General features: G+C 67.7%; 53 protein-coding genes, 2 tRNA genes and 1 pseudogene (1 of these 56 running past the window's edge). 21 read left to right on the top strand and 35 right to left on the bottom strand.

Annotated elements, in window-relative coordinates; all coding sequences use genetic code 11:
- Nucleotides 1–38 precede the first annotated feature (38 nt).
- Nucleotides 39–1,370: an isocitrate lyase gene (gene aceA, locus M3149_RS01620; protein ID WP_251707579.1), complete on the bottom strand. Its 1,332-nt coding sequence runs from the start codon at nt 1,368–1,370 to the stop codon at nt 39–41.
- 168 nt (nt 1,371–1,538) lie between these two features.
- Between aceA and M3149_RS01615 the strand changes: the two genes are divergently transcribed.
- Both M3149_RS01615 and M3149_RS01610 read left to right on the top strand, forming a co-directional pair.
- Entirely contained in the window at nt 1,539–1,691 is a 153-nt protein-coding gene (locus tag M3149_RS01615) for a hypothetical protein (RefSeq protein WP_251707578.1), read from the top strand.
- Between the two features lie 44 nt (nt 1,692–1,735).
- Nucleotides 1,736–2,593, top strand: a complete 858-nt coding sequence (locus M3149_RS01610; RefSeq protein ID WP_251707607.1) for a DMT family transporter — start codon at nt 1,736–1,738, stop codon at nt 2,591–2,593.
- Nucleotides 2,594–2,596: 3 nt separating this feature from the next.
- Here the strand turns inward: M3149_RS01610 and M3149_RS01605 are convergent, their stop codons facing one another.
- Nucleotides 2,597–3,280, bottom strand: a complete 684-nt coding sequence (locus M3149_RS01605; RefSeq protein ID WP_251707577.1) for a sulfite exporter TauE/SafE family protein — start codon at nt 3,278–3,280, stop codon at nt 2,597–2,599.
- A 13-nt stretch (nt 3,281–3,293) separates the two neighbouring features.
- Nucleotides 3,294–4,673, bottom strand: a complete 1,380-nt coding sequence (gene hemN, locus M3149_RS01600) for an oxygen-independent coproporphyrinogen III oxidase (protein ID WP_251707576.1) — start codon at nt 4,671–4,673, stop codon at nt 3,294–3,296.
- Nucleotides 4,674–4,809: 136 nt separating this feature from the next.
- Here hemN and fnr point away from each other — a divergent pair, with 136 nt between their 5' ends.
- On the top strand, nt 4,810–5,529 hold the full coding sequence (gene fnr / locus M3149_RS01595) for a fumarate/nitrate reduction transcriptional regulator Fnr (RefSeq protein ID WP_251707575.1): 720 nt from the start codon (nt 4,810–4,812) through the stop codon (nt 5,527–5,529).
- On the opposite strand, the gene M3149_RS01590 is transcribed toward fnr, so the two are convergent.
- The 9 genes from M3149_RS01590 to M3149_RS01550 form a co-directional block, all read right to left on the bottom strand.
- Nucleotides 5,514–5,732, bottom strand: a complete 219-nt coding sequence (locus M3149_RS01590) for a hypothetical protein (RefSeq protein WP_251707606.1) — start codon at nt 5,730–5,732, stop codon at nt 5,514–5,516. The two genes, fnr and M3149_RS01590, sit on opposite strands and share 16 nt — an antisense overlap.
- 23 nt (nt 5,733–5,755) lie before the next feature.
- On the bottom strand, nt 5,756–6,043 hold the full coding sequence (locus M3149_RS01585; protein ID WP_251707574.1) for a nitrogen fixation protein FixH: 288 nt from the start codon (nt 6,041–6,043) through the stop codon (nt 5,756–5,758).
- Nucleotides 6,044–6,062: 19 nt separating this feature from the next.
- Entirely contained in the window at nt 6,063–7,502 is a 1,440-nt protein-coding gene (gene ccoG, locus M3149_RS01580; protein WP_251707573.1) for a cytochrome c oxidase accessory protein CcoG, read from the bottom strand.
- Nucleotides 7,503–7,509: 7 nt separating this feature from the next.
- Complete coding sequence (ccoP, locus tag M3149_RS01575) at nt 7,510–8,418, bottom strand: cytochrome-c oxidase, cbb3-type subunit III (RefSeq protein ID WP_251707572.1); 909 nt, start codon at nt 8,416–8,418, stop codon at nt 7,510–7,512.
- Between the two features lie 13 nt (nt 8,419–8,431).
- Complete coding sequence (locus M3149_RS01570; protein WP_251707571.1) at nt 8,432–8,569, bottom strand: cbb3-type cytochrome oxidase subunit 3; 138 nt, start codon at nt 8,567–8,569, stop codon at nt 8,432–8,434.
- An 11-nt stretch (nt 8,570–8,580) separates the two neighbouring features.
- Entirely contained in the window at nt 8,581–9,219 is a 639-nt protein-coding gene (ccoO, locus tag M3149_RS01565) for a cytochrome-c oxidase, cbb3-type subunit II (protein WP_251707570.1), read from the bottom strand.
- Between the two features lie 10 nt (nt 9,220–9,229).
- Entirely contained in the window at nt 9,230–10,684 is a 1,455-nt protein-coding gene (gene ccoN, locus M3149_RS01560) for a cytochrome-c oxidase, cbb3-type subunit I (protein WP_435370713.1), read from the bottom strand.
- Between the two features lie 89 nt (nt 10,685–10,773).
- Nucleotides 10,774–10,911: a cbb3-type cytochrome oxidase assembly protein CcoS gene (ccoS, locus tag M3149_RS01555; protein WP_251707569.1), complete on the bottom strand. Its 138-nt coding sequence runs from the start codon at nt 10,909–10,911 to the stop codon at nt 10,774–10,776.
- A 12-nt stretch (nt 10,912–10,923) separates the two neighbouring features.
- Nucleotides 10,924–13,188 carry a heavy metal translocating P-type ATPase gene (locus M3149_RS01550; protein WP_251707568.1) on the bottom strand — a complete coding sequence of 755 codons (2,265 nt, stop codon included), beginning with the start codon at nt 13,186–13,188 and terminating at the stop codon, nt 10,924–10,926.
- Between the two features lie 107 nt (nt 13,189–13,295).
- Here M3149_RS01550 and M3149_RS01545 point away from each other — a divergent pair, with 107 nt between their 5' ends.
- The 4 genes from M3149_RS01545 (at nt 13,296) to M3149_RS01530 (ending at nt 16,104) form a co-directional block, all read left to right on the top strand.
- Nucleotides 13,296–13,739, top strand: coding sequence for a universal stress protein (locus tag M3149_RS01545; protein WP_251707567.1), 444 nt, complete (start codon nt 13,296–13,298; stop codon nt 13,737–13,739).
- Between the two features lie 122 nt (nt 13,740–13,861).
- Nucleotides 13,862–14,848 (top strand): NADPH:quinone oxidoreductase family protein, encoded by a 987-nt coding sequence (locus M3149_RS01540; RefSeq protein WP_251707566.1) that lies wholly within the window; start codon nt 13,862–13,864, stop codon nt 14,846–14,848.
- A gap of 58 nt (nt 14,849–14,906) precedes the next feature.
- Nucleotides 14,907–15,422 (top strand): helix-turn-helix domain-containing protein, encoded by a 516-nt coding sequence (locus tag M3149_RS01535; protein ID WP_251707565.1) that lies wholly within the window; start codon nt 14,907–14,909, stop codon nt 15,420–15,422.
- A 40-nt stretch (nt 15,423–15,462) separates the two neighbouring features.
- The gene (locus tag M3149_RS01530; protein WP_251707564.1) at nt 15,463–16,104 is read left to right on the top strand and encodes a nucleotidyl transferase AbiEii/AbiGii toxin family protein; all 642 of its coding nucleotides are present in this window, start codon (nt 15,463–15,465) and stop codon (nt 16,102–16,104) included.
- 18 nt (nt 16,105–16,122) lie between these two features.
- Here the strand turns inward: M3149_RS01530 and M3149_RS01525 are convergent, their stop codons facing one another.
- From M3149_RS01525 to M3149_RS01515, 3 genes are read right to left on the bottom strand one after another with little or no spacing between them, the layout of a single operon-like run.
- Nucleotides 16,123–17,574 carry an efflux transporter outer membrane subunit gene (locus tag M3149_RS01525; RefSeq protein ID WP_251707563.1) on the bottom strand — a complete coding sequence of 484 codons (1,452 nt, stop codon included), beginning with the start codon at nt 17,572–17,574 and terminating at the stop codon, nt 16,123–16,125.
- Nucleotides 17,567–20,794 (bottom strand): efflux RND transporter permease subunit, encoded by a 3,228-nt coding sequence (locus M3149_RS01520; RefSeq protein WP_251707562.1) that lies wholly within the window; start codon nt 20,792–20,794, stop codon nt 17,567–17,569. The genes M3149_RS01525 and M3149_RS01520 overlap by 8 nt, the downstream gene beginning before the upstream one ends.
- Before the next feature lie 13 nt (nt 20,795–20,807).
- A complete protein-coding gene (locus M3149_RS01515; RefSeq protein ID WP_251707561.1) occupies nt 20,808–21,986 on the bottom strand; it encodes an efflux RND transporter periplasmic adaptor subunit in 1,179 nt (392 codons plus the stop codon).
- A gap of 320 nt (nt 21,987–22,306) precedes the next feature.
- On the opposite strand from M3149_RS01515, the gene M3149_RS01510 reads away from it, so the two are divergent.
- Nucleotides 22,307–23,425 (top strand): alpha/beta hydrolase family protein, encoded by a 1,119-nt coding sequence (locus M3149_RS01510; RefSeq protein ID WP_251707560.1) that lies wholly within the window; start codon nt 22,307–22,309, stop codon nt 23,423–23,425.
- 25 nt (nt 23,426–23,450) lie between these two features.
- On the opposite strand, the gene M3149_RS01505 is transcribed toward M3149_RS01510, so the two are convergent.
- Both M3149_RS01505 and M3149_RS22975 read right to left on the bottom strand, forming a co-directional pair.
- Nucleotides 23,451–23,657, bottom strand: a complete 207-nt coding sequence (locus M3149_RS01505; RefSeq protein ID WP_251707559.1) for a hypothetical protein — start codon at nt 23,655–23,657, stop codon at nt 23,451–23,453.
- Entirely contained in the window at nt 23,654–24,271 is a 618-nt protein-coding gene (locus M3149_RS22975) for a PAS domain-containing protein (protein WP_285886289.1), read from the bottom strand. The genes M3149_RS01505 and M3149_RS22975 overlap by 4 nt, the downstream gene beginning before the upstream one ends.
- On the opposite strand from M3149_RS22975, the pseudogene M3149_RS01495 reads away from it, so the two are divergent.
- Nucleotides 24,234–24,401: pseudogene (locus M3149_RS01495) on the top strand (sigma-70 family RNA polymerase sigma factor); the annotation flags it as partial. The gene M3149_RS22975 and the pseudogene M3149_RS01495 sit on opposite strands and share 38 nt — an antisense overlap.
- A 36-nt stretch (nt 24,402–24,437) precedes the next feature.
- On the opposite strand, the gene M3149_RS01490 reads toward M3149_RS01495, so the two are convergent.
- Both M3149_RS01490 and M3149_RS01485 read right to left on the bottom strand, forming a co-directional pair.
- Entirely contained in the window at nt 24,438–25,373 is a 936-nt protein-coding gene (locus M3149_RS01490; protein WP_251707556.1) for a flavin monoamine oxidase family protein, read from the bottom strand.
- Between the two features lie 24 nt (nt 25,374–25,397).
- On the bottom strand, nt 25,398–26,033 hold the full coding sequence (locus M3149_RS01485) for a flavin monoamine oxidase family protein (RefSeq protein WP_251707555.1): 636 nt from the start codon (nt 26,031–26,033) through the stop codon (nt 25,398–25,400).
- Between the two features lie 139 nt (nt 26,034–26,172).
- Here M3149_RS01485 and M3149_RS01480 point away from each other — a divergent pair, with 139 nt between their 5' ends.
- Nucleotides 26,173–27,435, top strand: coding sequence for an MFS transporter (locus tag M3149_RS01480; RefSeq protein WP_251707554.1), 1,263 nt, complete (start codon nt 26,173–26,175; stop codon nt 27,433–27,435).
- A 15-nt stretch (nt 27,436–27,450) separates the two neighbouring features.
- Entirely contained in the window at nt 27,451–28,173 is a 723-nt protein-coding gene (locus M3149_RS01475; protein WP_251707553.1) for an aldolase, read from the top strand.
- Nucleotides 28,174–28,192: 19 nt separating this feature from the next.
- On the opposite strand, the gene M3149_RS01470 is transcribed toward M3149_RS01475, so the two are convergent.
- Genes M3149_RS01470 through M3149_RS01455 form a run of 4 tightly spaced genes read right to left on the bottom strand, consistent with a single transcriptional unit; the run spans nt 28,193 to nt 32,698 of the window.
- Nucleotides 28,193–30,613, bottom strand: a complete 2,421-nt coding sequence (locus M3149_RS01470; protein ID WP_251707552.1) for a xanthine dehydrogenase family protein molybdopterin-binding subunit — start codon at nt 30,611–30,613, stop codon at nt 28,193–28,195.
- On the bottom strand, nt 30,610–31,095 hold the full coding sequence (locus tag M3149_RS01465) for a (2Fe-2S)-binding protein (RefSeq protein ID WP_251707551.1): 486 nt from the start codon (nt 31,093–31,095) through the stop codon (nt 30,610–30,612). Before M3149_RS01465 ends, M3149_RS01470 begins: the two co-directional genes overlap by 4 nt.
- A 15-nt stretch (nt 31,096–31,110) precedes the next feature.
- Nucleotides 31,111–31,965, bottom strand: coding sequence for an FAD binding domain-containing protein (locus M3149_RS01460; RefSeq protein WP_251707550.1), 855 nt, complete (start codon nt 31,963–31,965; stop codon nt 31,111–31,113).
- A 10-nt stretch (nt 31,966–31,975) separates the two neighbouring features.
- Complete coding sequence (locus M3149_RS01455; RefSeq protein ID WP_251707549.1) at nt 31,976–32,698, bottom strand: CoxG family protein; 723 nt, start codon at nt 32,696–32,698, stop codon at nt 31,976–31,978.
- Nucleotides 32,699–32,865: 167 nt separating this feature from the next.
- On the opposite strand from M3149_RS01455, the gene M3149_RS01450 reads away from it, so the two are divergent.
- The 4 genes from M3149_RS01450 to M3149_RS01435 are packed head-to-tail and all read left to right on the top strand — an operon-like array spanning nt 32,866 to nt 36,540.
- Nucleotides 32,866–33,537, top strand: a complete 672-nt coding sequence (locus M3149_RS01450; RefSeq protein ID WP_251707548.1) for a TetR/AcrR family transcriptional regulator — start codon at nt 32,866–32,868, stop codon at nt 33,535–33,537.
- Entirely contained in the window at nt 33,534–34,604 is a 1,071-nt protein-coding gene (locus M3149_RS01445) for a C4-dicarboxylate TRAP transporter substrate-binding protein (RefSeq protein WP_251707547.1), read from the top strand. Before M3149_RS01450 ends, M3149_RS01445 begins: the two co-directional genes overlap by 4 nt.
- Nucleotides 34,605–34,663: 59 nt before the next feature.
- A complete protein-coding gene (locus M3149_RS01440) occupies nt 34,664–35,215 on the top strand; it encodes a TRAP transporter small permease subunit (RefSeq protein ID WP_251707546.1) in 552 nt (183 codons plus the stop codon).
- Complete coding sequence (locus tag M3149_RS01435) at nt 35,212–36,540, top strand: TRAP transporter large permease (RefSeq protein ID WP_251707545.1); 1,329 nt, start codon at nt 35,212–35,214, stop codon at nt 36,538–36,540. The genes M3149_RS01440 and M3149_RS01435 overlap by 4 nt, the downstream gene beginning before the upstream one ends.
- Nucleotides 36,541–36,623: 83 nt before the next feature.
- Here M3149_RS01435 and M3149_RS01430 read toward each other — a convergent pair.
- The 5 genes from M3149_RS01430 to M3149_RS01410 form a co-directional block, all read right to left on the bottom strand.
- Nucleotides 36,624–36,699, bottom strand: a tRNA-His gene (locus M3149_RS01430).
- Nucleotides 36,700–36,737: 38 nt separating this feature from the next.
- Nucleotides 36,738–38,666: a SurA N-terminal domain-containing protein gene (locus tag M3149_RS01425; protein WP_251707544.1), complete on the bottom strand. Its 1,929-nt coding sequence runs from the start codon at nt 38,664–38,666 to the stop codon at nt 36,738–36,740.
- A gap of 81 nt (nt 38,667–38,747) precedes the next feature.
- Nucleotides 38,748–38,823 (bottom strand) — tRNA-Val (locus M3149_RS01420).
- Between the two features lie 19 nt (nt 38,824–38,842).
- A complete protein-coding gene (locus tag M3149_RS01415) occupies nt 38,843–39,115 on the bottom strand; it encodes an HU family DNA-binding protein (protein WP_166226995.1) in 273 nt (90 codons plus the stop codon).
- Between the two features lie 262 nt (nt 39,116–39,377).
- Nucleotides 39,378–40,463: a tartrate dehydrogenase gene (locus tag M3149_RS01410; protein WP_251707543.1), complete on the bottom strand. Its 1,086-nt coding sequence runs from the start codon at nt 40,461–40,463 to the stop codon at nt 39,378–39,380.
- Between the two features lie 86 nt (nt 40,464–40,549).
- Between M3149_RS01410 and M3149_RS01405 the strand changes: the two genes are divergently transcribed.
- Nucleotides 40,550–41,521, top strand: a complete 972-nt coding sequence (locus M3149_RS01405) for a LysR family transcriptional regulator (protein ID WP_251707542.1) — start codon at nt 40,550–40,552, stop codon at nt 41,519–41,521.
- Here the strand turns inward: M3149_RS01405 and M3149_RS01400 are convergent.
- From M3149_RS01400 to uvrC, 3 genes are read right to left on the bottom strand one after another with little or no spacing between them, the layout of a single operon-like run.
- A complete protein-coding gene (locus M3149_RS01400) occupies nt 41,478–42,338 on the bottom strand; it encodes a DMT family transporter (protein WP_251707604.1) in 861 nt (286 codons plus the stop codon). The two genes, M3149_RS01405 and M3149_RS01400, sit on opposite strands and share 44 nt — an antisense overlap.
- A gap of 49 nt (nt 42,339–42,387) precedes the next feature.
- On the bottom strand, nt 42,388–42,957 hold the full coding sequence (gene pgsA, locus M3149_RS01395; protein WP_251707541.1) for a CDP-diacylglycerol--glycerol-3-phosphate 3-phosphatidyltransferase: 570 nt from the start codon (nt 42,955–42,957) through the stop codon (nt 42,388–42,390).
- A 38-nt stretch (nt 42,958–42,995) separates the two neighbouring features.
- A complete protein-coding gene (uvrC, locus tag M3149_RS01390; protein WP_251707540.1) occupies nt 42,996–45,080 on the bottom strand; it encodes an excinuclease ABC subunit UvrC in 2,085 nt (694 codons plus the stop codon).
- A 42-nt stretch (nt 45,081–45,122) separates the two neighbouring features.
- Between uvrC and earP the strand changes: the two genes are divergently transcribed.
- The 4 genes from earP to M3149_RS01370 all read left to right on the top strand — a co-directional run bounded on the left by earP (nt 45,123) and on the right by M3149_RS01370 (nt 48,700).
- Nucleotides 45,123–46,181, top strand: a complete 1,059-nt coding sequence (gene earP / locus M3149_RS01385) for an elongation factor P maturation arginine rhamnosyltransferase EarP (RefSeq protein WP_435370715.1) — start codon at nt 45,123–45,125, stop codon at nt 46,179–46,181.
- 128 nt (nt 46,182–46,309) lie between these two features.
- Complete coding sequence (efp, locus tag M3149_RS01380; protein ID WP_251707538.1) at nt 46,310–46,864, top strand: elongation factor P; 555 nt, start codon at nt 46,310–46,312, stop codon at nt 46,862–46,864.
- A gap of 61 nt (nt 46,865–46,925) precedes the next feature.
- Nucleotides 46,926–47,804, top strand: a complete 879-nt coding sequence (locus M3149_RS01375; RefSeq protein WP_251707537.1) for an AEC family transporter — start codon at nt 46,926–46,928, stop codon at nt 47,802–47,804.
- Nucleotides 47,805–47,824: 20 nt separating this feature from the next.
- Nucleotides 47,825–48,700: a TIGR00730 family Rossman fold protein gene (locus M3149_RS01370; RefSeq protein ID WP_251707536.1), complete on the top strand. Its 876-nt coding sequence runs from the start codon at nt 47,825–47,827 to the stop codon at nt 48,698–48,700.
- Nucleotides 48,701–48,757: 57 nt separating this feature from the next.
- On the opposite strand, the gene M3149_RS01365 is transcribed toward M3149_RS01370, so the two are convergent.
- From M3149_RS01365 to M3149_RS01355, 3 genes are read right to left on the bottom strand one after another with little or no spacing between them, the layout of a single operon-like run.
- Nucleotides 48,758–50,140: an efflux transporter outer membrane subunit gene (locus M3149_RS01365; protein ID WP_251707535.1), complete on the bottom strand. Its 1,383-nt coding sequence runs from the start codon at nt 50,138–50,140 to the stop codon at nt 48,758–48,760.
- Nucleotides 50,130–53,288, bottom strand: coding sequence for an efflux RND transporter permease subunit (locus tag M3149_RS01360; RefSeq protein WP_251707534.1), 3,159 nt, complete (start codon nt 53,286–53,288; stop codon nt 50,130–50,132). The genes M3149_RS01365 and M3149_RS01360 overlap by 11 nt, the downstream gene beginning before the upstream one ends.
- A gap of 13 nt (nt 53,289–53,301) precedes the next feature.
- Nucleotides 53,302–54,498 carry an efflux RND transporter periplasmic adaptor subunit gene (locus tag M3149_RS01355; RefSeq protein WP_251707533.1) on the bottom strand — a complete coding sequence of 399 codons (1,197 nt, stop codon included), beginning with the start codon at nt 54,496–54,498 and terminating at the stop codon, nt 53,302–53,304.
- A gap of 110 nt (nt 54,499–54,608) precedes the next feature.
- Between M3149_RS01355 and M3149_RS01350 the strand changes: the two genes are divergently transcribed.
- Entirely contained in the window at nt 54,609–55,310 is a 702-nt protein-coding gene (locus M3149_RS01350; protein WP_251707532.1) for a TetR family transcriptional regulator, read from the top strand.
- Here M3149_RS01350 and M3149_RS01345 read toward each other — a convergent pair.
- A protein-coding gene (locus tag M3149_RS01345; RefSeq protein ID WP_251707531.1) for a Na+/H+ antiporter subunit G crosses the window boundary here: on the bottom strand, nt 55,225–55,314 show its end. It continues 252 nt past the right edge of the window; 90 of the gene's 342 nt are visible here — the last part of the coding sequence; the start codon falls outside the window, past its right edge — the gene reads right to left on this strand; its stop codon occupies nt 55,225–55,227. The two genes, M3149_RS01350 and M3149_RS01345, sit on opposite strands and share 86 nt — an antisense overlap.

Genomic DNA, 55,314 nt, shown 5'->3' with positions numbered 1-55,314 from the left:
CAAATCGTGTGAAGTCGCCCCAGGCCCCCACCAGACGATCAATGGAACTGCTCTTCCTCGGTCGAGCCGGTCAGCGCCTTCACGCTGGACGAACCGCCCTGGATCACGGTGGTCACATCGTCGAAGTAACCCGCGCCGACTTCCTGCTGGTGCGACACGAAGGTGTAGCCCTGCTCGCGCGCCTTGAATTCCGGCTCCTGCACCATCTCGGTGTAGTGCTTCATGCCTTCGCCGCGGGCGTAGGCATGCGCAAACTGGAAGGTGTTGAACCAGTTGATGTGGATGCCGGCCAGCGTGATGAACTGGTACTTGTAGCCCAGCGCCGAGAGCTCGTCCTGGAACTTGGCGATGGTCTTGTCGTCCAGGTTCTTCTTCCAGTTGAACGAGGGCGAGCAGTTGTACGACAGCAGCTTGCCCGGGCTCTTGGCATGCACGGCCTGCGCGAACTCGCGGGCGAAGCCCAGATCGGGCGTGCCGGTTTCGCACCACACCAGATCGGCGTACGGGGCGTAGGCCACGCCGCGGCTGATGGCCTGCTCCAGGCCGTTCTTCACGCGGTAGAAGCCTTCCTGCGTGCGCTCACCGGTGAGGAAGGGCTTGTCGTTGGCGTCGTGGTCGCTGGTGATCAGGTTGGCGGCCTCGGCATCGGTGCGGGCCAGCACGATGGTGGACACGCCCATCACGTCGGCGGCGAAGCGCGCAGCGATCAGCTTCTCGATGGCTTCCTGCGTGGGCACGAGCACCTTGCCGCCCATGTGGCCGCATTTCTTCACGGCCGCCAGCTGGTCTTCAAAGTGCACGCCGGCAGCGCCCGCTGCGATCATGTTCTTCATCAGCTCGAAGGCGTTGAGCACGCCACCGAAGCCGGCTTCGGCGTCGGCCACGATGGGCAGGAAGTAGTCGATGAACTCCTTGCTGCCGGGCTCGATGCCGCGGCTCCACTGGATCTCGTCAGCGCGCTTGAAGGTGTTGTTGATGCGGCGCACCATGGTTGGCACCGAGTCGTACGCGTAGAGCGACTGATCGGGGTACATGGTTTCGCTGGTGTTGCCATCGGCCGCCACCTGCCAGCCCGAGAGGTACACGGCTTCCAGGCCGGCCTTGGCCTGTTGCATGGCCTGGCCGGCGGTGATGGCGCCGAAGGCGTTCACGTAGCCCTTCTTGGCGCCACCGTTGATCTTTTCCCAGAGCTTTTCCGCGCCGCGCTTGGCCAGCGTGTGCTCGATGTGCATGCTGCCGCGCAGGCGCACCACGTCCTGCGCGGTGTAGCCACGCTTGATGCCTTTCCAGCGCGGGTTCGTGGCCCAGTCTTTTTCGAGGGCTTCGATCTGCTGCGCGCGGCTGAGCTGTTCGGTGAGGGATTGGGGCATGGAGACACTCCTGGGGTTGATGAGAGAGCGGGGGCGGAGCCGTGCATGCAGGCGCGGTGCCGTTGGAGAGACTGTAAGTCTTATAGAAGACCAAATTTGTCTCTTGTGTCTTATATAAGACAAAAAATTTCTCTTTCAAAATCAAACAGAAATCACACGAATCTCTCCATGCGAAATTTCATCTCCCATATCAAGAAATTTTGCGGCATCGCAACAACCCGCCATTCCACCATACAGAAAGAAAATTTCTCCATGCAAAAAACACCCGGTGGTACCTGCGGCATGATGCGCAGCCCGTTCACCCTCCACCGTTTCCCGTGACCTCCTTTCAACGCGCCGCCGCCTACGGCAGCCTGGGCCTGAGCATGGCGCTCGTGGGCAGCTACGTCGCCCTGTCCAAGCCACTGGTGGCTGTGTTCCCGGTGTTTCTGCTCGCGTGGCTGCGTTTCGGCATCGGCGCGCTGGCCATGGGCCGCTGGCTGCGCAAGCCGGCTGGTGAGCCACCGATCACGCCGCGCACGCGGCTGCTGCTGTTCCTCGAATCCTTCCTGGGCAACTTCCTGTTCTCGATCTGCATGCTGTTCGGCGTGAGCATGACGACCGCAGTCGCCGCGGGCGTGGTGATGTCGTCCATTCCGGCGGTGGTGGCCGTGCTGAGCTGGCTGTTCCTGCGCGAGCGCATCGGCGCGCGCAGCGCCGCGGGCATCGCGTGTGCGGCGCTGGGCATCGGCCTGTTTTCACTCGACAAGGGCGCCGGCGCCGAAGGCGTGGACGCATCGCGCGCCTTGCTGGGCAACCTGCTGGTGTTTGCCGCCGTGGTTTGCGAGGCGTCCTACGTGGTCATCGGCAAACGGCTCACGGAAGGCCTGGGCCCCAAGCGCATCTCGGCGATCATCAACCTGTGGGGGCTGGCGCTGGTCACGCCCATGGGGCTGTGGGCCGCGCTGTCGTTCGATTTCTCGGCTGTGACCGCCCCGGTGTGGGTGCTGCTGGTGTTCTATGGCCTGGCCGCCAGCGTGTGGACGGTGTGGCTCTGGATGACCGGGCTCAAGACCGTGCCGGCCTCGCAGGCGGGCGTGTTCACGGTGATGCTGCCGATCAGCGCAGCGCTCATCGGTGTGGTGTTCATGGGCGAGCGTCTCACCGCGCTGCAGGTGCTGGCATTCGGCATCGCGCTGTTGGGGCTGGTGCTCGCCACGCTGCCCGAGCGGCGCAAGGGCTGACCTTCAGGCCGCGGGCGGCGCGCACCACAGGCCCGTGGGTTGGGTGATGCCCATCCACAGCGCCCAGCCCGAGGCCAGCATGAGCACGAGGCCCGCCAGGCGGATGCCCCAACCGCCCGAGCGCCATTCGCCCAGGCGCAGCAGCAGCCAGGGCCCGGCCAGCAGCGACACGGAGGTACCGAGTGCGAACAAGGCCATCACGCCCGCGCCCTGGGCCGCGTTGGCGCTGAGTGCGGCCACCAGCAGCGCCGAATACAACAGCCCGCAGGGCATGAGCGCCCAGCCCGCCCCCAGGACGAAAGGCGCGCGCGGCCCGAGCGCCGCCATGGCCGGGCGCGCCTTGCGCCAAACGCCCTGCCCCAAGCGGTCGACCCAGGCGGGTTGGCGGGCCTGCCACAGCAGCACCGCGCCGAGCAGCAGTGCGGCCACATGGAACATGGTCCACACCGGGCGCAGCACGGCCGTGTGTTCACCCAGCCAGGCCAGGCCTTGCACCGAGCCACCGGCCAGCGCGCCCATGAGCGCGTAGCCCGCGATACGGCTGCCCTGGAAGGCCAGCAGCGCCTGCGTGCTGCGTGGCGCGCCCGCGCGGGCGATGCCGGCACAGGCTGCGCCGCACATGGCCACGCAGTGCGGCCCGCCCACAAGCCCCATGAGCAAGGCGGTGATGGCCAGCGAGCTGTTCATGCCGGCAACGGTATCAGAGGATCCGGGAAAAGCGCGCGCGATCCTGATCGACCTGCAGGTGACGGTCGAACACCATGGCAATGGCGCGGATCAGGTACCAGCCGCGGTCGGTGACCTGCACGCCGCTCTCATCGACGGTGACCAGGCCCTCCTGGACAAAATCGCCCAGGCGCTCGAGCTCGCGCGCGAAGTAGCGGCGGCTGTCGATCAGGTGGCCCTGGTCGATGGATTCGAACAGCAACTCGCCCTGGCACATCAAGGCCATGATCACTGCGCGACGCAACAGGTCGTCGCGCGTGAGCGCCAGGCCGCGCACGATCGGCAGGCGGCCCTGGTCGAGCAGATCCACATACTCCTCCAGCGTCTTGGCGTTCTGGCTGTAGGTGGCGCCGATCCGGCCGATGGCCGAGACACCGAGTGCGATCAGGTCGCAATCGGGCTGAGTGCTGTAGCCCTGGAAGTTGCGGTGCAGCCGGCCCTGCCGCTTGGCCACGGCCAGGGCGTCATCGGGCAGTGCGAAGTGGTCCATGCCCACGTAGACATACCCCGCCTCAACCAGCGTATCGAGCGAGGCCGACAGCATGGCAAGTTTCTCGGCCGCACCGGGCAACTCGGCACTCACGATGCGCCGCTGCGGCTTGAAACGCGTCGGCAGGTGCGCGTAGCCATACAGGGCCACGCGATCCGGCCGCAACTCGGTGAGCTGCGCCAGCGTGCGCCGGAACGATTCGGGCGTCTGCAGCGGCAGGCCGTAGATCAGGTCCACGTTGACGGATTCGAAGCCGATCTCACGCGCGGCCGCCACCAGCGCGAACACCTGCTCGGCCGGCTGGATGCGGTGCACTGCCTTCTGCACCGCGGGGTCGAAATCCTGCACGCCGAAGCTCAGCCGGTTGAAGCCCAGCCGGTGCAAGGCCTGCAGGCGTTGGGCATTCACCGTTCGGGGGTCGACCTCGATCGAATACTCGCCGCCAGGCACCAGGTTGAAGTGGCGCCGCAGCATGGTCATCAGGTCTTCGAGCTCGGCATCGGACAGGAAGGTGGGCGTGCCGCCCCCCAGGTGCAGTTGCGAGACTGCCTGGCCCGAACCCAGGGCCTCGATCTGCAGCTCCACCTCGCGCGAGAGGTGGCGCAGGTACTCGGCCCCCCGCGAATGGTGCTTGGTGATGACCTTGTTGCAGGCGCAGTAGTAGCAGAGCGATTCGCAGAACGGGATGTGCACGTACAGGGACAAAGGCAGTGCCATCGAGCCGGCGGCGCGCTGCGCCAGTGCCTGGCGGTAGTCCTGCTCGGTGAAGGCTTCGACGAAGCGATCGGCTGTCGGGTACGAGGTGTAGCGCGGCCCCGGCACGTCGTAGCGCTTGAGCAGATCGGAGGAGATGGCGTGGCTCACGGGAGACAAAGGTCAGAAGGTACGTGGGCACTGTGCCCCAGCGCGTGTGGGGAAGCCTTGATCAACGTCAACCGGTCGCCCAAAAAGCACGCTCCCGGGGGTATGCTTGGGGTCCAGGGGAAATACGCCGTCAGCCATGGACATTCATCGCATCAAGGTCGCCTGCTCCAGCTGCAATCTGCGTGAGCTGTGCCTGCCCATGGGCCTCAACGATGAGGAGATGGACAAGCTCGACCACCTGATCTCGACGCGCAAGCGCGTCAAGCGCGGGGATGCGCTGTTCTCGGCGGGGGATCGCTTCACCTCGCTTTACGCGGTGCGCTCGGGTTTCTTCAAGACTTGTGTGACCACCGCCGACGGCCGCGACCAGGTGACCGGCTTCCAGATGGCGGGCGAGATCATCGGCCTGGACGGCATCGTCAACGATCGCCATTCCTGCGACGCCATCGCGCTCGAAGACGCCGAGGTCTGTGTGATGCCGTTCGACGAGGTGGAGGCGCTGTCGCGCGAGTTCACCACGCTGCAGCACCACGTGCACCGCATCATGAGTCGCGAGATCGTGCGCGACCACAGCGTGATGTTGCTGCTGGGCAGCATGCGCGCGGAGGAGCGGCTGGCCGCCTTCCTGCTGAACCTGGTGCAGCGCCTGCAGGCGCGTGGTTTCTCACCGTCCGAGTTCAACCTGCGCATGACACGCGAGGAAATCGGCAGCTACCTGGGCATGAAGCTCGAGACGGTGAGCCGCACCTTCTCCAAGTTCGTCGACGACGGCATCATCGACGTCAAGCAGCGCTATGTGCACATCAAGGACACCGAGGCCTTGAAACGCATCGTCAACCCTCAGGTCTGCTCCTGATCGCCGGGCTGTGACAGCAGCACCGTGAGCGCACTGGATGCCGCGGTAGCGCCCCAGAACACGAAGAAGCTCACGGTGTAGACAGCGGCGCGCGACCACGCCAACGGCTGCCCGTTCCATTGCAGATCGCCCGGGTCCACGAAGGCGAACACCAGCATCTCCAGCACGCCGGCGAGCAGAAAGGCCGGCCACACCACCCACATCCAGTGCTTGAGGTCGCCCATGCTCAGGGCTCCTGCTTCACCACCGGCGAGGCCGCGTGATTGCGCGCCTGGTGTGCGGGCTGCAGCTTGATCAGCGCCGCCTCACGCTCACTGCCCTGCAGCGCGCGCGCCCGTTCCAGCGTGGCCTGATAGGCCTTCTTGTCCAGCACCGGGTCGGCGCCGCGGACCGCGATCACCGCGGTGGCGATTGCTGCCACCACCACGACCAGCGGGCCACCCACCACGAGCCACATCGGGCCCACGCGCCACCAGGGCACCGGGGTCTGCAATTCGTCTGTTCTGGTCGTCATGTGCTTGTCCTTGTTTTGTTCATCGGGGGACGATGAAGGTGCTCTTCTCGCGCACCTGCAGACCGTCCTGCTGCGCAACGCCCACGTCGAACGTGATGGGGTGCGATCCACTGGCCGCCGCCCCCGGCGGCACCTGCACGCGCGCGGCCACGGCACGCACCTCGGCGGGCGCCACCTGCACGGTGGGCTCGGACGCCAGCTCGATGCCGGGCAACCCATCCACGCGCAGTTCGTAGGTCTGCAGGGTCTCGGTCGCATTCATGATCTGCAGGCGATACACGTTTTCGATGCGACCCTGCCCCACTTCGCGCGCCAGTGCCCCGCGATCGCGGATCACGTCCACCTTGAGCGGCACACGCATCAACAGGCTGCCGAACACCGCCAGGGTGATCGCCAGCAAGATGCTGCCGTACACCAGCACGCGCGGGCGCAACGCACGGCGCACCATCTGCGCGCGGCTCCAGCCATTGGCCAGGCCATTCTGGGTGGCAAAGCGGATCAGCCCACGCGGGTAGCCCACCTTGTCCATCACGTCATCACACACGTCGATGCAGGCCGCGCACCCGATGCATTCGTATTGCAGGCCCTTTCGGATGTCGATGCCCGTGGGGCAAACCTGCACGCACAGCGTGCAGTCCACGCAACTGCCCAGCCCCAGCGCCTTGGGGTCGGCCTTCTTGCTGCGCGCACCGCGCGGTTCACCGCGCGCCTCGTCGTAGGTGACGATCATGGTGTCACGGTCGAACATGGCGCTCTGGAACCGCGCGTAGGGGCACATGTACTTGCACACCTGCTCGCGCAGGAAGCCCGCGTTGCCGTAGGTAGCGAAGCCGTAGAACAGGATCCAGAAGGTCTGCCACGGCCCGAGCGACATCGCCGCCACCAGACCCGCGAGTTCGCGGATCGGGGTGAAGTAACCCACGAAAGTGAAACCCGTCCACAGGCCCACCGCGGCCCACAGCCCGTGCTTGAGCGCGCGCTTGCCGAACTTGGCAGCGTTCATGGGTGCGGCGTCCAGGCGCAGTCGCGCGCTGCGGTCGCCCTCCACGCGGCGCTCGATCCACAGGAACATCTCGGTGTAGACGGTCTGAGGGCAGGCAAAGCCGCACCACAGGCGCCCCGCCACGGCGGTGAAGAGAAACAGCGCGAGGGCGCTGATGACCAGCAAGCCCGTGAGGTAGATGAAGTCCTGCGGGTACAGCACCAGCGGAAACAGGAAGAAGCGCCGCGCCTCCAGATCGAACAGCACCGCCTGGCGTCCATTCCACGTCAACCACGGCAGCCCGTAGAACACCAGCTGCGTGGCCCAGACGAAGAACAAGCGCCAGCGCGTGAACAGGCCCGAGACCGAACGCGGGTGGATCTTCTGCCGCGAGGCATAGAGCGAGACCATCACCTCGTCATCGCCCACCGGCTGGATGGGGATGACGCGGTTCGGCGTTTCCGCCGGATTGCTCATGCGGTGCTCACTTCTGCGCGCGGTTGGAAAGACCCCAGACGTAGGCGCTCAGCACGTGGATCTGGTCGGCCGTGAGCAGCTGGTTCTGTGCCGGCATCTGGTTGCTGATGCCGTTGGTGACGGCGCGCACGATGGCCTCTTCGCCCCAGCCGTGCAGCCAGACGTTGTCGGTCAGGTTCGGCGCGCCCATGGCGGGGTTGCCCTTGCCGTCGCCGCCGTGGCAGGCCGCGCAGGCGGTGAACCTGGCGCGCCCCTGCGAGGCGCGCACGCTGTCATGCGGGCTGCCCGATAGGCTCAGCACGAAGTGGGCGACATTGCGCACATCGTCCGCACCGCCCACGGCAGCAGCCATCGGCGGCATCACGCCATGGCGGCCCTGCGTGATGCTGGCCTTGATGACTTCCGGGTCACCGCCATAGAGCCAGTCGCCATCGGTGAGGTTGGGGAAACCACGCGAACCGCGGGCGTCCGACCCATGACATTGCGCGCAGTTGTTCATGAACAGACGCTCCCCGATGGCCATGGCCTGCGCATCGTTGGCCAGTTGTGGCGCGGGCTGGCCGCTGAACTGCGCATACAGGGGCGCGATGGCAGCCTGGTGACGCTGCACCTCGGCCGTGTGTTGCCCTTGCGAGGACCAGTTGAGCACACCCTGATAGCGGCCGAACATGGGGTACAGGACGCCATAGGCGAGGCTGAAAACCACGGTGATGATGAACAGCCAGACCCACCACTTGGGCAGCGGGTTGTTGAGCTCGCGCAGGTCTTCGTCCCACACGTGGCCGGTGGTGTTGTCGTCGTGCGCCTTGACCTTGGTGGTGCCGCTGATCCACAACAGCACGGCACAGGCCACGATGCTGACGAGGGTGAGCACCGCCACATAGAGGTGCCAGAAATCGCTGGTGAAGTCGCTCATGGTGTTGTTCTCTTCATTCGTCCTGGAATGGCAGGCGGGCGGCCTCGTCGAAGCGATCGCGGTTGCGGCGCGACCAGGCCCAGCCCACGATGCCGAGAAAGACCAGCAGGCTGATGACGGTGACGAGGGAGCGCAGATCGTTGATGTCCATGGCGACCTCCGTCATTTGCCGGCGTTGCCCAGCGCGGTGCCCAGCACCTGCAGGTAGGCAATCAGCGCGTCCATCTCGGTCTTGCCTTTCACGGCCTCGACCGAACCCTGGATTTCTTCATCGCTGTAGGGAGCGCCCAGCGTGCGCAGCACTTCCATGCGGCGCGGCATGCCTTCGGCCTTGACGGGCTTCTTCTCCAGCCACGGATAGGCCGGCATGTTCGACTCGGGCACCAGGTCGCGCGGGTTGATGAGGTGGATGCGGTGCCACTCGTCGCTGTAGCGGCCGCCCACGCGGGCCAGGTCAGGCCCGGTGCGCTTGCTGCCCCACTGGAAGGGCCGGTCATAGACGAACTCGCCCGCCACCGAATAGTGGCCGTAGCGCAGCGTCTCGGCCTGGAACGGCCGGATCATCTGCGAGTGGCAGTTGTAGCAACCTTCCTTGACGTAGACATCGCGTCCGGCGAGTTGCAGCGCGGTGTAAGGCTTGAGGCCTTCGACCGGCTGCGTGGTGGACTTCTGGAAGAACAGCGGCACGATCTCGACCAGGCCGCCGACGGCGATCACCACGACGATCAGCACGATCATCAGGAAGTTGTTGGTCTCGATCCGCTCGTGGGTGAAGCCGGCGGGTTTCTGTGGGTTGGCCATGTCGGACACCTCAGGCGTGAGCAGGTTGTACGGCGGGGATGCGCACCGGCTCGATGCGGCCCTGGCGCGCGGTCATGATCACGTTCCACAACATCACGCACATGCCAGCGAGGTAGAGCACGCCACCAGCCAGGCGGATCACGTAGAAGGGGAACGTGGCCTTCACCGATTCGACGAAGGTGTAGGTGAGACTGCCGTCGGGGTTGATCGAGCGCCACATCAGGCCCTGCATCACGCCGGCGATCCACATCGCAGCGATGTAGAGCACGATGCCGATGGTGGAGATCCAGAAGTGCAGCTCGATCGCAGGTACCGAGTACATCTGCTTCTGCCCGTAAAGCCGCGGCACCAGGTAGTACATGGAACCCATGGTCACCAGGCCCACCCAGCCCAGCGCACCCGAGTGCACGTGGCCGACGGTCCAGTCGGTGTAGTGCGACAGCGCGTTGACCGTCTTGATCGACATCATCGGGCCCTCGAAGGTCGACATGCCGTAGAACGAGAGCGAGACGATCAGGAAACGCAGGATCGGGTCGTCGCGCAGTTTGTGCCACGCGCCCGAGAGGGTCATGATGCCGTTGATCATGCCGCCCCAGCTGGGTGCGAGAAGAATTAGCGAGAACACCATGCCCACCGATTGCGCCCAGTCGGGCAGCGCGGTGTAGTGCAGGTGGTGCGGGCCGGCCCACATGTAGGTGAAGATCAGCGCCCAGAAGTGCACGATCGACAGGCGATACGAATACACCGGGCGCTCGGCCTGCTTGGGGATGAAGTAGTACATCATCCCGAGGAAGCCGGCCGTGAGGAAGAAGCCCACCGCGTTGTGGCCATACCACCACTGCACCATCGCGTCCTGCACGCCAGCGTAGGCCGAGTAGCTCTTGAACAGATCCACCGGCAGTGCCGCGCTGTTGACGATGTGCAGCAGCGCCACCGCCAGGATGAAGGCACCGAAGAACCAGTTGGCCACGTAGATGTGGCGTACCTTGCGCATGCCGATGGTGCCGAAGAACACCACCGCGTAAGCCACCCACACGGCTGCGATCAGCAGGTCGATCGGCCACTCGAGTTCGGCGTACTCCTTGCCTTGCGTCATGCCCAGCGGCAGCGTGATGGCCGCCAGCACGATCACCAGTTGCCAGCCCCAGAAGGTGAAGGCCGCCAGGCCGCCCCCGAACAGCCGTACGTGACAGGTGCGTTGCACGACGTAGTAGCTGGCCGCGAACAGGCCGCAGCCGCCAAAGGCGAAGATGACCGCGTTGGTGTGCAGCGGGCGCAGGCGGCCGTAGCTCAGCCACTCGATGCCCAGATTCAGCGCCGGCCAGGTCAGCTGCGCGGCGATGATGACGCCGACCAGCATGCCCACCACACCCCAGACCACGGTGGCCAGGGCGAACTGCCGCACCACCTTGTCGTTGTAGACCGCGGCCTCAGCGGTTGCTGCCTTGTTGTTGCTCATGGCCATGGGCCACTCCTCTTCTATGGTTCCTTGCGAGTGTCCGCAAGGCGTCCCCGATCACGCTTGACCTGGATCAAGCGCCCCTCAATCGGTGCTCATTCCCGCTCCAGGATGCGTTCGCCCTCGCGCTCCACCTGGTCGAACTGGCCGGCCTGCAACGCCCACCAGAACACGCCCAGGATGCCGAAGACGATCAGGATCGACAGCGGGATCAGCAGGTACAGAATGTCCATGTCGTTGCGTGTTCAGCGGTCGGCGTTCAGGCGCCATGCGTTGGCGATGACGAGCAGCGAACTCAAGGCCATGCCCAGGCCAGCCAGCCAGGGCGGCATCCAGCCGATGAGGGCCAGCGGCACGCACACCGCGTTGTAGGCCGCGGCCCATGCAAGGTTCTGGCGCACCACGCGCAGCGTGAGCCGGGCCCGCTCGATCGTGTCCACCACGTCGAGCAGACGACCGCTTTGCACCACCACGTCGCTGCGCGCCTGGGCCAGCGGGGCAGCACGGCCGATGGCAAAGGAGGCCTCGGCCCAGGCCAGCACCGGGCCGTCGTTGAGGCCGTCACCCACCATCGCCACACGCCAGCCGCGCGCCTGCAGGGCCTGAAGCTGCGTCAGCTTGTGCTCGGGGGAGGCCTCGGCAATCACTTCGTCCACGCCCACGGCCTGGGCCACACGGCGCGCCGCACTGGCGCGATCGCCCGACAGCACCCAGGTGCGGATGCCCTGCGCGCGCAGCCGGTTCACGGCGTCGCGCGCGTCCTCGCGCACGGCCTCGCGAAACTCGAACGTGGCGAGCCAGCCCTGTTCGTCGGCGAGATAGCTGCGCGGTCCGTCGGCATCGTGCTCGGGCATGGCGCCGGCGAACAAGGCCGAACCCAGGCGCCAGCATCGGCCCTGTGCATCGCGCGCCTCGACGCCCTGCCCCGCGCGCTCCTGCAGCGAATGCCAGCGAACGGTGGGGTCGGCCGTCGCGGCCGCAGCAATCGCGCGCGCCACCGGGTGCAGCGAGTCGCGGGCCAGTGCCGCGGCCTGGGCGAGCACCGCGTCTCGCTCGGCGCCCGAGCGCAGGCGAACGCCGGCCAGTTCCAGCCGGTCCTGCGTCAAGGTGCCGGTCTTGTCGAACACCACCGCGTTCACGCCGGCCATGGCCTCGAAGGCCTGCAGCCGGCGCACGAGCACGCCGCGTCGCGCCAGCGCACCGGCCGAGGCGAGCATGGCTGCCGGCGTGGCCAGCGACAGCGCGCACGGGCAGGTGACGATGAGCACCGCCACTGCGATGGCCAGCGCACGCGACGGGTCGACCTGCCACCACGCCCAGCCAGCGGCAAAAGCGGCCAGCATCACCAGCACCAGAAACGGCGCCGCGATGCGGTCGGCCAGCACCGCCAGGCGCGGCTTGTCGGTCGCGGCCTGCTCCATCAGCCGCACGATCTGCGCGAAGCGCGTGTCGGCGCCCAGCCGGTCCACCCGCACGCGCACCACGCCACCGAGGTTGAGGCTGCCAGCGATCACGCCCTCGCCACGCGAGCGCGTGCAGGCACGTGATTCGCCGGTGAGCAAGGCTTCATCGACCGTGGCGCCCTGGTCGAGCAGCACGCCGTCACCCGGGAAGGCCTCGCCCGCGGCCACACGCACCACGTCGCCCACGCGCAGGCGGCGCGCCGAGATGGTTTCGGTGCGGCCATCGGCCAGTTCGCGCACCACCGCCGCCGGCAACCGGTTCATCAGCGCATCCAGCGCACCCGCGGTGCGTTCGCGCAAACGGGCCTCCAGGTAGCGCCCACCGAGCAGGAAGGCCACGAACATGGTGAGCGAGTCGAACCAGACCTCGTGGCCCCAGGGGCCCGAAGGGTCGAAGGTGGCGGCCGAACTCGCCAGGAAGGTGACCGCAATGCCCAGTGCGACGGGCGTATCCATGCCGATCCGGCGACGCCTGAGGTCGGCCCAGGCTTGGGCGAAGAAGGGGCCGCTGGCGAAGAAGACCACCGGAACGCTGAGCACCCAGCTGGCCCAGCGCAGCAACTGATCGATGTCGGGCGGGATGTCGCCGGGGTCCGCCACGTAGGCAGGCCAGGCAAACATCATCACCTGCATCATGCAAAAGCCCGCCACGAACAGGCGCCACAGCGCCAGGCGCGACTCGCGCCAGCGTTCGTCGAGCGAGAGCGCCTGTTGCAGCGGCAGCAGCCGGTAGCCGTGGTCGCCCACGCGGCGTGCCAGTGCCGACAGCGTGGTGTAGGCCGGGTTCCAGCGCACGCGCAGGCGGCGCGATGCGGCGTTCACCTGAGCGGCGTCCACACCGGGCACGCCATCGAGCGCGGCCTCGACCGCATCGGCGCAGGCGGCGCAGAACATGCCCTGCACCACCAGCACCGATTCGCGGCGCGGGTCGTCCTCATCCACCACGGCGGTGAACGCCTCCTGCTCGAACGGATCGTCGAGCACGGCAAAGTCGTCGTTGACGGTCAGCGGGCCCCGGTGGCCGCTGGCCCAGGCGGCGCTGCTCATGGACCGACAGCTTAGGCGCATCCCGCCGCAGTGGGGTTGACCTGGATCAACGGTCGGTGGCAAGGTCGGGCGTAAGGTGCAGCCACCCCAACAAGAAGGAGATGACCATGTACAAGCGCATCCTGCTCGCCACCGACGGCTCCAAGCTTTCCCAGAAGGCCGTGGATCACGCCCTGGGCCTGGCCGACCTGACCGGCGCCGAGGTCGTGGCGCTCAAGATCGTGCCGCGCTATCCGCAGACCTACTTCGAGGGCGGCGTGGCGCTCGCTGCAGCCGAGATCGCGCGCATCGAGAAGCAATGGCAGGCCGATGCGATGGAGACCGTCAATGCGGTGAAGGCTCTGGGCCAGAAGCGCGAGGTGAAGGTCAAGCCCGTGACGGCCAAAGGTGACCTCGTGGCCGAGGCGGTGATTGCCACCGCCAAGCGCCAGAAATGTGACCTGATCGTGATGGCCTCGCACGGACGCCGTGGCATCAAGCGCCTGCTGCTGGGCAGCGAGACCCAGCAGGTGCTCACGCACTCGCACATCCCCGTGCTCGTGCTGCGCTGAAGACGGCGCCGCACAGCCCAGCGTTTCGTCACCCAAGGGACAGGCCGCGGGCAAGCCCGCTGCCTGCGCGCGCCGCTGCTGCCTATCATGGCCGGCAGAACCACCACCCGAGGAGACGAGCCATGCACGCCTGGCTGTGCGAGAACCCCGTGGGCGTTGATGCCCTGCAATGGAAGGAACTGCCCACGCCCGAGCCCGGTGCAGGTCAGGTGCGCATCCGCATCGAAGCGGCCAGCCTGAACTTTCCCGATCTGCTGATCGTGCAGAACAAGTATCAGATGAAGCCCCCGCTGCCGTTCGTGCCGGGCAGCGAATACGCCGGCGTCATCGAAGCCATCGGTGAAGGGGTCAAGCACCTCAAGCCTGGCCAGCGCGTGGCGTGCCTCAGCGGCACCGGCGGCTTCGGCACGCACACCCTGGCGCCGGCCGCGCTGTGCATGCCGCTGCCCGAAGGCTTCCCCGCGGTGGACGCGGCAGCTTTCATCATGATCTACGCCACCTCGCACCACGCGCTGATCGATCGCGCGCAACTCAAGGCGGACGAAACCGTGCTGATCCTCGGCGCGGCCGGCGGCGTGGGCACGGCCGCGATCCAGATCGCCAAGGCCGCCGGCGCGCGGGTGATCGCGGCCGCCTCCAGCGACGACAAGTGCGCGCTGTGCAAGCAACTCGGCGCCGACGCGACCATCAACTACAGCACGCACACGCCGCAGGCCGGCCTGCGCGACGAGATCAAGCGCCTCACCGACGGCAAAGGCCCCGATGTCGTCTACGACCCGGTCGGTGGCGACTTCGCCGAGCCGGCGTTTCGCTCCATCGCCTGGCGCGGGCGCTACCTGGTGGTGGGCTTTGCCAGCGGCCCCATCCCCAGCCTGCCTTTGAACCTGACGCTGCTCAAGGGCGCCAGCATCGTGGGCGTGTTCTGGGGCGATTTCGCCAGACGCGAACCGCAGGCCAACGCGGCCATGATGCAAACGCTCGCGCAGATGTACGCCAAGGGCCAGATAAAGCCCCTGGTGGATCAGACGCTGCCGATGCGTGAATTGCCCAGGGCCTACGCGATCATGGGATCGCGCTCGGTCAAGGGCAAGCTGGTGCTGGTGAACTGAATCCCGACATGTATCGCATTCTTTGCATATCAGGCATTGAATGCATAAAATGCGATACATGCCCGCCAACCCCACCATCAACGACGCCACCACGCGGCTGCTGCAGGAGCTGGGCGAACGACTGCGCCTGGCGCGCCTGCGGCGCGGGCTGAGCGCTCAGTCGGTGGCCGACGCCGCCGGCACCACACGCGTTACGCTGCACCGGCTCGAAGCCGGCGCCCCTGCGGCCACCCTCGGCACACTCGCCAAAGTGATGGAGGCGCTCGATCTGGCATCGGACATGGTTCTGCTGGCGCGAGACGACCGCATGGCGCGCCAGCAACTGGATGCGCGCCTTCCCGCGCGCCGGGCGGCGCAGCCGCCGCGCGCCATCCGCTTGCTGGACCTGCCACACCTGCGCGAGGTCGCGGCCTGGCACTTGCCAGAAGTTGACACCACCCTGAGTCCGCAGGAAGTCTTCAACCTTTACGAAAGAAACTGGCGCCATATCGACCCCACGAAGATCACCGGCAAGGAGGCCAGACTGCTCAAGCGCCTGACGCAGACCGTCGGCAAGGGGGTGATGCTTGTTTGAGCGCGAGCACCACCGCCGGATCGCAGCCCTGCTCGAAAGCATGGACCCTGCCCTGCTGCTGCAGCATCGCTGTCTGTTCGGTGGCGGCACCGCGATTTCCCTCTCGCGCGGCGAGTACCGCGAGTCCGTCGACATCGATTTCATCTGCTCGTCCGTCGAGGGCTATCGCGGCCTGCGTGAGCGCGTGGATGTGCGCAGTCTGGACTGGCTGTTTCGCGACCCTGTGACGCAGCACCGGGAGCCCCGCATCGACCAGTACGGCATCCGCTTCGCTGCGGGCATCGACGCCGTGCCCGTGAAAGTCGAGATCACATTCGAGGGCCGCATCGATCTCGACGACCCTTTGCCGGAGGACCGCATCGGTGGCATCTGGACCATGGGCCGCGACGATCTCACCGCGACCAAGCTCATGGCCAACGCCGATCGCTACGCCGACGACGCCATGTCAAGCCGCGACCTCATCGACCTCGCGATGCTGTCCGACGACGGCAAACTGGCTCCTGCGGGCGTGGCCAAGGCCCGCAGAGCCTACGGCCGCAGCATCGACGACGCCCTCGTGCGCGCCAAGGCGCTGCTGCTGGAACGCGAAGGCCGGCTGGCGCTGTGCATGAAGCGCATGAGGATGACGCTGGCGCAGGCCGATCTGCGCACGCGGATTGCGCAACTGCACATCGCCGCATAGCGCAGATCGACGCCGCGGTCAGCGGGCCGCCTGCGATTGATCCGTCGGTATCCACCCGCCCCCGATTGCGCGATACACCGCCACCAGCGCCCCAGCCTGCGCCACCCGCGCCTGCACCAGTTGCTCGCGAATGCCCAGCGCCTCGCGCTCGGCCAGCAGCACGGCCTGGAAGTCGGTCACGCCCCCGTCAAAGCGCGCGCGCGCGAGTTGCGCGGCCTCGTCGGCGTGGCGCGCGGCCGCGTCCAGGCTTTGTGCGCGCTGCGCGTTGCGGTTGAAGCCGCTGAAGGCGCCTTCGGTTTCTTCCAGCGCCAGCGCCACGGTCTGCTCGAACTGCACCAGGCCCTGCTGCGCGCGCGCTTCGCTGGCGGCGATGCGCGAGCGGATGGCGCCGAAGTCGAACGGCGTCCAGGCCAGGCCCACGCCCAGGCTGTAGCGCGCGGCGTCGCTGGTGAACAGATCGCCCAGGCGCGGCGCGTTGAAGCCCAGCAGACCCGAGAGCGAGACACGCGGGTAGAGCTCGCTGCGCGCGATGCCGATGCCCGCGGTGGCCGCGGCCAGGCGGCGTTCGGCCGCCCTCACATCGGGGCGGCGCTGGAGCCATTGCTGCGGCGTGCCCACGGGCAGCGTGGCCAGGTCCGTCACCGGCAGCGTGGGCAGTGGCTGCGGCAGGGCCAGGTCGGCCAGCACGGCGCGCGGGGCCTGCGCGGTCAGCGTGGCCAGCCGGTAGGCCGTGACGTCGAGCTGGGTCTGCAGCGCGGGCAGCACGGCCTCGGTGCTGGCCACGAGGGCGCGTGCGCCGGCCACGTCGAGCTGATTGGCGCGCCCGGCGTCGAAACGCGCCTCGGTGATGCGCAGCGACTCGCGCTGGTTCACCAGGCTCGCCTCGGTCACGCGCAGGCGCTCCTGCAGGCCGCGCAGCTCGAGGTAGTAACGCGCCACCTCGGCCGCCACCGCGGTGTGGGCGGCGTGCAGGCCGGCTTCGCTCGCGCTCACCTGGGCGGCAGCCGCCTCGCGCGAGCGGCGGATGCCGCCGAAGAGGTCGATCTCCCACGCGGCGATGAAGCCGGCGTCGAAGGTGTTGCCGGTGCGCTCGCTGCGCGAGGCGTTGGGTTGCTGGCTGAGCGGCGTCACCGAGCGCTGCGCGCTGGCGTCGATGCCCACGCCCGGGCGGCTGGCGGCATCGGCCTCGCCCTGCAGCGCGCGCGCTTCCTGCAGCCGGGCCTGCGCCAGGCGCACGTCGGTGTTGGCCGCCAGCGCGCGCTCGATCAGCGCGTCGAGCTTCGCATCGTTGAAGCCGCGCCAGAAGCGCGCGATGTCCTCGCCCGGCGCCTGGGCGTTGACGCCGCTGGCACCCGCGTTGATGAAGCGCTCGTCGAGTGCAACCGCCGGCGTCTGGTGATCCGGGCCGACGGCGGCGCAGCCCGCGAGCAGCACGGCGAGCGCGATGGTGGACAGACTGGCCTTAAGCATGCTGGCCCTCCGCTTTGTCTTGACCGAGCCGGTGCGCGCGGCGCGAGCGCAGCAGCGCGTAGAACACCGGCGTCATGAAGATGCCGAACAAGGTGACGCCGACCATGCCCGAGAACACCGCAATGCCCATCGCACGGCGCATCTCGCTGCCCGCGCCGCTGCCCACAATGAGCGGGATCACGCCGGCGCAGAAGGCGATGGAGGTCATGAGGATGGGGCGCAGCCGCATGCGGCAGGCGTGCACGATGGCGTCGTACAGCTTCTCGCCGCGCTCCTCGAGCTCCTTGGCGAACTCCACGATCAGGATGGCGTTCTTGCACGCCAGGCCCACCAGCACCACCAGCGCCACCTGCGTGAAGATGTTCAGATCCCCCGGCTGCATGAAGGGCGGGAAGCTGGAGAGCCACACGCCAAAGAGCGCCGAGAGAATGCCCATCGGCACGATCAGCACGATCACCAGCGGCAGGCTCCAGCTCTCGTACTGCGCCGCGAGCACCAGGATCACCAGCAGCACCGAGATCATGAGCACCGCGGCCAGCACCGGCAGCGTGATGTGCGTGCCCGGGATGGTGAAGTCGCGCGTGAGCCGGTCCTGGTAGCTCAGTTCCGTCCACTCGTAGGTCATGCCGCGCGGCAGCGTGCGCTGCAGCAGCGTCTCGATCTCGGCCTCGGCCTCACTCGACGAGAAACCCGGGTTGGGCGCGCCGTTCACATCCGCCGAGGGGTAGCCGTTGTAGCGCGTCACGCGCGTGGGCCCGAAGGTCGGCTCCACCGTCATGAGCGCGCCCAGCGGCACCATCTCGCCCGCGGCGTTGCGCGTCTTGAGGTTGGTGATGGCCTCGGCGTCGGCGCGGAACGGCGCGTCGGCCTGCACCACCACCTGGTAGGTGCGCCCGAAGCGGCTGAAGTCGTTCACGTAGAGCGAGCCCAGGTTGACCTGCATGGTGTCGTAGATGTCACTCAGGTTGATGCCCATCTGCTTGGCACGCGTGCGGTCCACGTTGGCGTAGAGCTGCGGTACGTTGATGTCGTAGCTGGAGAACGGCGTGCCCACGCTCGACTGCGGGTTGCCATACACCTGCCCCAGCGTGCCCCAGACGGCGCCGTAGAGCGCCTGCTCGCCCAGGCCGGCGCGGTCCTGCACCTGCAGCTTGAAGCCGCCCACGTTGCCCAGCCCGTCCACCGCGGGCGGCGGCACCACGAACATGCGCGCGCCCTGGATGCTCTGGATAGCGCCGTTGACCTGGCCCAGGATCGCTTCCTTGCTCATCTCAGGGGAGGTGCGCTCCTCGAACGGCGCCAGGCCGAAGAAGACGATGCCCTCGTTCGGTGCGGCCGAGAAGCCCGCGATCGACAGGCCCGGGAAGGCCACCGAGTCGATCACGCCCGGCACCTTGAGCGCGATGTCGCTCATCTCGCGGATCACCGCGTCGGTGCGCTCGATGGTGGCGCCCGCGGGCAACTGCGCGATGCCGATGAGGTACTGCTTGTCCGGCGCGGGCACGAAGCCCGCGGGAATGCGCGCAAACAGCAGGCCCGTGACGCCCAGCAGCACCGCATAGACCACCAGCGAGGCCGTCTTGTGGCGCACGATGTAGCCGACGCGGCGGCTGTAGCCCTCGCCGCTGCGCTGGAACACGCGGTTGAACCAGCGGAAGAAGCCGCCCAGCCAGCGGTCCATGAAGCGCGTGAGCCGGTCGGGCGACTGGTCGTGCGGGTGCAGCAGCAGCGCCGAGAGCGCGGGGCTCAAGGTGAGCGAGTTGAAGGCCGAGATCACCGTGCTGATCGCGATGGTGACGGCGAACTGCTTGTAGAACTGGCCGGTGAGGCCGGGCACGAAGGCCAGTGGCACGAACACCGCGCACAGCACCAGCGCAATCGCCACGATCGGCCCGGAGACCTCGCGCATGGCCTTGATGGTGGCGTCGCGCGGCGACAGGCCCTCTTCAATGTTGCGCTCCACGTTCTCCACCACCACGATGGCGTCGTCCACCACGATACCGATGGCCAGCACCAGCCCGAACAGCGTGAGCGTGTTGATGGAGTAACCCAGCAGCAGCAAGAAGGCGAAGGTGCCCACGATGGACACCGGCACCGCCAGCAACGGAATGAGCGAGGCGCGCCAGGTCTGCAGGAAGACGATCACCACCAGCACCACCAGCGCCACCGCCTCCAGCAGCGTGACCACCACCTTCTCGATGGAGGTCTGCACGAAACGCGTGGGGTCGTAGACGATGTCGTACTCCACGCCGGGGGGGAAGCTCTGCGAGAGCCGCTCCATCGTCTCGCGCACGCTGTTCGAGAGCGCCAGCGCGTTGGAGCCCGGGGCCTGGAACACCGCGATCGCCGCGGCCTCCTTGTTGTTGAGCAGGCTGCGCAGCGCGTAGGTGCCGGCGGCCAGCTCCACCCGGCCGATGTCGCGGATGCGGATCAGCCCGCCGGTGGCCGGCTCGGTGCGGATGATGATGTCGGCGAACTCTTCCTCGGTGGTTAGGCGCCCCTGGGTGTTCACCGCGAGCTGGAACTCGGTGCCCGTGGGCGCGGGCGGCGCACCCACCGTGCCCGCGGCCACCTGCGCGTTCTGCTCGCGGATGGCGGCCACCACCTCGGCGGTGGTGAGGTTGCGCGCGGCCAGCTTGCCCGGGTCGATCCACACCCGCATGGCGTAGTCGCCGGCGCCGAAGAGGATGACCGAGCCCATGCCGGGCAGGCGCAGCAGGTCGTCGCGCACGCTCATCTGGCCGTAGTTGCGCAGGTACAGCGCATCGCGGCTGTTGTCCGGGCTCACCAGGTGCACCACCATGGTCAGGTTCGGGCTGCTCTTCTCGGTGGTCACACCGATCTGGCGCACGATCTCGGGCAGCCGCGGCAGCGCGCGGTTGATGCGGTTCTGCACCGCGGTCTCGGCCGCCTCGGGGCTGGTGCCGATCTTGAACGTGACGGTGAGCGCCATGCCGCCATCGGCCGTGGCCTGCGAGTCGTAGTACAGCAGGTTCTCGATGCCGCTGATCTGCTCCTCCAGCGGCGTGGCCACGGTCTCGCTGATCACGCGCGGGTTGGCGCCCGGGTACTGCGCACGCACCACGATCTGTGGCGGCGCGACCTCGGGGTATTCGGACAGCGGCAGCTGGAAGATCGCCAGGCCGCCGATGAGGAAGATGAAGATCGACAAGACGGCCGCAAACCGCGGCCGGTCGATGAAGAACCGGGAGATGTCCATTCAAGCGCTCCCGTTACTGGCCAGGCTGCTGCGCGGCGCTGGCCGGCGGCGGGAAGATGGGCAGGCCCTTCTCGTCCACCTTGAGCACCTGCGGCTGCACCGGCACACCGGGCATGATGCGCTGCAGGCCTTCCACCACCACGTTCTCGCCGGGCTTGACCGTGTCGCCGAGCACCACGCGCATGCCGTCCTGCAAGGGGCCGAGCTGCACCACGCGGAACTGCGGCTGGCCGTCGGCGCCCACCACCACCACCGTCTTGCGGTTCTGGTCGGTACCGATGGCGCGCTCGGGCACCAGCGTGGCCTGGTACGGCGCGCTGGTGGTCATGGTCAGGCGTGCGGCCAGACCTGGCACGAAGCGGCCGTCGCGGTTGTCGAAGCTTGCGCGCAGGCGGATCGCGCCGGTCTGCGGGTTCAGGCGGTTGTCCACGAAGTCCAGCGTGCCCTGGTGCGGGTAGCCGCTCTCATTGGCCAGACCCATGCGCACCACCGGCTTGGCGTTGCCCGCGGCCTTCACGCGCAGGAAGGTCTGCTCGCTGCCATCAAAGTACGCATGCACACGGTTCGTGGCGGCGATGGTGGTGAGCACCACCTGCTCATTGACCAGGTTGCCCGCAGTCACGTTGGCGCGCGACAGGCGCCCCGCGATCGGTGCGCGCACCGCCGTATACGACAGGTTCAGCCGCGCCACGCGCAGCGCGGCCTCGGCGGCCTTGATGTCGGCCTCGCTGGTGCGCGCACCGGCGCTGAGCTGGTCGAATTCCTGGCGCGAGACAGCCCGGCTCTCGAGCAGCTTCTGCGCGCGGGTGAGCTCGGTCTGCGCGAGCTCCGCGCGCGACTTTGCAGCCACCAGCTGCGACTCGGCGCGCGCCACCTCGGCCTCGAACGGGCGCGGGTCGATGGTGAACAGCAGCGCACCGGCGGCCACACTGGCGCCGTCGGTGAAGTGCACCTTCTCGATCGTGCCGCCCACGCGCGGGCGCAACTCCACGAACTCGGCCGCTTCGAGGCGGCCGCTGAAGGTTTCGAGGTCGGTGACGGCGCGTTGCACCGCGGGTGCCACGCTCACCGGCATGGCTGGTGGCGGGCCGCCCTGGGCGTCGGCCGGGCGGCCGCAGGCTTGGAGAAAGGCGATGGCCAACGCGATCAGCATGGCCTGGGCGGCGGCGCGCCCGGGTCGATTGACAGGCATGGGGGTACTCCAGAAATTGCCGACGCCGCAGCCCCCGGGTAGGGGGTGCGGCGTTGCGAGAGGCGCATTAAGCCTCAACGATTGAAACTTTGCGGGGGCGATGTGACGGCGCGGCAACAGGCACTGCCGCAATCGGGGAAGGCGGCACTGTGCCCGAAACACCGCGCCACGCTTCGTAAAAGCGGGCTCAGCGGACCTTAAAAATTCACTAAACGCAGGGGCCAGCCGGCGATCACGGATGACAGGAATGTCATCCTCGTGCGCGGTGCGCACCGAACAATCGCCGCTTTCGCGCAACACCCATCGCAAGGCCGACACCCATGCCACGCCCTCGTCCAATCCTTCTGACCGCGCTGCTCGGTCTGGCCGGTGCCCTGGCCATCACGGGCTGCGCCAGCCGCGCCAGCGACACCGTGAGCGACGCCGAACGCCAGGCGGCACGCCAGGCGCGGCTCGCGCAGGTGCTGCCCATGCCGGTGCCCGGGCGTATCGACACACTCGACCGCGAATGGCGCGATGCGGTGCGCGAGCGCACCGTACCGGTGCGTCTGCACCTGCCGCGCGAGTCCTCGGCACCGGTGCCCCTGGTGCTGGTGTCGCACGGCATTGGTGGATCGCGCTTCGGCTACAGCTACCTCGGCCGCCACCTGGCCGACCAGGGTTACGCGGCGCTGCATGTGCAGCACGTGGGCAGTGACAACCGCCTGTGGCGCGGCAACCCGCTGGAACTGCTGGGGCGCCTCAACGGTGCGGCCACCGAGGCCGAAGCCATTGCACGCGCGCAGGACCTGCGTTTCGCGCTCGACCGTGTGCTCGCCGATGCGACACTGGCCGCGCGCGTGGACGCCTCCCGCATTGCCGTGGTCGGTCATTCCTACGGGGCCAACACCGCGTTGCTGACCGCTGGCGCACGCGTGCCCGGCAAGCCGGTGCTGGTCGACGAGCGCCTCAAGGCGGTGGTGGCCATCAGCGCTCCGCCCTTTCACGGACTGGGCGATCCCGGTCCCATCCTCGCGCCGGTGACGGTGCCCGCGCTGCACGTGACAGCCGAGGACGACGACATCCGCATCCCCGGCTTCACCTCGGGCGTAGAGGACCGGCTCAAGCTGTTCGCGGCCACCGGCAGCGAACACAAGCGCCTGGTGGTGTTCCGCGACGGCTCGCACAGCATGTTCACCGACCGCCTGGGCACCGGCGGCAGCGAGCACAACGTGGCGGTGAAGCAGGCCACGCGCGAGCTGGTGGTGGCCTTTCTGGATGGGCTGTGGCGCGAGCGAAGCACCGGGACAAGTGCCGACGCCCACGATGCACATCGCAACGAACTGGACCACTGGCGCGAGCGCCACGCCGGCCTGCTGAGCCCGCTTCAGGCCGAGGCGCTGCCCAGGGTGGCCAGCACGTCGGCAGCACGCACCATCGAGCCCACCACCCCGCAATGAAGCCGCGCAGTCTGCACTGCCGTCGCTACCGCGCCGCCTGCAACGGCGCCTGAAGGCCGTCAAGCGCTTGCCGCACACGGCGCGCCAGGTCCGCGCGCCGGTATGGTTTTGCCAGCAGCAGTACGCCGGGGTAAAGCCGGCCTTGATGGACGATGCCGTTGTCCGTGTAGCCCGAAAAGAACAGCACTGGCAGCCCCAGTCTCATGGCCTGTGCGCGATCGCGCCAGTTCACGCCCACCGATGCCGCCAGGGATCACCACATCGGTGAACAGCAAGGCCACTTCGGGGTGGCTCGACCTGGTGGGTCACCAGCGCGGTCTCGGCACGTTTGCGCGGCGCGACATCCACCGCGAAACCGGCCATGCACAGCACGAGGCCATCGATGCTGCATTGCGCCTGGCCCCGGCTTTCTAGCCAGCGCCAGTGACCAACCGCGTCCTGCAGGCGGAACTCGACCAGCAGTGATTCGTCACAGGTACCCTGCGCCCCGTCGTAGCTCTGCATGAAGGCCGGCTGGACACGCTCGCGTTCCTCGGGGCGCACCGCGTCCAGCCACGCGACGTTGCCCGTCCAGTCAGCGGCGCGGTGGCCCAGTTGCCGTTCCACGAACGGGCTGACATAGAGCCGGCGAAACGGCGGGTGTGCTCGGCGCGGTAGATCACGGCGGACATCAGTTCGGCCAGCAGGCGAAAGTCCTCGAGCGAGTCGGGAACATCGCGGGCGCCAGCAGGCCTGCCGCGGGCGTGCGGGCGGGAGCCTGGGGATGTCCAGGCTGGAGAAATAGCGGCAGCAGGTCGCCGCGGAAGCGGCGATGCAAGCGCTGCCCGAACGCGAGCGCAAGGTCATGTTCCTGCACTACCGCCGGGACATGACGTTCAAGGAAATCGGCTGCGAGATGGGTGTCAGCGAATCACGCGTGTGCCGGTTGCACCGCCAGGCCCTGGAGATGCTGCGCCGACGCTTGAACGCGCACTGAGCCCTGCGCGAGCTGTGGCGACGAGCCACGGGCTCTTCAGCGCAGCAGGCGCCAGGCTTGGTCTGCGGCGCGCGCTCCCGAGAGCAAGGCGCCTTCCATGAAGCCCTGGTACTGGTAGAACGAATCGGTGTGCTCGCCAGCGAACAGCAGCCGCCCCACCGGTTGGGCGTACCGCCCTTCGAGCGTCGTGAAGTAGCCCGGCTGGTTGTTGGTGTAGCCGCCACCGAACAAGGGATTGCGTTCCCAGTTCTCCAGGTGGGCCAGCACCTGGCCACGGCCGTTGCGAACCGCCAGGGCGGTGGTGCCGGGCCAGACCTTCTCCAGGTCGGCAAGGAATGCCGTGGCCTCGGCCTGCGTGCGCGAGGGGTCGAGCCGCGCTGCCCAGTTGCCGCCAGAGTAATCGGTGAGCAGGCCGCGCACGCCGTACTGGGCGTTGCGCGGGTTGGTTTCCCAGGTGTTCTGGTGGTTGGGCAGATCGCTGTAGTTGCCCCCGTCGCTGTTGAGCCGCTCGTACCAGGGCCGCCCGGCGAACCCGATCATGAGCTTGCCGTTGAGCCCGTAGTCCAGGCGGGCGATTGCGTCGCGCTTGGACGCTGGCAGCGCGACCGACGCGTCGAACTCAACGTTGCGCATGGCGGGTGCGGGCAAGGTCAGAATGACCGCCGGGTGAACGCGCTCGACGACCTGGGAGCCGACCGCAAAGGCCAGCTTGTAGCGACCGTCGGCCAGCTGGCTGACCTTCAAGAGTCGGTGCCCCTGGGCCACCGGCGAGGGCAACAGACCCGCCAGCCCCGTGGCGATGCGGTCATTGCCTTCAACGATGTGGAATCGCTCGTCGCTGAACACGCCGAAGGGTTTGAACACGCTGCGCCGGCTGGCCTGCGCGAAGAACAGGAACGACAGCGCGCTCTGCTGCTCGATCTCGCGGCCGAATTCGATGGTGTACGCCACGTCCAGCACCTGGCGGATCAACGGACCCGCGCCCCGCGAGGCGAGTTAGTCCTTGAGCGGCATGAAGTCGAGTTCGCGGTCAAACGGGGTGTAACTGTCCGCTGTGGGCCCGTTCGACAGGCGCTTGAGGTCGGAGGTCATGGCCGCGGTGAGCGCGCGGTATTCGGCCACCACCTCGGCTTCGCTGAAGTGGCGCCCGTCGAAAAAATAGGTCGGGTTGCCCGGCTCCTTGTTGTAGTCCTCCAGCGTGAGGCCGAAGCCCGTGGCCAGGTTGCGCACCGTGCTGTGGGTGGTGTCGATGAGCTCGGCACCGCGCTCGGCCACCTGACCGGGGAACACGCCGCGCAACGAAGCCACCCGGCCGCCCACGCGATCGCTCGCTTCGTATACCTGGGCACCGACTCGCTTGCCCGCGAGCAGGTAGCCAGCGTACAAGCCCGCGAGACCAGCGCCCACGATGGCCACGTTGGCCGGGGCCTGGGCCAACGTGCGCGTCCAGGGGAAAGCCGCCAGCAGGCCACCAGCCGCCACCCCCTTGAGCCAACGCCGCCGCGGCGGGCTGGTCACAGCCTCGCGCGCCGCATGGACGACCTCGTCCACCGGCATGCCCGTTTCGCTGCAATGTGTCGCGAGCGCACGCACGCGCTGCAAACGCCCGAAAGCCTCGCTCTTGCTGCCCATGGGGTATCCCCTCCTCGTGACCCGCATTCACGATCAATCGGTGCACGCCGTCAAGGTCCATCAGCGGATGGTCGCGCGGTGCCACCGGGTTGCACGCGCGACAAGCCGTACGACCGCGGCCGGCGTAGCATCCCAGGCCATGCCGAACGCCCAAAACCAGCCCGCCGACCCGGCCCTGATCGACTCGCGCACCGCCGCCTGGCGGTTGCTCACCGTGCTGGGGCTCGTCACCCTGGGCAACAGCGGCATGTACGTGGTGGCCGTGGTGCTGCCCGAGGTGCAGGCCGAGTTCGGCGTGAGCCGGGGCGACGCTTCGCTGCCCTACACGCTCATGATGGTCTGCCTGGGCCTGGGTGGGCTGATCACCGGCCGCCTGGCCGACCGCCACGGCATCACACCGGTGCTGCGCCTGGGCGCCTTCGCGGTGGCCGGCGGCTTCGTCTGGGCGTCCCTGTCGGGCAGCATCTGGAGCTTCGGGCTCGCTCACGGCCTGCTGCTCGGGCTGCTGGGCAGTTCGGCCACCTTCGCGCCGCTGCTGGCCGACACCGCGCTGTGGTGGAACAAGCGCCGCGGCATCGCGGTGGCGATTGCGGCCAGCGGCAACTACGTGGCCGGCACCGTGTGGCCGCCGCTGGTGCAGTGGGGCATCGAGACCATCGGCTGGCGCCAGACCTATCTGCTGCTGGGACTCACCTGCGGCATCGGCATCTTCCTGCTGGCCAACCGCATGCGCCAGCGCCCGCCGCTGGTGATCACCGCGCCAGTGACGCCGGGCGACACGCTGCCCGACACCGCACGCCCCTTCGGCATGAAGCCCGCACAGGCGCAGGCATTGCTGTGCGTGGCCGGCGTGGGTTGCTGCGTGGCGATGTCGATGCCGCAGGTACACATCGTGGCCTACTGCGTGGACCTGGGCTTTGGCGCCGCGCGCGGCGCCGAGATGCTCTCGCTGATGCTGGCCAGCGGCATCGTGAGCCGTCTCGTCTCGGGCTGGATCTGTGACCGCATCGGCGGCATCCGCACCCTGCTGCTGGGCTCGGCGCTGCAGTGCGTGGCACTGCTGTTGTTCCTGCCCTTCGACGGCCTGGTGCCGCTGTACGTGATCTCGGCGCTGTTCGGCCTGTTCCAGGGCGGCATCGTGCCCTCGTACGCCATCATCGTGCGCGAGCATTTTTCGCCCCGCGAGGCCGGCGCGCGCGTCGGGGCGGTCATCATGGCGACGTTGGTGGGCATGGCCCTGGGCGGCTGGATGTCGGGCTGGGTGTTCGACCTCACGGGCAGCTACCGCGCGGCCTTTCTCAACGGCATCGGTTGGAACCTGCTCAACATGAGCATCGCGCTGTTCCTGTTCTGGCGCGTGCGGGGCGCAGGGCCCGGCGGCCTGCGCGGCGCCGCAGCCTGACCCCCACACACCGACATGAACCACGAACTCGACTACCAGCAAGATGGCGTGCGCCAGTTACGCGCCGACCTTTCGCTCGCGCTGCGCGCAGCCGCGCACTTCGGATTGTCCGAGGGCGTCTGCAACCATTTCAGCGTCGAACTGCCCGATGGCTCGGGCCGCTTCCTGCTGAATCCACGCGGGCTGATGTGGCAGGAGGTGCAGGCCGACGACATCGTGATGGTTGACGTGCAGGGCCAGGTGCTCGCGGGGCGCCACGCGGTGGAAAGCACGGCCATGCACATCCACGCAGGCATCCACCGCGTGGCGAAGCACGCGGTGGTGTTGCACACCCACATGCCGTACGCCACTGCGCTCACGCTCACGCAGGCGCGCGCGCTCGACACCACGCTGTCGCAAAACGCCATGCGCTTTCACGGTCGGGTGGCGATCGACCCGGTCTACAACGGCCTGGCGCTGGACGCGCGCGAAGGCGAGCGCATTGCGCGCGGCATGGGTGGCGGTGACATCGCCTTCCTCGCCAACCACGGTGTGATCGTGTGTGGCACGCACATCGCGCACGCGTTCGACGACCTGTACTACCTCGAGCGCGCCTGCATGGCGCAGGTGCTGGCGCAGTCGAGCGGCATTGCACTGGCGCCGGCCAGCGCAGACACGGCTGCGCACGTGGCCGAACAGACGCGCGGCGAGCGCCTGCAGTCCGACCTGTTTTTCGAGGCACTGCGCCGGCGGCTTTGAGGCCACCGGCGCAGCGCGCTCAGGTGACCTTGCCGAGCGCGCGCAGCACCTTCTGGGGCGTGATGGGCTGTGAGTGCACCGTCGCGCCGAAGGGCGCAATCGCGTCGTTGATGGCGTTCATCACCGCCGCAGGCGCGCCGGCCGTACCGGCCTCGCCCGCGCCCTTGGCACCCAGTTTCGAGCTGCGCGTGGGCGTCATCACGTGGGCCACTTCGATGTCGGGCATCTCGGCCGACATCGGCACCAGGTAGTCCGCCATGTTGGCGTTCAGCATGAGGCCCTGCTCGTCGTAGAGGCACTCCTCGAACAACGCGCCACCGATGCCCTGCACGATCGCACCACGCATCTGCTCGTCCACCAGCATCGGGTTGAGCACACGGCCGCAATCCTCCACCGCCCAGTGCTTGAGCAGCTTCACGAAACCGGTGTCGGGGTCCACCTCCACGTAGGAGGCCTGCACGCCGTTGGTGAAGATGAAGGGGAAGTCGCGCTGTGCGTAGTGGCGCGTCACCATGAGTTCGGGCGTGAAGTCCGCGGGCAGCGTGTCGGAGCGGAAGTAGGCGATGCGACCCAGTTCCTTGAGTGGCAGCACTTCCTCACCACTGTCGGCGTCGACGACGCGATCACGCCGCACGGCCAGGCCAGCGGCCTCTCGCTTGAGGATGACGGCCGCCACCTTGAGGATGTTCTCGCGCAGCGCCTGGCCGGCCAGCAGCACCGCTTCGCCACCCACGCCGGCACCGCGCGAAGCCCAGGTGCCTCCGCCATAGGGCGTGACGTCGGTGTCGCCGGTGACGACGCGCACCTTGGTGATGTCCACGCCCACCGCATCGGCTGCGATCTGGCGGTAGATGCCCTCGGTGCCCTGCCCTTGTTCACCCACACCGACCATCACGGTGATGTCGCCTTCGGGGTCCAGGCGGACGGTGGCGCCGTCTTGCGAGGCAATGCGTGCACCACCCACGCCGTAGAACGCGGCGCTGGGGTTGGTGAGCTCGATGACGGTGGCAAAGCCGATGCCGCGGTGGATGCCCTGCTTGCGCAAGGCGGCCTGCTCGGCGCGCAACGCGTCGTAGTTCATCAACTCACGCAGCTTCTTCAGGCTCGCCTGGTGCGACAACACCTCCAGCTTGATGCCCGAAGCGCCGGTGGTCGGGTAGGCATCGTCGGGAATGACGTTGAGCTCGCGGATCTTCAGCGGGTCCATCCCGATCTTCTGCGCCGCGAGATCCACCAGCGCCTCGGTCACGGCGCAGGCGATCGGGTGCCCCACGCCCCGGTACTGGCAGGTCGGCGTCTTGTTCTGGAACACGACGCTGAGCTTGGCCCGGTAATGCTTGTGCTTGTAGGGGCCACCCACGAGGTTGACGACCTGGTTGCCCTCGATCGCACTGGTGCGCGGGAACATCGAATACGGGCCGATGCCGGTGAGGTCGTCCATGTCGAACCCCAGAATCTCACCGCTCTTGTTGACGGCGATACGGGCCTTGACGCGGTGATGGCGCGCGTGGATGTCGCTGGTGAAGCTCTCCAGCCGGTCGGCCACGAACTTCACCGGGCGGCCGAGCATGATCGACAGCGCCACGGTGGCGAAATCGTCCGGATAGGCGTGCACCTTGATGCCGAAGGAGCCGCCCACGTCCTTGCAGATCACGCGAATGGCGTTGGCGGGCAGGTCGAACTGGCGGCCGTAGAGGTCCTGCATCATGTGCGGGGCCTGGAACGAGTGATACACGGTGAGACGCTGCTCGGCCGGGTTCCAATGGGCAATCTGCGCCCGCGGCTCCAGCGTTACCCCGGTGTGGCGGCCAAACTCAAGCGTCGCCTCGGCCACCGCGTCGGCCTCGGCAAACACGCGGTCGACCTCGCCCACGTCCAGGCTGCGCGTGAAGCACAGGTTGTCGCCCAACTCGGGATGGATCAGCGGCGTGGCCGCGTCCAGCGCGGTCTCCATGTCGGTGGCCAGCGGCAATTCGTCGTAGTCGACGCTGATGTGCTGAAGCGCGTCCTCGGCCTGCACGCGCGTCTCGGCCACCACGGCGACCACCGGCTCGCCCTGCCAGCAGGCGCGGTCAACGGCCAGGGCGTACTGCGGTGCCGACTTCATGCCCGCAAGGTGGCCCAACACGGCCACCCAGGGCTTGCACACTTTCGCCAGGTCGTGACCATCCGCCACCAGCAGCACACCCGGCATGGCGCGCGCCGCGTCGGCGTGGATCTTGCGAATACGCATGTGGGCCACCGGGCTGCGCCAGAAGGCCACGTGGGCCATGCGCGGCAGCTCGATGTCGTCGATGTACTGACCCAGACCCTGAGTGAGCCGCTCGATGCCACCGCGAGGCACCGAGGCGCCGATGTAGCGCTGATCCTCGGTGACGGGCGCGATGGGGGTGGGCTGCTCGACGCCGGGTTCCAGGTTGACGGTGTCTTCGCGCTTCATGCCACGGCCTCCTTGCGCTGGCGCAGCACATCGCAGATGGCGTCAACGATGGCGTGATAGCCGGTGCAGCGGCAGTAATTGCCCGAGATCCATTCGCGCACCTCGGCGCGGCTCGCATCGGGGCGCGTTTCCACCAATTCCTTGGCGGCCATCAGCATGCCCGAGGTACAAAAGCCGCACTGCAGCGCGTTGCGCGCCACGAAGGCCTGCTGCAGGTCGCGGATCACGCCGCTCTGGCTCAAGCCTTCGATGGTCTGCACGCTGCCGCCGTCGGCCTGCACCGCCAGCGTCAGGCAGCCGCGCACGATCTGACCGTTGAGTTCTACCGTGCATGCGCCGCACACGCCGTGTTCGCAGCCGAGGTGGCTGCCCTTGAGGCCCAGGTCCTCGCGCAGGAAATCGACCAGATGGGTGCGGGGCGCAATGCTGCAGCGATGCGCCTGCCCGTTGACGGTGACTTGGATGGGATGCAGTTCAGCCATGGGGTTCCTCTCGGGTCAGGCGCGGGCCGATGCCAGCAGACGTTGCAGCAGCACACCGGCGAGGTGGCGCTTGGTCTCGGGGGTGTTTGTGAGGTCGGGCAAGGGGTCGATCTCGGCACGCAGGCTGGCCACCGCCAGCGCGATCGAGGACTCATCGGCGGTCTTGCCTTCAAGCAGCGCCTCGGTGCGGCGCGCGCGCCAGGGCATGGCTGCCACGCCCATGAAGGCCAGACGCACCGCCGACAGGACCGCGCCCTGGCGCTGCGCCGAAGCGGCGAGGCCGACGATGGCGTAATCGCCATGGCGGCGCGCGAGCTCGGCGATGCCGTGCCACTGCCCGGGGCGCGCCACCGGGATTTCGCTCGCCACCACGATCTCGTCAGGCTGCAGCGCGGTGCTGTACAGGCCGGTGAAGAAGTCGTCGCCGGCGATGCGGCGCTCGCCCGCGGGCCCCTGAACGACCACCGTGCCCCCGAGCGCCAGCAGGCAGGCGGGCCACTCCGCCGCCGGGTCGGCGTAGGCGATGGAACCACCCCAGGTGCCACTGTTGCGGATGGCCCGGTGGGCGATGTGCGGAGCAGCCTCGGTCAGCAAGGGCGCGTGACGCGCAACGAGTTCACTCTCCTCGATCTGCGTGTGCGTGGCCAGCGCGCCGATGCGCAGCACATCGCCACGCAGCTCGATGCCACGCAGCGCAGCAAGACCGGTGATGTCGATGATCAACGCCGGCTCGGACAGGCGCATGTTGAGCGTGGCCATGAGGGTCTGGCCACCGGCGAGCAGGCGTGCATCGTCGCCGTGCTGGCGCAGCAATGCGAGCACCTGGCCGACGGTATCCGGCTTGATGTAGTCAAAGGCAGCGGCTTTCAAGAGGGTCTCCTCAGAACAGCAGGGAAGCGATCCACACGCCGAAACCGGTGGACAGCGCGCCCAGCGCAAACCAGAGCACGCGAACGCTTTCGCCCACAGCGGCGGGGGCGGGTGTGTGTGAACGTGCATTGATTGGCGCAGGTGCAGTCGCGGACGCCGGCGCGGGCGCAGGTACCGGTGCAGGTGCAGGTGCAGCGCCGGCAACGCTCGCAGCAGCGGCGCTGACACCCACCGCATCGGCAGCGGGGGTGGCAGGGTGGGCAGCTTGTTCGGCCAGTTGCCCTGGCGGCGGCGCAGGCGCCAGTTCGGCCTGGAAAGCGCCGAAGAACTGATCGGCCATCTGTTTTGCAGCGGCGTCGATCATGCGACCACCCACCTGCCCGAGCTTGCCGCCCACCGACGCCTGCGTGGTGTAGCGCAGCCGTGTGCCAGCCTCCTCGTCCGCAAGGGCAACGCTGGACTGACCTTTGGCCATGCCGGCCGCACCGCCCGAGCCTTCGAACTGCAGCGTGCAGCCTTCGCCGGGCCGCACATCGTGCAACCGGATATGCCCGGTGAAGCGCGCACGAACCGGCCCCACCTTCACCGCGACGCGCGCGGTGCGCTCCGTGTCGCTGGTGGCCTCCATGCTCTCGCAGCCGGGAATGCAGCGAGCGAGCACGGCGGGATCGTTGAGCGCTGCCCAGACCTTCTCGCGCGGTGCCGCAATGACGATGTCTCCGTTGAGTTCCATGTGTCCTTCTGATCCCCGGGTTTTCACGGGTGTTTTTGTTTACCAACCGGTCAACAATGCTAAGACTCATTGACCGTGCGGTAAATAGTGTGCGCATCCAGAGAAACCCTGATCGAACCGAAGCAGCCAATGAAGCGCCCGCCGAGGGCGCGCCAGCGCGCCGTCGCATGAGCGTGTCAGAGCGCGAGCGCCAGATCGTTGACGGCGCGATCGAGTTCTTTGCCTCCAACGGCTTCGGTGGTCAGTTGCGCGACCTGGCCAGCAGCATCGGCGTCACGCACGCCCTGCTCTACCACTACTTCCCCACCAAGCAGGCACTGATCGACCGCGTCTACCTGGACGTGTTCGAGGGCCGCTGGCGAGAGAGCTGGGACGCGTTGCTCGACGACCCGGCGACCGACGTCGAGGACAAGCTCACCACCTTCTACGCGGACTACGTGAACAACGCACTCTCGCGCGAGTTCGTGCGCATCCTGATGTTCTCGGGCCTGATGGACCACAACATCTCCGACCGCTTTTTCGCCATGCTGCGCGAGCGCCTCTTTCCGCGCCTGATCCGCGAGACGCGCCGCTTCCGCGGCTCGACCTCGCGCGCAAAACCCAGCGAGCGCGAGCTCGAGCTCCTCATGGGCCTGCATGGCGGCATGTTCTACATCTCGATCCGTCGCTGGATCTACGGCCAGGACGTGCACAGCGAGGCGATGCACGAGACCTGCGACGAAGCGCTGGTGCGCGACCGCGTGCGCAGCTACCTGCTGGCCAGCCGAGACCTGTTCCCCCCGAAGACCCCCGGCTCGTCGAGCCATCCCCCGAAGCGCAAGAGGAGACAAACCGCATGAAGCTCACCAAGATCACCCTGGCCAGCGCACTGGCCGTGGGCGCCGCCGTGGCGGCGCTGCCCGCCGCCGCACAGCAGCGCGTCACCGTCAACATCGGCTCCAGCCATCCAACGACGAATATCTGGGCCTACGCCATGAAGGAGGTGTTCCAGCCCGAGGTGGACCGCATCCTCAAGGCTGGGGGCGGCAAGTACGAGGTACGCTGGCGCGAGAACTACGGCGGCACGCTCTACAAGTTCACCGACACCCGAGCCGCGGTGCGTGACGGCATCGTGGACGTGGGCATGGTCGGCACGGTGTGGGAAAACTCTGCCATGCCGCTGCAGAACGTCACGTACTTCACGCCGTTCGCGATCACAAACCACGAGATGCTGATCGAGATCTTCGACAAGCTCAACACCACGGTGCCCGCGCTGCGCGACAGCTGGACGGCGCAGAACATGGTGCCGCTGTCCTCGCTGATCACCGACAGCTACGACATCTACGCCAACTTCCCGGTGCGCACGCTGGCCGATCTGCAGAACAAGAAGATCAACGCCCCCGGCACATCGGCCAACTGGCTGCGCGACACCGGCGCCACACCGGTGGACGGCGCGCTGACCACCTACTACACCAACATCCAGACCGGCGTCACGCAGGGTGCCCTGTCGTTTGCCAGCGGCATCGGCCCGGCGCGCGTGTACGAAGTGGCCAAGTACCTGACGCGCGTGGATATCGGCTCGATGTACTTCGGCAGCGTGGCGGTGAACAAGAAGTTCTACGACAGCCTGCCCAAGGACGTGCAGGACGCATTCGTACAGGCCGGCAAGGCCACCTCGAAGGCACACGGCCAACACGTGACCAAGACCGCCAACGCCGCCCTGGAGACCATGAAGGCAGCCGGCCTGCAGATCTCCGACCTGCCCCAGGCCGAGAAGACCAAGTGGGTGAACAGCCTGCCCAACATCGTGCAGCCCTGGCTGCAGGCCACCGGCGACAACGGCAAGGCCGTGCTCAAAGCCTACTTCGACGAGTTGCGTGCGCGCGGCGTGAAGCCCCTGCGCGACTGGGACGGCCAGAACCGCTGAGCAGGCCCCCGCGCCCCGCACCCGCCCGGGTGTGGGGCGCATTTTTTTCGAGGTGACCCGTGCAAAACGAACCTGACCTCATGGCCGAAGGCAACAACGCGCCCACGCACCCGCTGCAAGGCATCGCACGTGCGCTGGCTGCCATCGGTACCGTCTGGATCTTTCTCATGATGATGATGGTCGTGGCCGACGTGGTCGGCCGCAATTTCCTGGACCGCCCTATCACCGGCGTGGCAGAGTTCGCCGCGCGCTCTGTCGCCTCCATCGTGTTCCTGCAACTGGCAGCGGCCATCTGCGCCGGCAAGATGACACGCAGCGACTTCCTGCTTCGCTTCATCGGCGCGCGCTCGCTCACCGCGCTGCGCGCACTGGAGGTCGGTAACGCGCTGCTGGGCGCTCTCCTCTTCCTGGCGCTGGCCTTCATTGCGTGGCCGGAACTCACGCAAGCCTGGCAAGCCAACGAATTCTTTGGCGTTCAAGGTGTCTACACCGTTCCCACCTGGCCGTTCCGGGCGCTGATCGTCGGCGGATCTCTGGTGGCAGCCGCCGCCTACCTGCTGCAGATGCCTTCGCTGTGGCGCCATGCCGGCGAGTTCGGAGCACCCACATGAGCGAACTCGCGTTCGGTGCGCTGCTCATCGGCTCGCTGGTGTTTCTCGTCCTGCTGGGGGTGCACATCGCCGTTGCGCTCATCGGCATCGGCTTCGTCGGCATCTGGCTCATGCGTGAAGACGTGGAGATGGCCATGCGGCTTCTCTATCTCTCCGCTTACAACGGCGTGGCCGACTACATCTTCGCCACCATTCCGTTGTTCGTGCTGATGGGGCTTCTGGTCTCGATATCGAACGTTGGCAAGGACACGTTCGACGTTGCCGAATCGCTGCTGCGCCGGGTGCGCGGTGGCCTGGGCGTCGCCACGGTGGCCGCCAACACGGTATTTGCGGCCGTGACCGGCGTGTCGATCGCCTCCGCCGCGGTGTTCACGCGCGTGGCCGTGCCCGAAATGGTTCGCCACGGCTACCGTACCGCCTTCGCGGCCGGGACGGTGGCTGGCAGTTCGGTGCTGGGCATGATGATCCCGCCGAGCCTGCTCATGATCATCTACGGCGTGCTCGCCGAGCAATCGATCGGCACGCTGTTCATCGCAGGCGTGATTCCGGGCTTCATGCTGGCCGCTGTGTTCGTGCTGATGATCGTGCTGTTGGCGCGTTTTGCGCCGGGCATGGTGTTCGACCTGCAACGACACCGGGACATCGCGAAACAACGCGATGCCTTGCCTGTGCTGAGCGGGCCCCAGATGGCCGGCAAGCTGGTACCGATCGTCGCCTTGGTGGCGCTGGTGCTGGGTGGCCTCTACAGCGGCTTCTTCACGCCCACCGAGGCGGGCGGTATCGGCGCCTTCGGCGCGCTGGTGGTGGCGCTGGCGCGGCGCAGCCTGGGGCAGGGCCGGTTCTGGCGCGTGCTGCACGAAACCGGCAGCGTGTCCGTCACCATCCTGATCCTGCTGATCGCGGCGAGCTTCTACAGCCGCATGTTGTCGGTTGCCGGCGTGCCCGTGGCGATCAGCGAACTGGTGCAGGACGCTGGTCTCGGCCCCTATGGCTTCCTGCTGCTCTACGTGGTGATCGTGCTCTTCCTCGGCATGATTCTCGACTCGAGCTCCATCCTGCTCATCATGACGCCGGTGGCGGTTCCCATTGCGGCCGACCTGGGCTTCAACCTCATCCAGTTCGGCGTGATCACGGTGCTGGCGGTGGAGATCGGCCTGCTCACTCCACCCTTCGGCATCTCGGTGTTCACGGTGAAGTCGACCCTGAACGACCCAGGCGTGACGGTGGAGTCGATCTTCGGCGGCACCCTGCCCTATGTGGGCGCCATGCTGTTCGTGCTGCTGCTCGTGGCACTGTTCCCGGCCCTCTCGCTGGCGCTCACCTGATCGCCGAAGCCGAGACGTTGACCACAAAGCAAAAGGCCCCGTGAGGGGCCTTTTGCTTTTCCGCTGATGTCAGCGCAATCCGGTGGGGTGGCTGATGGGACTCGAACCCACGACAACCAGAATCACAATCTGGGACTCTACCAACTGAGCTACAGCCACCGCAAGCCGCACATTATAGCGTCCGGGCGCGGTACATCTCAGCGTTGCGCTGTCGGCGCCGCATTGGCAGCCGGGCGCGGCACCAGGATGCGTGCCTTGAAGCGGTCCTTCAGCGTCTCGTAGTAAGCCTCGCCTTCGGCGGACGACCACCACTGGTTCACCTGTTGCACCTCCTGGGCCAGGCGCTGCGCGGGCACGTCGCCACGCGGCACCACCTTGGTCACCTGCACCACCGCGTAGCCCCGAGCATCGAGCGAAACACCCACCCAGGCCGGCAAGGCCTTGGGGTCGGCCGAAAGCGCGGCGTCGAGCACGCGGGGGTCGAGGTTCTGCGCCGATTCGCGCGAGACGGTGACAGCGTTGCCGAGCGCGGCGGCATCGGCACCGCCACGCCAGGCGGCCAGTTGCTTCTCGCCTTCCTCGCGGGCCAGTTCGGCCGAGCGCTGGGCCACCAGGCGCTGACGCACCTGCTCACGTACCTCGGCCAGCGGTTGCGTGCGTGCCGGGCGGTGCTCGACGATGCGCGCGGCCACCAGCTGGCTGCTGCCGGTTTCGATGGCCTCGGTGTTGCGTTTCGAGCTGATGGCCTCCGGCGCGAACAACGCCTCGAGCAGTCGCGCGTTGGTCAGCACACCTTGCTGGCCCGGGGCCGGTGTGCGCAGCACGCCCTTGGCGGTCTGCACCGGCAGCTTCAGGCGCTCGGCCGTGGGCTGCAGGCTGTCGGCCTGTTCGTAGACCATGTTGCTGAAGGTGTCGGCCGCCTCGGCAAACTGCCGCTGCGCCTGCTGCTGCTTGAGCTGGGCCTCGATCTGCGCGCGCACCTCGGCGAAAGGCTTCACGGGTGGCGCCTTGATGTCGGTGAGCTGGATGATGTGGAAACCGAAGTCGGTTTCCACGATGTCGGAGATCTGGCCCTTGGTCATGGCAAACACGGCCTGCTCGAACGGAGCCACCATGGCGCCGCGACCGAAGAAGTCGAGGTCGCCGCCGTTGGCTGCGGAGCCCGGGTCCTGCGAGTTGGCCTTGGCCAGCTCGGCAAACTTCGCCGGATCGGACTTGACCTGCGCAAGCAGGCCTTCTGCCTTGCTGCGCACTTCGGCCTTCTGCTCGGGCGTGGCACCCTGCGGCACGGTGAGCAGGATGTGGCTGGCGCGGCGCTCCTCAGCCCCGCTGAGTTGGGCGGCGTTCTGGTCGTAGTAGCTGCGCAGGTCGGCCTCGCTGAGCGTGATGCCCTGCTGCAGCGCGGCTGCGTCGAGCACGAGGTATTCGATGTCGGCCTGCTCGGGTGCCTGGAACAGCGCGGCGTTGTCCTTGTAGAAGGCTTCGATGTCGGCCTCGCTGGGGTTCACGCGCGATGCAAAGTCGCTCGCGGCGAAGGTCTTGACGCGCACCTCGCGCTGCTCGAAGAAGGCGTTGAGCGTGGCGCGGGCCATGGCCGTGGACGCGAGGCCCGAGCCCTGCACGCCCTGCACCACCTGGCGCTGCGAGAGATCGGCCCGCACCGATGCCTCGAACATCTCGGGCGTCATGCCCTGGCGGGCCAGCAACTGGCGATAGGCCTCGACGTCGAGCGTGCCGTCGGGCTTGCGCAGCGCGGCAATGGCCTGGTTCTGCTGCAACTCGCGCGCCAGGCGCTGGTCGGTGGTGAACACATTGAGCTTGTTGGCTGCCGTGGCGAGCACCCGCTGGCGTACCAGGCGCTCCAGGCTTTCGTAGCGGGCCTGCTCGCTGTCGAGCAGCGCCGGGTCGATCGAGGGCAGCATTTCGCGCAGGCGCTGTGCCTCCTGGCGGTGGGCCAGATCCCACTCGGCGCGCTTGATGTCCTTGCCGTCCACCGTGGCCACCGCCTCGCCGCCTTCGCTGAAACGCGTGTAGCCCTCGACGCCGAACAACACGAAGGACGGAATGATCAGGATCAACAGGAAGCCCATGAGGAACTTCTTGCGATCGCGGATGAGGTCGAACATGCGGGATACCCTGTGATGGCTGGTGCAAACGCCGGATTCTGACGGACAACAAAAAAGGCGAACCCTCGTTCGCCTTTTTCTTGGTGGGTGCTGACGGGGTCGAACCGCCGACCTACGCCTTGTAAGGGCGCCGCTCTACCGACTGAGCTAAGCACCCATGTGCTTTGGCGTGCGGATCAGTTGACCGCGTCCTTCAGTGCCTTGCCGGGGCGGAACTTCGGCACCTTGGCGGCCTTGATTTTAATCTCGGCGCCGGTGCGCGGGTTGCGACCCTTGCGAGCCGGGCGTTTGGTGACGCCGAACGAGCCGAAGCCCACCAGGGAAACGGTGCCGCCTTTTTTGAGGGTGGTGCGGATGGCGGCGATGGTCGAGTCCAGAGCGCGCGTCGCTGCAGCCTTGGAGATGTCGGCGTGCTTGGCGATGTGTTCGACGAGTTCGGTTTTGTTCACGAAAAGCCCCTCTTCAATGGATAGGTTGGTTCGTTGGGCGGGCCGCCAGCAGCCAGGGCTGCGTGGCAAGGCCCGGTCATCCCCGGGTCGCAGGCCGCGGCTTCACAGACCGGTGCGTGCTCCCAAAGATTAGACCCACGTGCCGCAGAGCGTGTCAACACGACACGGGACTTTGCAGCGCGTGGGCCACGCGAGCGGCGATTCTAGTCGCACCCACGCGCGACAACGGGCGCCGCGCCCTACGGACTTTCCATGAACCGTCTCAGATGAGGGAAGCGATCGCGCGGCCGAGGTCGCTGGTGCCGGCCTTGCCTCCCAGGTCCGGGGTGCGCGGCGCGCCGCTGCCGGGCTGCAGCGCGGCTTCGATCGCGCGCAGCACGGCATCGTGCGCGTCCCGGTGCCCCAGAAAGTCGAGCATCAGCGCGCCGCACCAGATCTGGCCGATCGGGTTGGCAATGCCTTTGCCGGCGATGTCCGGCGCGGAGCCGTGCACCGGCTCGAACAGCGAGGGGTGTTCGCGGCTCGGGTTGAGGTTGGCGCTGGGCGCAATGCCGATGGTGCCGGTGCAGGCTGGGCCGAGGTCGGACAGGATGTCGCCGAACAGGTTGCTGCCCACCACGACATCGAAGAAGTCGGGCCGCTGCACGAAATGGGCGGTGAGGATGTCGATGTGGAACTTGTCCACCGTTACATCGGGATACTCTTTTGCCATGGCGGCCACGCGCTCGTCCCAGTACGGCATGGTGATGGCGATGCCGTTGCTTTTGGTCGCGCTGGTGAGGTGCTTCTTCGGTCGCGAGCGCGCGAGCTCGAAAGCGTGACGCAATACACGGTCCACGCCGTGGCGCGACATCACCGTTTCCTGGATCACGATCTCGCGCGGCGTGCCCGCGTACATGCGCCCACCGACGCTGCTGTACTCGCCCTCGGTGTTCTCGCGCACGATGACCATGTCGATCTCGCCGGGCTGGCGGGGCGAGCCATCGCGGCGCACCACGGGGGCCGTCACGCCGGGCATCAGGCGCGCAGGACGCAGGTTGATGTACTGGTCAAACTCGCGCCGGAACAGCAGCAGCGAACCCCACAGCGAGACGTGGTCGGGGACCTTGTCGGGCCAGCCCACGGCGCCGAAGTAGATGGCATCGTGGCCGCCGATGCGGTCCTTCCAGTCGTCGGGCAGCATCTGGCCGTGCTTTTCGAAGTAATCGCAACTGCTGAAGTCGAAGTGGTCGAACTGCAGGTCGATGTTGAAGCGCGAGGCCGCGGCTTCCATGGCGCGCAGGCCCTCGGGCATGACTTCGGTGCCGATGCCGTCGCCAGCGATGACGGCGATGCGGTGTTTGCTCATGGTGGTTCTCCTGAATGGCTTGACACGCACTGTATCGGTTTCATTCGCAATAATTCGTCCATTCATTATTGAACCTGGAGCAATGAATGGACCGCACCGATCTGGAGGTGGTGCATGCGGTGCACCAGCACGGCAGCCTGGCGCAGGCGGCGCAGGTGCTGGGGCTCACGCCCTCGGCCATCACGCGCCGGCTCGCGGGCCTGGAGGCCTCGCTGGGCGTGCGCCTGTTCCAGCGCACCACGCGCCGGGTGAGCGCCACGGCGGAGGGAGAGACGCTGTCGCTGCGCGCTGCCGAGCTGCTTCGCGGTTTCGAGTCGCTGGAGACCGAGTTGCGCGAACGCCAGGCCGAGCCCGCCGGGCCGATCCGCCTTGTCGCCACCTTCGGTTTCGGTCGCCTGTGGCTGGGCCCGGTGTTGGCGCGATTTCAGGCGCAACACCCGGCGGTGTCGGTCCAGTTGCAACTCACCGATCGGCTGCCTGATCTGGCCGGCGAAGGGCTGGATGGTGCGGTGTGGCTCTGGAGCGCACCACACCAACGGGCGGGCGAATGGGTGTCGCGTCGGCTGGCGCCGAACCGGCGCGTGCTGGTGGCCTCCCCCGCCTACCTGGCGGTGCACGGCGAACCACAAAGCCTGGAAGACCTGACCATGCACCATTGCCTGGTGGTGCGCGAGCACACCGACGCCGGCCCCCACCGCCACGACCACTGGGCGTTGCAGCGCGAGGGCCATGCCGAGGTTCAACGCATCACGATCGCGGGCCCCTTGTCGAGCAACTCGGGCGAGCTCGTGCGCGACTGGTGCCTGGCCGGCCACGGCATCATGCTGCGCAGCCTGTGGGACGTCGCGCACCAGATCGCCAGCGGCGCGCTGGTGCACGTGCTGCCCGACTGGAGCCACCGCGACGCCGACATCCACTGGCTTGCGCCCTGGCGAGCGCAATCGCCCAGGCGCATCCAGCTGCTGGTGGCCGCTCTGACCGAGGCCTTTCGCAGCGAGCCCTGGCGGCTGGTGCCTAGCGCGGCGCGCGCACGACCAGGCTCACGCCGAAGGCCGTGAGTGCGATGCCGGCCACCGTGAGCGCGGTGATCGGCTCGCCGAACAGCAGCCAGGCCATGAGCGCCGTGCACGGCGGCACCAGGTACATGAGGCTGGCCACGCTGGCCGCGGCGCCACGCTGGATGAGCATGTACAGCAGCGAACTGCCCCCCAGCGTGAGCCCGAGCACCGACCATGCCATCGCACCCATGAACTCACCGGTGAAGCGCATGGATTCGGCCTCCAGCAGCGCCAACGGCAAGGTCACGATGAAGGCCGCGATGAGCTGCACCGTGTTCGCTGTGCGCACATCGCACGCCTGCACATGGCGCTTCTGGTACAGCGTGCCCGCGGTGATGGCAAACAGCGCGAACACCGCGTAGGCGAGGTTCTCAGCGTTGGCCTGGTCGCCCGGGGAGCCCTCCACCAGCTTGCGCCACACCACCAGCACCAGGCCGGCAAAGCCCAGCAGCAACCCCAGCCATTGCCGGCGCGACACCTGCCCCTGAGCGCCCCCCATGGTGCTGAGCCAGATGGCGGTCAGCACCGGCTGCAACCCCACGATGAGCGCCGACAGACCCGAACCCATGCCCGCCTTCACCGCGGCCCACACGCCGCCCAGGTAGCCCGCGTGCATGAGCACGCCCACCACCGACAGGTGCAGCCATTGGGCGCGGCTGGTGGGCCACTTCACGCCGGCCCACACGATCCACGGCAGGAAACACAGGATGGACAGCGCATAGCGCATGGCCAGGAACGACAGCGGCGGTGCGTGCGGCATGCCGTAGCGCGCGACGATGAAGCCCGTGCTCCAGATCAGCACGAACACCCAGGGCATGGCGCGCAGCCAGCCGTTGTTTTGCGGGGAAGCGGTCACGGAAGCAGGGTCAGCGCGAGCGCGCACGGATCTCGGGAATGGCCTTCTGCAGGTAATAAACCATGGACCACACCGTGAGGACGGCCGAGATCCACAACAGCCAACTGCCCCACAGGCGCGTGTCGACCAGGCCGAGCAGGCGGCCGTCGTACAGCAGGAAGGGAATGGCAATCATCTGCACCATGGTCTTGACCTTGCCGATCATGTGCACCGCCACGCTCTTGGTGGCGCCGATGATGGCCATCCACTCGCGCAGTGAGGAGATCGCGATCTCGCGGCCGATGATGATGAGCGCCGCGAACACGTCTGCGCGGTCCATGTGCACCAGCACCAGCAGGCTCGCGCACACCAGAAACTTGTCGGCCACCGGGTCGAGGAAGGCACCAAAGGCCGAGGTCTGGTTGAGCTTGCGCGCCAGGTAGCCGTCGGCCCAATCGGTCAGCGCAAAGACGATGAACATCGCGGTGGCGATGACGTTTTGCTCCACTGGCGAGAGCGAGTCCAGATAGAACACCCCCACGATCAGCGGAATGGCCACGATGCGGGCCCAGGTCAGCAGGGTGGGGAGGTTGAAGAACATGGGGGGATTATGCGGGGTGGCCTGCAAGCGGCGATCCATCAATGCAGTGCGCGATAGATCGTCTCGGCCAGCTCGCTCGATATCCCCTCCACCGTCGCCAGGTCCTCCACACTCGCCGCAGCCACGCCGCGCACGCCGCCGAAGCGTTGCAACAGGCGGGCGCGCTTCTTGGGGCCGACACCGGGGATGTCTTCGAGCTGGCTGCCACCGGTGCGCACCTTGGCGCGCTGGGCGCGCATGCCGGTGATGGCGAAGCGGTGCGCTTCGTCGCGGATCTGAGCCACGAGCATGAGCGCGGCGGAGTCGCTGCCCAGGTACACCTTGGGGCGGCCGTCCGCGAACACCAGTTCTTCCAGCCCCACCTTGCGGCCCTGGCCTTTCTCCACGCCGACGATGATGGACAGGTCCAGGCCCAGTTGCTGGAACACCTCGCGGGCCACACCCACCTGGCCTTTGCCGCCGTCGATGAGCACGATGTCGGGCAAGCGCGGCCCGGCCGTGGGCATCTTGTCGCTGGCCTGGTCAACGACCTCGACCTCCCCCTGCACCTCGGCCGGTGAGATGGGCGGGGCAGCCGCGGGCAGCGCGCCCTCACCGGCCTCGGCCCGCAACGCTTCGGCGATGCGGCCGTAGCGCCGCGTGAGCACCTGGCGCATCGCGGCGTAGTCATCGCCCGGGGTGATGCCCTCGATCTTGTAGCGACGGTACTGGGTGTTCTGCAGTTTGTGGGCCTCGAACACCACGCACGAGGCCTGCGTGGATTCGCCTGCGGTGTGCGAGATGTCGAAGCATTCGATGCGCAGCGCGTCCAGCTCGTCGTCGGGCAGTTGCAAGGCCTCGGCCAGCGCGCGCGTGCGGGCCTGCTGACTGCCCTCCTCGGCCAGCAGGCGTGCAAGCGCGATGCCGGCGTTTTGCTGTGCCATCTCCAGCCAGCGGCGACGGTGCTCGCGCGGGTTGTGCAGCGCGTGCACCTTCTGTCCGGTCTGTTCGGTGAGCGCCTCCAGCAGGGGCTTGCCCACGGCGTGGCTGGTGATGAGCACCGGCGGCATGGGAGCACCCAGGTAGTGCTGGGCGATGAAGGCCTCGAGAACGCGCAACGCCGTCCGCTCGGCGGGGTCGGTCGCGGCCGCGTCGTCCCGCGGGCTCGCGTGCACATCGGCGTCCTCGGCGCCTTGCGACAGCAGTTCCTCGATCGCGCTGGCGTCGTCCACGTGCGCGGGGAAGTACGGCCGGTCGCCCAGGTGGCGGCCACCCCGCACCATCGCCAGGTTCACACAGGCGCGCCCGCCCTGCACCTTCACCGCCAGGATGTCGACATCCTGGTCGGTGCCGGTCTCCATGCTCTGCTGGTGCAGCACGCGCGAGAGCGCCGTCATCTGGTTGCGGATCTCGGCCGCCTGCTCAAACTCCAGCTTCTCGCTGTGCGCCAGCATGCGTTGCTCCAGCGCCTGCAGCACGGCCTGCGTTTCACCCCGCAGGAAGCGCTCGGCGTTGGCGACGTCGTGCAGGTAATCGGCTTGGTGAATCAGGTCCACGCAGGGGCCGCTGCAGCGCTTGATCTGGTACAGCAGGCAAGGCCGCGTGCGGTTGGCGAACACCGTGTCCTCGCAGGTGCGCAGCTTGAACACCTTCTGCAGCAGCTGGATGGATTCCTTCACCGCCCAGGCGCTGGGGTACGGGCCGTAGTAGCTGTGGCGCTTGTCCACCGCACCGCGGTAATAGGCCATGCGCGGAAACAGGGTGGCCGGCGTGGTGCTGCGCCCGGCCGAACGCGCGGCGTCGCGCGTGCCGGTGATCTTGAGGTAGGGGTAGCTCTTGTCGTCACGGAACAGGATGTTGAACCGCGGGTTGAGCGTCTTGATGAGGTTGTTCTCGAGCAGCAGCGCCTCGGCTTCGCTGCGCACCACGGTGGTCTCCAGCCGCACGATGCGGCTCACCATGTGCCCGATGCGCGTGCCGTCGTGGTTCTTCTGGAAGTAGCTCGACACGCGCTTCTTGAGGTTGCGCGCCTTGCCCACGTAGAGCAGCTGGCCCTGGGCGTCGAAGTAGCGGTAGACACCCGGCAGCGCGGGCAGCGCCGCCACCTCGCCCAGCAATTGTTCGGAATGCGCTTCGTCGGCCATGGGCGCGTATTGTGGCGCGCAGCGGCGCCGCGCTGCGGCAAGATGGCGGCCATGGACAAGCCCGTGTGGGATCTTTTCTGCCGCGTGATCGACAACTTCGGCGACGTCGGCGTCTGCTGGCGCCTGGCGGCGCAGCTCGGTGCGCGCGGCCACGCGGTGCGGCTCTGGATCGACGACCCGAGCGCGCTGGCCTGGATGGCACCCGAGGGCACGCACGGCGCGCCGGGCGTGCAGGTGCTGTCGTGGCACGAACCGTTCGATCTGCACGGCCAGGCGCCGGGCGCGGTCTGGATCGAGGCCTTCGGCTGCGAGCTGCCCGAGGCCTTCGTGGCCGCGCGCACGGCCGAGCCGGTGTGGCTCAATCTCGAGTACCTCAGCGCCGAGGGCTTCGTGCAGCGCCAGCACGGCCTGCCCTCGCCCGTGATGAGCGGGCCGGGCCGTGGCCTGACCAAATGGTTCTTCCACCCCGGCTTTGCCGACGGCACGGGCGGGCTGCTGCGCGAGGACGACCTCGCGGCACGCCAGGCCGCATTCGACCGCAACGCCTGGCGCGCTTCCCACGGCCTGCTGCCCGACGAGCGCCTGGCGGTGCTGTTCTGCTACGAACCCCCGGCGCTGCCAGAGGTGCTGGCGCAGGCCGAGGCCCACTGGCTCGTCACGCCCGGGCGCGCCGCGGCCGCCAGCCATGGCCTGCCACTGGCGCCCGGCGCGCGCCGCCAGACCCTGCCCTACCTGGCCCAGCCGGCGTTCGACGAACTGCTCTGGGCCAGCGATCTCAACTTCGTGCGCGGCGAGGACTCGCTGGTGCGTGCGCTGTGGGCTGGCCAGCCGTTCGTGTGGCACATCTACCCGCAGCACGACGACGCGCACCACGCCAAGCTGCAGGCATTTCTCGACTGGCTGGATGCGCCGGCCAGCCTGCGACGCCTGCACGCGTGCTGGAATGGCATCGGGATGGCCGACCCGGCGCAACGGCCGGTGTGGCCGGGCTGGGCGGTGGTGGACGGGTGGCGCGAGGCGGTGCAGACGGCCCGCGCGCGCCTGCTCGCCCAGGACGACCTGGCCAGCCAGCTCACCGCCTTCGTGGCCCGAAAAAGGTAAAATCGCGGGCTTTGTGATCGTTGGCCCGAACCGGGAGGTGCGGGGCCACGGCCGGCGGGCATCACGCCCGGGCCATCCGCTCACGCCTGTACGCCCGGCCAACGGGCAACCACCACTGGAATCCCGTTATGAAAATCGCCCAGGAAATCCGCGCCGGCAACGTGATCATGCACGGCAAGGACCCGATGATCGTGCTGCGCACCGAATACGCACGCGGCGGCCGCGGTGCCGCCACCGTGCGCATGAAGCTCAAGGGCCTGCTCGGCAACATCGGCACCGAAGTCGTCTTCAAGGCCGACGACAAGATGGACCAGATCATCCTGGACCACAAGGAGTGCACCTACTCCTACTTCGCCGACCCCATGTACGTCTTCATGGACGCCGACTACAACCAGTACGAAGTTGAAGCTGAAAACATGGGCGACGCCCTGAACTACCTCGAAGACGGCATGGCCGTCGAGGTGGTGTTCTACGAAGGCAAGGCCATCTCGGTCGAACTGCCCACCAGCGTGGTGCGCGAGATCACCTGGACCGAACCCGCCGTCAAGGGCGACACCTCGGGCAAGGTGCTCAAGCCCGCCAAGATCGCCACCGGCTTCGAAGTGCCCGTGCCGCTGTTCGTGAGCCAGGGCGACAAGATCGAGATCGACACGCGCACCGGCGAATACCGCAAGCGCGTCTGATCGCACACATCCGTCGAAAGACACGAAGGGCTCCACACGGAGCCCTTCTGCATTGCGCCCCATGGAACTCATCGCCCGCATCGCCGACGTCATCATCCCGGTGTTCCTGATCGTGGCCATCGGCTACGGCTACGCGCGCCGCAAGCCGGTGGATCTGAGCAGCTTCAACCGCATTGCGCTGGACGTGCTGGCGCCGCTGCTGGTTTACTCCGCGCTGGCCTCGCGCGACTTTGCACTGGGGGACCACGTGCCGCTGTTGATCGGCGGGACCGTGCTCATCCTGGGTAGCGGTTTGCTCGCCTGGCCGCTGGCGCGCGCGTTCGGGGCCCAGCCGCGCACCCTGGTGCCGGTGGCCATGTTCAACAACTGCGGCAACATGGGTCTGCCGCTGGCGCTGCTGGCCTTCGGGCCGCAGAACTTCGGTGCCGCGGTGGCACTGTTCTCGGTCAGCAACCTGCTGCATTTCTCGCTCGGCGCGCGCATCACCAGCAGCGCCGCGCGCACGCGAGACCTGCTCACCAGCCCGCTGATGATCGCCACCCTGCTCGGCTTCCTCAGCGCCGCCACGGAACTGCGGCCGCCGCCGGTGCTGCTGTCGGGCCTGAAACTGCTGGGCGACGCCTCGCTGCCGCTGATGCTGTTTGCGCTGGGCGTGCGGTTGACCGCGCTCACGCGCTCGGGCATGGCACTCGGCCTGCTGGGCGCGCTGGCGCGCCCGATCATCGGGCTGGCGATCGGCATTCCACTGGTCTGGGCCCTGGGGCTGGAGGGCGCAGCACGGGGGCAATTGCTGCTGTTCGCAGCCCTGCCGCCCGCCGTCATCCAGTACATGCTGGCCGACCGATACCATCAGGAACCCGAGAAGGTGGCCGCCTCCATCATGGTCGGCAACGCGCTCGCGGTGGTCTTCGTGCCACTGGCGCTGGCCATCGGTTTGTGAACAGGCTCAAGAGAAACACCATGGAAGCCCATCAGGACATCACCGAACGACGCCTGGCCGACGCCTGGGCAGAACTGCAGGCCCACGCCGACAGCGGGCACCCGCTGCAGGCCGACGCCTACCGACTTGCCTTTGCCGACCCGGAGTTCCTGTTGCGACGCGAAACGCGCGGCATCCGGTTCCAGCTCGAAATGCTCAAGCCCGATCTGGCACAGCAGCAGCTCGGCATCGAGAACACCATTGTGGTGTTCGGCAGCGCGCGCTTTCGGGAACGCAGCGAAGCCGATGCCGCGCTCGCCAGCGCCGAAGCTTCGGGCGACGCGCGCGCGATCGCACGCGCCCAGGCGCTGGTGCGCAACGCCCACTACTACGACCGTGCGCGCGAGTTCGCACGCCTGGTGGCGCGCTACAGCGCCAAGTGCCCGAGCCAGGACAAGCTGTTCATCTGCACCGGCGGCGGCCCCGGTGTGATGGAGGCCGCCAACCGCGGCGCGCACGACGAAGGCGCGCTGACCGTGGGCCTGAACATTGCACTGCCGCACGAGCAGGCAGCCAACCCATACATCTCACCCGAGCTGAGCTTCAAGTTCCACTACTTCGCGCTGCGCAAGATGCACTTCATGATGCGCGCCAAGGCGCTGCTCGCCTTCCCGGGCGGCTTCGGCACGCTCGACGAGCTGTTCGAGGTGATCACACTGGTGCAATGCAAGAAGGCCAAGCCGGTGCCCATCGTGCTCTATGGCACCGACTACTGGAAGCGCCTGATCAACCTCGACGTGCTGGTCGAGGAAGGCACGATATCGCCCGAGGACCTGCAGCTCTTCGAGTACGTGGACGACCCACAGGCGGCGTGGGACGCGATCGTGCGCTTCTACGGCCTGCCAGCGGTGGACTGAGCGGGGGGGCATCACGCCTTTCCACCCCGGCCCGCCCACGGGGTCACCCACGCGGCCTCACTCCTGCCAACCGCCTCCCAGCGCCGCGTAGAGTGCCACGCGGTTCTGCTGCAGGGCCAGGCGTGTCTGCGCCTCGGCCTGTTGTGCCGCGAACAGCGAACGCTGTGCGTCGAGCACGTCGAGGAAGCTCGCGACACCACTGCGGTAGCGCAGCTCGGCCAGGCGCAAGCGGTCGGTCTCGGCCGTCACCTGGTCGCGCAACGCCTGCAGCTGATCGGCCAACGTGGCGCGGCCGGCCAGCGCATCGGCCACCTCGCGGAAGGCGGTCTGGATCGCTTTCTCGTACTGGGCGATGGCGATGTCGCGCGTCGCCTCGGCCGCCTCGAGGCCCGCGCGATTGCGCCCGGCGTCGAAGATCGGCAGCAGCGCCTGCGGACTCAACGTAAAGCCCCAGGAGCCGTCCTTGAACAGGCCCGAGAGCTCGCTGCTGGCGGTGCCCACGCTCGCGGTCAGCGAGATGCGGGGAAAGAAGGCCGCACGCGCAGCGCCGATGTTGGCGTTGGCCGCGATGAGGGCCTGCTCGGCCTGCAGGATGTCGGCACGGCGGGTGAGCAAGTCCGACGGAAGGCCCGCAGGCACGTCGGCGAGCAGCGCTGCGTCGCCCTCGGCCACCTGCAGCAACTCGGCGGGCACGCTGTCGCCCACCAGCAGGTTGAGCGCATTCGCGTCGAGAGCGCGTGCGCGCTGCTGCTGCGCAAAGGCCGCACGGGCGGTGGCGGCGAGCGATTCGGCCTGGCGCAGGTCCAGTGCAGAGGTGGCACCGTTGTCGAAGCGCAGCTTGGTCAGGCGCAACGAATCTTCACGCGAGGCCAGCGTCTGGCGTGTGATCGCCAGCAAGGCCTCGTTGGCCTGAAGGCTCAGCCAGCTGCTGGCCACCGCGGCGATCAGGCTGGTCTGTGCCGCGTTGCGCGCCTGCTCACTGGCCAGGTACTCGGCCAGCGCGGCTTCCTTCAGCGCGCCCAGGCGGCCGAAGAAATCGATCTCCCAGGCGCTCATGGCCAGGCCCACGCTGTAGCTGCTCTGGATGCCGCCATTGCCGTCGGGCTGGCGGTTGCCGCTGGCGGCCGCGTTGATGGTGGGGAACTGGTTGGCGCGCTGGATCTGGTACTGCGCGCGCACGCGCTCGATGTTGAGCGTGGCCACGCGCAGATCGCGGTTGTTGGCCAGTGCGCGCTCGATCAGCGTGCGCAGTTGCGGGTTCTGTACAAAGGCACGCCAGTCGGTATCGGCGGCGCTGCGTTGCTCGGGCGTGTCCGCGGCCAGCGGAAACACCTGCGGCACGGGTGCGGCGGGGCGCTCGTAGGTCGGGATCATCGAGCAGCCGGCCAGCAGCAGGGCCGCCAGCAACGGGCTCAGGTGGGCGGTGAGATCACGATTCATCGCTGTAGGCTCCATGCGCGCGTGCGCTTTCGAGATCGCGCTGGTGCTGGCGTTCGCTGCCCTTGAACAGGCGCCGCACCACGACGAAGAAAAGGGGCACGAAGACGACGGCCAGCAGGGTGCCGGTGATCATGCCGCCGATGACACCGGTGCCGATGGCACGCTGGCTCGCCGAGCCCGCGCCGGAGGCGATGGCCAGCGGCACCACGCCGAGCGTGAAGGCCATCGAGGTCATGATGATCGGGCGAAAGCGCAGCCGCGCCGCGGCCAGCGCGGCCTCGAACACCGTCTTGCCCTGGGCCTGTACGTCCTTGGCGAACTCGATGATCAGGATCGCGTTCTTGGCCGACAGGCCGATGATGGTGATGAGGCCGACCTGGAAGTACACGTCGTTCTCGTAGCCCCGCAACAAGGTGGCCAGCAGCACGCCGAGCACGCCCAGAGGCACCACCAGGATCACGGACAGCGGGATGGTCCAGCTCTCGTAGAGGGCAGCCAGGCACAGGAACACGGCCAGGATGGCAAAGGCGTAGAGCACCAGCGCCTGCGAACCCGCCAGCTTCTCTTCGCGCGAGGTGCCGGTCCATTCGTAGCCGAAACCTTGCGGCAGTTGCGCGGCCAGGCGCTCCATCTCGGCCATGGCCTCGCCCGTGCTGCGGCCCGGCGCGGCCGAGCCGGTGATGCGAACCGCCGGGTAGCCGTTGTAACGCACGGTCTGCATCGGGCCCTTGATCCACTTCGTGCTCGTGAACGCCGACAGTGGCACCGCCTGGCCGCGGTTGTTCACCACGTTGAGCTCCAGCAGATCGTCCGGCTGCATGCGCGCGGGCGCATCGGCCTGCACGATCACGCGCTGCAGCCGCCCGCTGTTGGGGAAGTCGTTGACGTAGCTGGAGCCCAGGGCCGTGCCGATGGCGTTGCTGATGGCATCGAAGCCCACCCCCAGCGCCTGCGCGCGATCGCGGTCGATGTCGAGCTGCAATTGCGGCGCATCCTCCAGGCCGTCAGGGCGCACCTGGGCAAGCAACGGGCTTTGCGACGCCAGTTGCAGCAGTTGTCCTCGTGCCTGCAGCAGCGCGTCGCGGCCCAGCCCGGCGCGGTCCTGCAGCCGGAAGCTGAAGCCGGAGGAAGAACCCAGCTCCGGAATCGGCGCCGGGCTCAGCGGAAAGATGAAGGCATCGCGAATGCCGGAGAGCGCACCGAAGGCGCGTCCCGCCAGGGCCTGTGCCGAACTGCCAGGCTCGGTGCGCTCGCTCCATTCCTTCAACGTGATGAAGGCCAGCGCCGCGTTCTGCCCCTGGCCGGCGAAGCTGAAGCCCAGCACGCTCACCATGCTCTGCACCTCCGGTTGGTCGAGGATGTAGTCTTCCACCTGCTCCATCACCGCCAGCGTGCGCTCGCGCGTGGCACCGGGGGGAAGTTGCACGTTGACCAGCATGGTGCCCTGGTCTTCCTGTGGCAGGAAGGAGGTGGGCAGGCTGCGATAGACCCAGGCCGCGGCGGCGCCGATGATCAGGTAGATGATGAGCATGCGTCCCGCACGCGGCAGCACCGCCCCGACGAAGCCGGTGTAGGCGTTGGTGGTGCGCGCAAAGCCGCGGTTGAACCAGCCGAAGAAGCCCTTTTTCTCGACGTGGTGGCCTTTGGCCACTGGCTTGAGCAGCGTGGCGCACAACGCAGGCGTGAGCGACAGCGCCATGAAGGCAGAGAAGGCAATCGAGACGCCCATGACCGCCGCAAACTGGCGGTAGATGTTGCCGATGGAGCCGGCAAAGAACGCCAGCGGCACGAACACCGCGATCAGCACCACCGTCACGCCGATGATGGCGCCCGAGATCTGGCCCATGGCCTTGCGCGTGGCCTGCAAGGGCGGCAAGCCTTCCTCGCTCATGATGCGCTCGACGTTCTCCACCACCACGATGGCGTCGTCCACCACGATGCCGATCACCAGCACCATGCCGAACATGGTGAGCACGTTGATCGAGAATCCCATGGCCAGCAACGTGGCGAAGGTGCCCAGCAGTGCCACCGGTACCACGATGGTCGGGATGATGGTGTAGCGCAAGTTCTGCAGGAACAGGAACATCACCAGGAACACCAGCGCCACGGCCTCCAGCAGCGTGATCGCGACCTGCTCGATGGAGATCTTCACGAAGCGCGAGCTGTCGTAGGGGATCACCCAGCTCATGCCTTCGGGGAAGAAGCGTTCCAGCTCGGTGAGCTTGGCGCGCACCGCGTCGGCCGTGGCCAGCGCGTTGCCACTGGGCGAGAGCTGCACGCCGATGCCGGTGGAGGGCTTGCCGTTCAGGCGCGCCGAGGTGGCATACGCCTGCGCACCGAGTTCGATGCGCGCCACGTCCTTCAGGCGCACGGTGGCGCCGCTGGTGTCCGAGCGCAGCACGATGTTGCCGAACTGCTCGACCGAGCTGAGCTGCCCGCTCACCACCACGGTGGCCGAAATGCCCTGGCCCGCGACGTTGGGCAACGCGCCGATCTCGCCGGCCGAGACCTGTGCGTTCTGGGCGCGGATGGCGGCGGTCACGTCGGCTGCGCTGAGGTTGAATCCGAGCAGCTTCGCCGGGTCGATCCAGATGCGCATGGCACGCTCGGTGCCGAACAGCTGCGCCTGGCCCACACCCGGCACGCGCTGGATCTCGGGCAGCACGCTGCGCGTGGCGTAGTCGCCCAGCGCCACCGGGTCCCACTTCGGGTCGTCGCTGGTGAGGATGGCAAAGAGCAGGAAGTTGCTGCGCGACTTGTCAACGCGCACACCCTGCTGCGTCACCGCCGCCGGCAAGCGCGGTGACGCACGCGAGAGGCGGTTCTGCACATCCACCTGCGCGAGGTCGGCATTGGTGCCGGGCTGAAAGCTCAGCGTGATCGAGCCGGTGCCGTTGGCCTGCGCCACCGACTCCATGTAGATCAACCCGGGCGAGCCGTTCATCTCCTGTTCAATGATGGAGAGCACGGAGTCTTCCAGCGTCTTGGCCGACGCACCGGGGTAAGTGGCGCTGACCACGATGGACGGTGGCGCCACGGGCGGGTATTGCGCGATCGGCAACTGGGTGATGGACACCGCGCCCAGCACCATGATGAAGAGCGCGATCACCCACGCGAAGATGGGACGGTCGATGAAGAAGCGGGCCATGTGCGGGCGTCCTTCAGCTCGACTTCACGGCCGGTGCGCCTTCGCCGGGCCGCGTCCACGGCACTGGCTTGACAGGGGCGCCCGGTCGCATCTTCTGGAAGCCGTCCACCACGACACGCTCGCCTGACTTGAGGCCATCCAGAACCACCCACTGTGCGTTCTGTTCGCCGCCCAGCGTGACATTGCGCGTGGTCACCTTGCCTTCGCCATCGACCACCATCACCGTGTCGCCTTGCGCGCTGCGCGTGACCGCCTGCTGCGGCAACAGCACCGCGTCGCTTGCCGTGGCCTGCTCGATGCGCACGCGCACGTACAGGCCGGGCAGCAACTGGCCTTCGGGGTTGGGGATCTCGGCGCGCAGGCTCACCTGGCCGGTCGTGCTGTCCACCGTGAGGTCGGAGAACAGGAGCCGGCCTTCAAGACGGTACACGCTGCCATCCTCGAGCACCACGCGCACCCGGGCCACGTCCTTGCCGGTGCCCTTGAGTTGGCCGCCTTCGAACGCACGACGCAAGCGATAGACCTCGCCCACCGACTGCGTGAAGTTCACGTACATGGGGTGAATCTGCTGGATCACCGCCAGCTGCGTGGCCTCACCCTGCCCGACCAGCGCGCCCTCGGTCACCAATGCCCGGCCGATGCGCCCGCCGATCGGTGCCGTGACGTTGGCGTAACCCAGGTTGATCTCGGCCGTGCGAACCGCGGCGCGGCCGGCGGCCACGTCGGCCTCGGCCTGCTTCTGCGCCGCCTGGGCGTTCGCGTACTCCTGCTGGCTGATGGCGTTCTCTTTGACCAGCGGCGCATAGCGCTCGGCCAGCGCGCGTGCCTGACCGAGGTTGGCCTCGGCACGTGCCAGTGTGGCCCGCGCGCTCTGCAGCGCGGCCTGGTAAGGCGCCGGGTCGATCTGGAACAGGCGCTGGCCCGCTTTGACTTCGCTGCCTTCGCGGAACAGGCGCTGCTGAAGGATGCCGGCTGCGCGGGCACGCACCTGCGCCACGCGAGAGGCCTCCAGGCGCCCGGGCAACTCGTTGATCAGGCCCACATCGCCGGGTTGGACCGTGATGACGCCCACTTCGGGCGGCGGCGGTGCCGCGCCAGCGCCCTGGGCGGGCGCTTCGGACTTGCCGCAAGCGGCGAGGGCAAGTGCGATGGCGAGGACAACAAGGGTGCGGGCCGCACGCGGGTGCGGCAAGGCGAGAGACGTTGGCATGGGGAATGACCTCGGGTTCGGCAGGCTTCGAACGAGGGAGACGAGTATACATACGCGAATGTATGTATATTTACAGCTTTGTAATCCCCCCGCCCTGTCGTATCCCATTCATGGTCCGCCGCACGAAAACCGAAGCCCAGGAAACAAGGAACCGGCTGCTCGACGCCGCCGAGCGCTTGTTTCAGGCCAAGGGCGTGTCCAGCACCACGCTGGCCGACATTGCCACCGCTGCCGGGGCCACGCGCGGCGCCGTGTACCACCACTTCCGCGACAAGGCCGACCTCTTCAACGCCATGATGGCGCGCGTGACGATGCCGCTGGAGGCGTCGCTCGCCGAGGTCGGACAGATGGCGCCGGCGCAGGACGATCCGCTGCACGCCTTGCGCGAATCGATGACCCGCGCGCTGCGCCAGACCGCAACCGATGAGCGCACGCGCCGCGTGTTCGAGGTGGCCACGCACAAGGTGGAGTACACCGACGAAATGCAGGCCGTGCGAGAGCGCCACTTGCGCGTGCGCAACGAGTGCATGGCCATGACGCGTGCCGCGTTGCGCGAGGCGGTGCGGCGACAGGGCGTCACTCTGCCGGTGCCCCTGGCCACGGCCGCGCTCGGCCTGCATGTGATGGTGGATGGCCTGATCCAGAACTGGCTGCTCGACCCCGGCGCGTTCGACCTCGTCAAGAACGGGCGCCAAACCATGGACGCCTACCTGCAGGGCCTCGGGTTCAGGGCGCAGGCCGCTCAGGCACCACGTCGGGCGGCAGTTTCGCGCGCGAAGGCAAGGCCAGGTGAAGCGCTGCCTGTGCCATGAGGTT

It is taken from the genome of Hydrogenophaga intermedia, from assembly GCF_023715105.1.
Taxonomy (GTDB): Bacteria; Pseudomonadota; Gammaproteobacteria; order Burkholderiales; family Burkholderiaceae_C; genus Hydrogenophaga; species Hydrogenophaga intermedia_A.
The sequence above is the reverse complement of the archived record's forward strand: the minus strand, read 5'-3'. Positions and strand labels throughout refer to the sequence as shown.

Coding starts and splice junctions, on each gene's coding strand:
- aceA (WP_251707579.1), bottom strand. CDS start 1,370: ATGCCCCAATCCCTCACCGAACAGCTCAGCCGCGCGCAGCAGATCGAA.
- M3149_RS01615 (WP_251707578.1), top strand. CDS start 1,539: ATGCGAAATTTCATCTCCCATATCAAGAAATTTTGCGGCATCGCAACA.
- M3149_RS01610 (WP_251707607.1), top strand. CDS start 1,736: ATGGCGCTCGTGGGCAGCTACGTCGCCCTGTCCAAGCCACTGGTGGCT.
- M3149_RS01605 (WP_251707577.1), bottom strand. CDS start 3,280: ATGAACAGCTCGCTGGCCATCACCGCCTTGCTCATGGGGCTTGTGGGC.
- fnr (WP_251707575.1), top strand. CDS start 4,810: ATGGACATTCATCGCATCAAGGTCGCCTGCTCCAGCTGCAATCTGCGT.
- M3149_RS01590 (WP_251707606.1), bottom strand. CDS start 5,732: ATGTGGGTGGTGTGGCCGGCCTTTCTGCTCGCCGGCGTGCTGGAGATG.
- M3149_RS01585 (WP_251707574.1), bottom strand. CDS start 6,043: ATGACGACCAGAACAGACGAATTGCAGACCCCGGTGCCCTGGTGGCGC.
- ccoG (WP_251707573.1), bottom strand. CDS start 7,502: ATGAGCAATCCGGCGGAAACGCCGAACCGCGTCATCCCCATCCAGCCG.
- ccoP (WP_251707572.1), bottom strand. CDS start 8,418: ATGAGCGACTTCACCAGCGATTTCTGGCACCTCTATGTGGCGGTGCTC.
- M3149_RS01570 (WP_251707571.1), bottom strand. CDS start 8,569: ATGGACATCAACGATCTGCGCTCCCTCGTCACCGTCATCAGCCTGCTG.
- ccoO (WP_251707570.1), bottom strand. CDS start 9,219: ATGGCCAACCCACAGAAACCCGCCGGCTTCACCCACGAGCGGATCGAG.
- ccoN (WP_435370713.1), bottom strand. CDS start 10,684: ATGGCCATGAGCAACAACAAGGCAGCAACCGCTGAGGCCGCGGTCTAC.
- ccoS (WP_251707569.1), bottom strand. CDS start 10,911: ATGGACATTCTGTACCTGCTGATCCCGCTGTCGATCCTGATCGTCTTC.
- M3149_RS01550 (WP_251707568.1), bottom strand. CDS start 13,188: ATGAGCAGCGCCGCCTGGGCCAGCGGCCACCGGGGCCCGCTGACCGTC.
- M3149_RS01545 (WP_251707567.1), top strand. CDS start 13,296: ATGTACAAGCGCATCCTGCTCGCCACCGACGGCTCCAAGCTTTCCCAG.
- M3149_RS01540 (WP_251707566.1), top strand. CDS start 13,862: ATGCACGCCTGGCTGTGCGAGAACCCCGTGGGCGTTGATGCCCTGCAA.
- M3149_RS01535 (WP_251707565.1), top strand. CDS start 14,907: ATGCCCGCCAACCCCACCATCAACGACGCCACCACGCGGCTGCTGCAG.
- M3149_RS01530 (WP_251707564.1), top strand. CDS start 15,463: ATGGACCCTGCCCTGCTGCTGCAGCATCGCTGTCTGTTCGGTGGCGGC.
- M3149_RS01525 (WP_251707563.1), bottom strand. CDS start 17,574: ATGCTTAAGGCCAGTCTGTCCACCATCGCGCTCGCCGTGCTGCTCGCG.
- M3149_RS01520 (WP_251707562.1), bottom strand. CDS start 20,794: ATGGACATCTCCCGGTTCTTCATCGACCGGCCGCGGTTTGCGGCCGTC.
- M3149_RS01515 (WP_251707561.1), bottom strand. CDS start 21,986: ATGCCTGTCAATCGACCCGGGCGCGCCGCCGCCCAGGCCATGCTGATC.
- M3149_RS01510 (WP_251707560.1), top strand. CDS start 22,307: ATGCCACGCCCTCGTCCAATCCTTCTGACCGCGCTGCTCGGTCTGGCC.
- M3149_RS22975 (WP_285886289.1), bottom strand. CDS start 24,271: ATGACCTTGCGCTCGCGTTCGGGCAGCGCTTGCATCGCCGCTTCCGCG.
- M3149_RS01485 (WP_251707555.1), bottom strand. CDS start 26,033: ATGGGCAGCAAGAGCGAGGCTTTCGGGCGTTTGCAGCGCGTGCGTGCG.
- M3149_RS01480 (WP_251707554.1), top strand. CDS start 26,173: ATGCCGAACGCCCAAAACCAGCCCGCCGACCCGGCCCTGATCGACTCG.
- M3149_RS01475 (WP_251707553.1), top strand. CDS start 27,451: ATGAACCACGAACTCGACTACCAGCAAGATGGCGTGCGCCAGTTACGC.
- M3149_RS01470 (WP_251707552.1), bottom strand. CDS start 30,613: ATGAAGCGCGAAGACACCGTCAACCTGGAACCCGGCGTCGAGCAGCCC.
- M3149_RS01465 (WP_251707551.1), bottom strand. CDS start 31,095: ATGGCTGAACTGCATCCCATCCAAGTCACCGTCAACGGGCAGGCGCAT.
- M3149_RS01455 (WP_251707549.1), bottom strand. CDS start 32,698: ATGGAACTCAACGGAGACATCGTCATTGCGGCACCGCGCGAGAAGGTC.
- M3149_RS01450 (WP_251707548.1), top strand. CDS start 32,866: ATGAGCGTGTCAGAGCGCGAGCGCCAGATCGTTGACGGCGCGATCGAG.
- M3149_RS01445 (WP_251707547.1), top strand. CDS start 33,534: ATGAAGCTCACCAAGATCACCCTGGCCAGCGCACTGGCCGTGGGCGCC.
- M3149_RS01435 (WP_251707545.1), top strand. CDS start 35,212: ATGAGCGAACTCGCGTTCGGTGCGCTGCTCATCGGCTCGCTGGTGTTT.
- M3149_RS01425 (WP_251707544.1), bottom strand. CDS start 38,666: ATGTTCGACCTCATCCGCGATCGCAAGAAGTTCCTCATGGGCTTCCTG.
- M3149_RS01410 (WP_251707543.1), bottom strand. CDS start 40,463: ATGAGCAAACACCGCATCGCCGTCATCGCTGGCGACGGCATCGGCACC.
- M3149_RS01405 (WP_251707542.1), top strand. CDS start 40,550: ATGGACCGCACCGATCTGGAGGTGGTGCATGCGGTGCACCAGCACGGC.
- M3149_RS01400 (WP_251707604.1), bottom strand. CDS start 42,338: ATGCCCTGGGTGTTCGTGCTGATCTGGAGCACGGGCTTCATCGTCGCG.
- pgsA (WP_251707541.1), bottom strand. CDS start 42,957: ATGTTCTTCAACCTCCCCACCCTGCTGACCTGGGCCCGCATCGTGGCC.
- uvrC (WP_251707540.1), bottom strand. CDS start 45,080: ATGGCCGACGAAGCGCATTCCGAACAATTGCTGGGCGAGGTGGCGGCG.
- earP (WP_435370715.1), top strand. CDS start 45,123: ATGGCGGCCATGGACAAGCCCGTGTGGGATCTTTTCTGCCGCGTGATC.
- efp (WP_251707538.1), top strand. CDS start 46,310: ATGAAAATCGCCCAGGAAATCCGCGCCGGCAACGTGATCATGCACGGC.
- M3149_RS01375 (WP_251707537.1), top strand. CDS start 46,926: ATGGAACTCATCGCCCGCATCGCCGACGTCATCATCCCGGTGTTCCTG.
- M3149_RS01370 (WP_251707536.1), top strand. CDS start 47,825: ATGGAAGCCCATCAGGACATCACCGAACGACGCCTGGCCGACGCCTGG.
- M3149_RS01365 (WP_251707535.1), bottom strand. CDS start 50,140: ATGAATCGTGATCTCACCGCCCACCTGAGCCCGTTGCTGGCGGCCCTG.
- M3149_RS01360 (WP_251707534.1), bottom strand. CDS start 53,288: ATGGCCCGCTTCTTCATCGACCGTCCCATCTTCGCGTGGGTGATCGCG.
- M3149_RS01355 (WP_251707533.1), bottom strand. CDS start 54,498: ATGCCAACGTCTCTCGCCTTGCCGCACCCGCGTGCGGCCCGCACCCTT.
- M3149_RS01350 (WP_251707532.1), top strand. CDS start 54,609: ATGGTCCGCCGCACGAAAACCGAAGCCCAGGAAACAAGGAACCGGCTG.